Annotated in this window: 52 protein-coding genes, 1 pseudogene and 1 riboswitch (1 of these 54 cut by a window edge); of the genes and pseudogenes, 30 read left to right on the top strand and 23 right to left on the bottom strand. The window is 73.3% G+C overall.

The genetic code is table 11. The annotated features are described in order from the left end of the window. Positions 1 to 439: the 5' end (the start) of an endonuclease/exonuclease/phosphatase family protein gene (locus tag ACZ7GJ_RS34555; RefSeq protein WP_470757431.1), read on the bottom strand. It extends 1403 nt beyond the left edge of the window; the window shows 439 of its 1842 coding nt (coding positions 1–439); the start codon lies at positions 437 to 439; its stop codon lies beyond the left edge, outside the window. A gap of 291 nt (positions 440 to 730) precedes the next feature. Between ACZ7GJ_RS34555 and ACZ7GJ_RS34550 the strand changes: the two genes are divergently transcribed. After that, on the top strand, positions 731 to 2302 hold the full coding sequence (locus tag ACZ7GJ_RS34550; RefSeq protein ID WP_470757429.1) for a hypothetical protein: 1572 nt from the start codon (positions 731 to 733) through the stop codon (positions 2300 to 2302). A gap of 166 nt (positions 2303 to 2468) precedes the next feature. Further along, positions 2469 to 3908 carry an alkaline phosphatase PhoX gene (locus ACZ7GJ_RS34545; protein WP_470757427.1) on the top strand — a complete coding sequence of 480 codons (1440 nt, stop codon included), beginning with the start codon at positions 2469 to 2471 and terminating at the stop codon, positions 3906 to 3908. Between the two features lie 102 nt (positions 3909 to 4010). Here ACZ7GJ_RS34545 and ACZ7GJ_RS34540 read toward each other — a convergent pair whose 3' ends face one another. From ACZ7GJ_RS34540 to ACZ7GJ_RS34525, 4 genes are all read right to left on the bottom strand, one after another. Beyond that, on the bottom strand, positions 4011 to 4187 hold the full coding sequence (locus ACZ7GJ_RS34540; protein WP_365920836.1) for a hypothetical protein: 177 nt from the start codon (positions 4185 to 4187) through the stop codon (positions 4011 to 4013). 102 nt (positions 4188 to 4289) lie between these two features. Beyond that, positions 4290 to 5450 carry a TerD family protein gene (locus ACZ7GJ_RS34535; protein ID WP_470757425.1) on the bottom strand — a complete coding sequence of 387 codons (1161 nt, stop codon included), beginning with the start codon at positions 5448 to 5450 and terminating at the stop codon, positions 4290 to 4292. Positions 5451 to 5503: 53 nt separating this feature from the next. After that, a complete protein-coding gene (locus ACZ7GJ_RS34530) occupies positions 5504 to 5725 on the bottom strand; it encodes a hypothetical protein (RefSeq protein WP_470757423.1) in 222 nt (73 codons plus the stop codon). 80 nt (positions 5726 to 5805) lie between these two features. Further along, the gene (locus tag ACZ7GJ_RS34525) at positions 5806 to 7380 is read right to left on the bottom strand and encodes an aldehyde dehydrogenase (NADP(+)) (protein ID WP_470757421.1); all 1575 of its coding nucleotides are present in this window, start codon (positions 7378 to 7380) and stop codon (positions 5806 to 5808) included. Positions 7381 to 7527: 147 nt separating this feature from the next. On the opposite strand from ACZ7GJ_RS34525, the gene ACZ7GJ_RS34520 reads away from it, so the two are divergent. From ACZ7GJ_RS34520 to ACZ7GJ_RS34485, 8 genes are all read left to right on the top strand, one after another. Further along, positions 7528 to 8346, top strand: a complete 819-nt coding sequence (locus ACZ7GJ_RS34520) for an IclR family transcriptional regulator (protein ID WP_470757419.1) — start codon at positions 7528 to 7530, stop codon at positions 8344 to 8346. A 106-nt stretch (positions 8347 to 8452) separates the two neighbouring features. Then, positions 8453 to 9445, top strand: coding sequence for a hypothetical protein (locus ACZ7GJ_RS34515; protein ID WP_470757417.1), 993 nt, complete (start codon positions 8453 to 8455; stop codon positions 9443 to 9445). Beyond that, complete coding sequence (locus ACZ7GJ_RS34510) at positions 9445 to 10770, top strand: sensor histidine kinase (protein ID WP_470757415.1); 1326 nt, start codon at positions 9445 to 9447, stop codon at positions 10768 to 10770. Before ACZ7GJ_RS34515 ends, ACZ7GJ_RS34510 begins: the two co-directional genes overlap by 1 nt. After that, positions 10767 to 11426, top strand: a complete 660-nt coding sequence (locus ACZ7GJ_RS34505) for a response regulator (protein ID WP_470757413.1) — start codon at positions 10767 to 10769, stop codon at positions 11424 to 11426. Before ACZ7GJ_RS34510 ends, ACZ7GJ_RS34505 begins: the two co-directional genes overlap by 4 nt. A gap of 73 nt (positions 11427 to 11499) precedes the next feature. Further along, complete coding sequence (locus ACZ7GJ_RS34500) at positions 11500 to 12957, top strand: peptidoglycan D,D-transpeptidase FtsI family protein (RefSeq protein WP_470757411.1); 1458 nt, start codon at positions 11500 to 11502, stop codon at positions 12955 to 12957. 97 nt (positions 12958 to 13054) lie between these two features. Beyond that, positions 13055 to 13567, top strand: a complete 513-nt coding sequence (locus ACZ7GJ_RS34495) for a GNAT family N-acetyltransferase (protein ID WP_470757409.1) — start codon at positions 13055 to 13057, stop codon at positions 13565 to 13567. Positions 13568 to 13641: 74 nt separating this feature from the next. Continuing rightward, positions 13642 to 14361: a DsbA family oxidoreductase gene (locus ACZ7GJ_RS34490; RefSeq protein ID WP_470757408.1), complete on the top strand. Its 720-nt coding sequence runs from the start codon at positions 13642 to 13644 to the stop codon at positions 14359 to 14361. Positions 14362 to 14430: 69 nt separating this feature from the next. Next, positions 14431 to 15483, top strand: coding sequence for an aminotransferase class V-fold PLP-dependent enzyme (locus ACZ7GJ_RS34485; RefSeq protein ID WP_470757406.1), 1053 nt, complete (start codon positions 14431 to 14433; stop codon positions 15481 to 15483). 66 nt (positions 15484 to 15549) lie between these two features. Here the strand turns inward: ACZ7GJ_RS34485 and ACZ7GJ_RS34480 are convergent, their stop codons facing one another. Next, entirely contained in the window at positions 15550 to 16629 is a 1080-nt protein-coding gene (locus tag ACZ7GJ_RS34480) for a pyridoxal-phosphate-dependent aminotransferase family protein (RefSeq protein WP_470757404.1), read from the bottom strand. A 64-nt stretch (positions 16630 to 16693) separates the two neighbouring features. On the opposite strand from ACZ7GJ_RS34480, the gene ACZ7GJ_RS34475 reads away from it, so the two are divergent. Then, positions 16694 to 17806 carry an amidohydrolase family protein gene (locus ACZ7GJ_RS34475; RefSeq protein WP_470757402.1) on the top strand — a complete coding sequence of 371 codons (1113 nt, stop codon included), beginning with the start codon at positions 16694 to 16696 and terminating at the stop codon, positions 17804 to 17806. Between the two features lie 284 nt (positions 17807 to 18090). Further along, the gene (locus ACZ7GJ_RS34470) at positions 18091 to 19053 is read left to right on the top strand and encodes an SCO1860 family LAETG-anchored protein (protein ID WP_470757400.1); all 963 of its coding nucleotides are present in this window, start codon (positions 18091 to 18093) and stop codon (positions 19051 to 19053) included. A gap of 33 nt (positions 19054 to 19086) precedes the next feature. On the opposite strand, the gene ACZ7GJ_RS34465 is transcribed toward ACZ7GJ_RS34470, so the two are convergent. Both ACZ7GJ_RS34465 and cobC read right to left on the bottom strand, forming a co-directional pair. Further along, positions 19087 to 20367, bottom strand: a complete 1281-nt coding sequence (locus ACZ7GJ_RS34465) for a CapA family protein (RefSeq protein WP_470757399.1) — start codon at positions 20365 to 20367, stop codon at positions 19087 to 19089. Positions 20368 to 20485: 118 nt separating this feature from the next. After that, positions 20486 to 21907: an Rv2231c family pyridoxal phosphate-dependent protein CobC gene (gene cobC, locus ACZ7GJ_RS34460; protein ID WP_470757397.1), complete on the bottom strand. Its 1422-nt coding sequence runs from the start codon at positions 21905 to 21907 to the stop codon at positions 20486 to 20488. Between the two features lie 98 nt (positions 21908 to 22005). Here cobC and ACZ7GJ_RS34455 point away from each other — a divergent pair, with 98 nt between their 5' ends. After that, the gene (locus ACZ7GJ_RS34455; RefSeq protein ID WP_470757396.1) at positions 22006 to 22767 is read left to right on the top strand and encodes a ZIP family metal transporter; all 762 of its coding nucleotides are present in this window, start codon (positions 22006 to 22008) and stop codon (positions 22765 to 22767) included. Between the two features lie 38 nt (positions 22768 to 22805). Here ACZ7GJ_RS34455 and ACZ7GJ_RS34450 read toward each other — a convergent pair whose 3' ends face one another. The 7 genes and pseudogenes from ACZ7GJ_RS34450 to ACZ7GJ_RS34420 all read right to left on the bottom strand — a co-directional run bounded on the left by ACZ7GJ_RS34450 (position 22806) and on the right by ACZ7GJ_RS34420 (position 31480). Beyond that, the gene (locus ACZ7GJ_RS34450; RefSeq protein WP_470757395.1) at positions 22806 to 24242 is read right to left on the bottom strand and encodes a cobyrinate a,c-diamide synthase; all 1437 of its coding nucleotides are present in this window, start codon (positions 24240 to 24242) and stop codon (positions 22806 to 22808) included. Continuing rightward, positions 24236 to 24835: a cob(I)yrinic acid a,c-diamide adenosyltransferase gene (gene cobO, locus ACZ7GJ_RS34445; RefSeq protein ID WP_470757393.1), complete on the bottom strand. Its 600-nt coding sequence runs from the start codon at positions 24833 to 24835 to the stop codon at positions 24236 to 24238. Before cobO ends, ACZ7GJ_RS34450 begins: the two co-directional genes overlap by 7 nt. Then, on the bottom strand, positions 24835 to 26955 hold the full coding sequence (locus ACZ7GJ_RS34440; RefSeq protein WP_470757391.1) for a putative cobaltochelatase: 2121 nt from the start codon (positions 26953 to 26955) through the stop codon (positions 24835 to 24837). Before ACZ7GJ_RS34440 ends, cobO begins: the two co-directional genes overlap by 1 nt. Then, a pseudogene (locus ACZ7GJ_RS34435) lies at positions 26952 to 28681 on the bottom strand (cobyric acid synthase). The gene ACZ7GJ_RS34440 and the pseudogene ACZ7GJ_RS34435 overlap by 4 nt, the downstream one beginning before the upstream one ends. Further along, entirely contained in the window at positions 28678 to 29676 is a 999-nt protein-coding gene (locus ACZ7GJ_RS34430) for a cobalamin biosynthesis protein (RefSeq protein ID WP_470757389.1), read from the bottom strand. The pseudogene ACZ7GJ_RS34435 and the gene ACZ7GJ_RS34430 overlap by 4 nt, the downstream one beginning before the upstream one ends. Positions 29677 to 29713: 37 nt before the next feature. Then, positions 29714 to 29862, bottom strand: a riboswitch (cobalamin riboswitch). A 93-nt stretch (positions 29863 to 29955) separates the two neighbouring features. Further along, the gene (locus tag ACZ7GJ_RS34425; RefSeq protein ID WP_470757387.1) at positions 29956 to 30177 is read right to left on the bottom strand and encodes a hypothetical protein; all 222 of its coding nucleotides are present in this window, start codon (positions 30175 to 30177) and stop codon (positions 29956 to 29958) included. Positions 30178 to 30205: 28 nt separating this feature from the next. Then, the gene (locus ACZ7GJ_RS34420; protein WP_470757385.1) at positions 30206 to 31480 is read right to left on the bottom strand and encodes an inorganic phosphate transporter; all 1275 of its coding nucleotides are present in this window, start codon (positions 31478 to 31480) and stop codon (positions 30206 to 30208) included. Positions 31481 to 31775: 295 nt separating this feature from the next. On the opposite strand from ACZ7GJ_RS34420, the gene ACZ7GJ_RS34415 reads away from it, so the two are divergent. Both ACZ7GJ_RS34415 and ACZ7GJ_RS34410 read left to right on the top strand, forming a co-directional pair. Further along, positions 31776 to 32918: an alpha/beta hydrolase family protein gene (locus ACZ7GJ_RS34415; protein WP_470757383.1), complete on the top strand. Its 1143-nt coding sequence runs from the start codon at positions 31776 to 31778 to the stop codon at positions 32916 to 32918. Positions 32919 to 33033: 115 nt separating this feature from the next. Continuing rightward, a complete protein-coding gene (locus tag ACZ7GJ_RS34410; protein ID WP_470757381.1) occupies positions 33034 to 34488 on the top strand; it encodes a hypothetical protein in 1455 nt (484 codons plus the stop codon). Between the two features lie 76 nt (positions 34489 to 34564). Here ACZ7GJ_RS34410 and ACZ7GJ_RS34405 read toward each other — a convergent pair whose 3' ends face one another. Then, positions 34565 to 34960, bottom strand: a complete 396-nt coding sequence (locus tag ACZ7GJ_RS34405; RefSeq protein ID WP_470757379.1) for a VOC family protein — start codon at positions 34958 to 34960, stop codon at positions 34565 to 34567. An 84-nt stretch (positions 34961 to 35044) separates the two neighbouring features. Beyond that, on the bottom strand, positions 35045 to 35938 hold the full coding sequence (ypfJ, locus tag ACZ7GJ_RS34400; RefSeq protein WP_470757377.1) for a KPN_02809 family neutral zinc metallopeptidase: 894 nt from the start codon (positions 35936 to 35938) through the stop codon (positions 35045 to 35047). 289 nt (positions 35939 to 36227) lie between these two features. On the opposite strand from ypfJ, the gene ACZ7GJ_RS34395 reads away from it, so the two are divergent. From ACZ7GJ_RS34395 to amaP, 8 genes are all read left to right on the top strand, one after another. Next, positions 36228 to 37826 (top strand): ABC-F family ATP-binding cassette domain-containing protein, encoded by a 1599-nt coding sequence (locus tag ACZ7GJ_RS34395; RefSeq protein ID WP_470757375.1) that lies wholly within the window; start codon positions 36228 to 36230, stop codon positions 37824 to 37826. A gap of 341 nt (positions 37827 to 38167) precedes the next feature. Next, positions 38168 to 38389, top strand: coding sequence for a helix-turn-helix domain-containing protein (locus ACZ7GJ_RS34390; RefSeq protein WP_018518904.1), 222 nt, complete (start codon positions 38168 to 38170; stop codon positions 38387 to 38389). 153 nt (positions 38390 to 38542) lie between these two features. After that, positions 38543 to 39322: an enoyl-CoA hydratase/isomerase family protein gene (locus ACZ7GJ_RS34385; protein ID WP_470757372.1), complete on the top strand. Its 780-nt coding sequence runs from the start codon at positions 38543 to 38545 to the stop codon at positions 39320 to 39322. Between the two features lie 150 nt (positions 39323 to 39472). Then, on the top strand, positions 39473 to 39904 hold the full coding sequence (locus ACZ7GJ_RS34380; RefSeq protein WP_470757370.1) for an Asp23/Gls24 family envelope stress response protein: 432 nt from the start codon (positions 39473 to 39475) through the stop codon (positions 39902 to 39904). Positions 39905 to 39954: 50 nt separating this feature from the next. Further along, a complete protein-coding gene (locus ACZ7GJ_RS34375; RefSeq protein ID WP_470757368.1) occupies positions 39955 to 40152 on the top strand; it encodes a hypothetical protein in 198 nt (65 codons plus the stop codon). A 7-nt stretch (positions 40153 to 40159) separates the two neighbouring features. Further along, positions 40160 to 40564, top strand: coding sequence for an Asp23/Gls24 family envelope stress response protein (locus ACZ7GJ_RS34370; protein WP_470757366.1), 405 nt, complete (start codon positions 40160 to 40162; stop codon positions 40562 to 40564). Next, positions 40561 to 41106, top strand: a complete 546-nt coding sequence (locus tag ACZ7GJ_RS34365) for a DUF6286 domain-containing protein (protein WP_470757364.1) — start codon at positions 40561 to 40563, stop codon at positions 41104 to 41106. Before ACZ7GJ_RS34370 ends, ACZ7GJ_RS34365 begins: the two co-directional genes overlap by 4 nt. Next, the gene (gene amaP, locus ACZ7GJ_RS34360) at positions 41103 to 41669 is read left to right on the top strand and encodes an alkaline shock response membrane anchor protein AmaP (protein WP_470757362.1); all 567 of its coding nucleotides are present in this window, start codon (positions 41103 to 41105) and stop codon (positions 41667 to 41669) included. The genes ACZ7GJ_RS34365 and amaP overlap by 4 nt, the downstream gene beginning before the upstream one ends. Before the next feature lie 30 nt (positions 41670 to 41699). Here the strand turns inward: amaP and ACZ7GJ_RS34355 are convergent, their stop codons facing one another. The 5 genes from ACZ7GJ_RS34355 to ACZ7GJ_RS34335 all read right to left on the bottom strand — a co-directional run bounded on the left by ACZ7GJ_RS34355 (position 41700) and on the right by ACZ7GJ_RS34335 (position 45381). Beyond that, positions 41700 to 42455: an SDR family oxidoreductase gene (locus tag ACZ7GJ_RS34355; protein WP_470757360.1), complete on the bottom strand. Its 756-nt coding sequence runs from the start codon at positions 42453 to 42455 to the stop codon at positions 41700 to 41702. Between the two features lie 10 nt (positions 42456 to 42465). Then, positions 42466 to 43263 (bottom strand): SURF1 family cytochrome oxidase biogenesis protein, encoded by a 798-nt coding sequence (locus tag ACZ7GJ_RS34350; protein ID WP_470757358.1) that lies wholly within the window; start codon positions 43261 to 43263, stop codon positions 42466 to 42468. 128 nt (positions 43264 to 43391) lie between these two features. Then, positions 43392 to 43625, bottom strand: a complete 234-nt coding sequence (locus ACZ7GJ_RS34345) for a hypothetical protein (RefSeq protein ID WP_470757357.1) — start codon at positions 43623 to 43625, stop codon at positions 43392 to 43394. Between the two features lie 84 nt (positions 43626 to 43709). Beyond that, positions 43710 to 44687, bottom strand: coding sequence for a DEDDh family exonuclease (locus tag ACZ7GJ_RS34340; protein ID WP_470757355.1), 978 nt, complete (start codon positions 44685 to 44687; stop codon positions 43710 to 43712). A gap of 43 nt (positions 44688 to 44730) precedes the next feature. After that, entirely contained in the window at positions 44731 to 45381 is a 651-nt protein-coding gene (locus tag ACZ7GJ_RS34335; protein ID WP_470757353.1) for a TetR/AcrR family transcriptional regulator, read from the bottom strand. A gap of 125 nt (positions 45382 to 45506) precedes the next feature. Here ACZ7GJ_RS34335 and ACZ7GJ_RS34330 point away from each other — a divergent pair, with 125 nt between their 5' ends. Genes ACZ7GJ_RS34330 through ACZ7GJ_RS34315 form a run of 4 tightly spaced genes read left to right on the top strand, consistent with a single transcriptional unit; the run spans position 45507 to position 49708 of the window. Next, positions 45507 to 46304: an acetoacetate decarboxylase family protein gene (locus ACZ7GJ_RS34330; RefSeq protein ID WP_470757351.1), complete on the top strand. Its 798-nt coding sequence runs from the start codon at positions 45507 to 45509 to the stop codon at positions 46302 to 46304. A gap of 1 nt (position 46305) precedes the next feature. Then, a complete protein-coding gene (locus tag ACZ7GJ_RS34325) occupies positions 46306 to 47190 on the top strand; it encodes an SDR family NAD(P)-dependent oxidoreductase (RefSeq protein ID WP_470757349.1) in 885 nt (294 codons plus the stop codon). A gap of 11 nt (positions 47191 to 47201) precedes the next feature. Next, the gene (locus tag ACZ7GJ_RS34320) at positions 47202 to 48488 is read left to right on the top strand and encodes an amidohydrolase family protein (protein WP_470757347.1); all 1287 of its coding nucleotides are present in this window, start codon (positions 47202 to 47204) and stop codon (positions 48486 to 48488) included. Then, positions 48485 to 49708: an amidohydrolase family protein gene (locus tag ACZ7GJ_RS34315; RefSeq protein ID WP_470757345.1), complete on the top strand. Its 1224-nt coding sequence runs from the start codon at positions 48485 to 48487 to the stop codon at positions 49706 to 49708. The genes ACZ7GJ_RS34320 and ACZ7GJ_RS34315 overlap by 4 nt, the downstream gene beginning before the upstream one ends. A gap of 31 nt (positions 49709 to 49739) precedes the next feature. On the opposite strand, the gene ACZ7GJ_RS34310 is transcribed toward ACZ7GJ_RS34315, so the two are convergent. Then, on the bottom strand, positions 49740 to 52835 hold the full coding sequence (locus ACZ7GJ_RS34310; protein WP_470757343.1) for an NACHT domain-containing protein: 3096 nt from the start codon (positions 52833 to 52835) through the stop codon (positions 49740 to 49742). Positions 52836 to 52948: 113 nt separating this feature from the next. Here ACZ7GJ_RS34310 and ACZ7GJ_RS34305 point away from each other — a divergent pair, with 113 nt between their 5' ends. From ACZ7GJ_RS34305 to ACZ7GJ_RS34295, 3 genes are read left to right on the top strand one after another with little or no spacing between them, the layout of a single operon-like run. Further along, entirely contained in the window at positions 52949 to 53866 is a 918-nt protein-coding gene (locus ACZ7GJ_RS34305; RefSeq protein ID WP_470757341.1) for a sterol desaturase family protein, read from the top strand. Then, positions 53863 to 54558, top strand: a complete 696-nt coding sequence (locus tag ACZ7GJ_RS34300) for a lysoplasmalogenase (protein WP_470757339.1) — start codon at positions 53863 to 53865, stop codon at positions 54556 to 54558. The genes ACZ7GJ_RS34305 and ACZ7GJ_RS34300 overlap by 4 nt, the downstream gene beginning before the upstream one ends. A gap of 34 nt (positions 54559 to 54592) precedes the next feature. After that, positions 54593 to 55636, top strand: a complete 1044-nt coding sequence (locus ACZ7GJ_RS34295) for a zinc-dependent alcohol dehydrogenase family protein (protein WP_470757337.1) — start codon at positions 54593 to 54595, stop codon at positions 55634 to 55636. Positions 55637 to 55773 lie beyond the last annotated feature (137 nt).

The raw sequence follows: 55773 nt of genomic DNA, 5'->3' as shown, positions 1-55773 counted from the left end.
CGTTGCCCGAGGAGACGACGGTCACGACCGGCTTGGAGATCTGGGTGGCCGACTGGTTGCCGGAGGCGACGCCGCCGGGGACGTACTCGCCGACCAGGCCGGAGACCTTGACCGCGTCGCCCACGGCGACGGTCGGGACCGAGCTGGTGAAGACGAACACGCCCTCGCTGGTGGCGGCGTTGTCGTCCGCGTCGGGGTCCTGGATCCAGAAGCCGCGCGAGCCGTACGTGCGTACGCCCGTCACGATGCCCTCGACATCGGCGACCTGCTTGCCGTTGAGCGGGGATATCCGGGTGGTGCCCTGAATGTCGTGGATGCGTATCGGATCGGCCGACGCGGCACCCTCGGCGGCGTCGGCGGAACCGGCGAGCAGGCCGGTGGCCAGCGCGGTGGCGACGAGGGCCGCGACGGCGGCGGAACGGGGATGCGAGGAGCGCATGGGCAGGAACTCCGGTGTGGGATGGGGAACGCGTATATCTACGCGCGTCAATTTCGTTCCTGGCCTGCAAAGTTGTCAACCCCTACAGGGGATACGAAAGCGGTCTGTGGGATGAACCAAAGGGGATGGCCCGCCGGGGCCGCCCGAATTGCGTCTACGCTGGGGCGCCGCAAGAAGGTCACGACCGCCCGCCGCCCGGCCGCACGACCGTCGGGCCGCCCCGCCGCAGGGCTGTCCGAGGGCCGTCCGACCGCACGACCGCCCCACCGCGCCCGCGAGGAGAACCGCCCCATGTCCGCTGAGTCGCACCCCACGCTGCCGCCGGTCCGGCTGCTCTCCGACGCGGAGCTGGCCCGAGACGCCCTCGCCGCCCCGCTGTTCGCGCGCGCGGTACGCCTCGCCCGCTGGGCCGGACCCGACACCCGCGTGGACGTCGGCGGCGAACTCGTCGCGGCCCAGCTCCCCGAGGCCGTCGCGGTGCTCGGCCTCGACCCCGCCGACGAGGACTCCCCGGTGTACGCGAGCCAGGCCTGGCGGGTCGCCGTGGACACCGGCCTGGTCGACGTGACCGAGCCGGACGAGGACGAGGCCGAGTGCGAGCCCGGGGGCGCGGGCGCGGACGGGAACGCTGCGGCCGGGGCGGCCGGCGCGGGCGCGCACGACCCGCTGGACGCGGCCGACGAGGCACGGGGGTTCGGCACCGCAGCCGCGGGCGAGGACCTCGCGCTGGTGACCGGCGGCGCCCCCGGCGACGTGCTCGACCTGTGGCTCGCGGCCCTGGACACGGTCCTCGCGGACGCGGCGGTACCGGCCCTGGACGACCTCGTGGACGCGCTCGACGCGGGCGGCGAGATCGACTTCGACCAGCTCGACTGGAACCTCGGCCGCGAGGCGGACTTCCTCGACGGGGTCCTCGCCAACCTCTACCTGCTCACCGTCGCCGAGGGCGGATCGGCCGACGGCCCCGTGCCGCTGCCCGTGCTAGCCGCCTCGATGGTGGTGCCCGACGACATGGGCGACCCGACCGACGCCGTCCTGGAACAGGTCTCGGACGCGATGATGCGCCTCGACGACCAGTTCCGGCAGCTGGAGCCGATCGGGCTCGTCGAGTTCCGCCCCGTCGACGAGGAGCTGCTGGCGGAGGCCGGCGAGGAGGAGCCGGCCGCCGCGGCCCGACGCGCCGACGAGGACGACGAGGAGGACGTCTCCCGGTACGGCATGGTCCGCCTGACCCCCCTCGGCCTGTACGGGATCCGCGCCCGCATGCTGGAGGCCGGCGTCGAGGCCCCGGCCGTCGGCGAACTGGCCGACAAGGGCGCCGACGCACTGCTCGACGCGATCTCCCTCTACCCCGAGAGCGCGGCACAGGCCGAGATCGAGCAGTGGCTGGCCGGCCGCGAGCTGCCCACCGCGGTCGCCGAACTGCTCGCCGCCGCCAAGGGCGACGACGAGGGAGCCCCGCTGCGCCGGCTGCGCTGCCAGCAGGCCCTCGCCCCGGCCGGGGCGGAGGCCGAGCCGGCGGTCCGCGCGGTGCTGCACGACGCGGAGCTCGGCGGGCTCGCCCGGGTCTGGCTGGCGGAGCGCGGGGTGGCCGACGTACCGGCGCCGGACGGGGAGATGGTGTTCTGGCTGACCGTCGACACGATCGCGGCGCAGTTGGCCGCGGACGGGGAGACGGAGGAGCTGCCGGTCCTGATGGACACGCTCACCGCCCACCACACGGGGTTCTTCGACCAGGTGTGGCGCGTGGAGCACCCGGCGACGGCGTACGTCCTGGAGGCGATGGGACGGCTGCACCCGGACAAGAAGATGGCCAAGGAGGCCCGCAAGGCCGCGTTCAAGGCGCGTTCCCGGCACGCGTGAGACGGCTGTAATGAGACGTTCCTGAAGCGGAGTTGGCCATACCCGACCGGGCGAAGGGGTCGCTCTCCATTCCTGGGTAGTTCAGCGGGCATTCAGGTGCGGGCGGGAGCGTGTGCGCCGACGACTGCACCGCAGGCGCACCACCTCCCCACCCCCAGGAGACCCGATGCCGCTCAGCCGTAGAGATTTCACCGCCCGCACCGTCATCGCCGGTGCCGGCGTCGCGCTCACCGGGACGGTCGGCGCACTCGCCACGGCCCCGGGGGCGCTGGCGGCCGACGACAGCACGCAGCGCGACGAACACGGCCGCCCCAAGGGGCCCGGCTACGGCCCGCTCGTCCCCGACCCGGCGGGCATCCTCGCGCTCCCCGCCGGATTCGGCTACCGCGTCCTCACGCACAGCGGTGTCACCAAGCTCGACTCCGGCGAGTCCACTCCGTCCAACCACGACGGGACGGCCGCCTTCGAGGGCCGCCGCGGGGTCACCCTCCTCGTCAACAACCACGAGCTGAAGGGTCCGCGGACCAGCTGGACGCACCCCGTACCGCTCACCGAGGGCCTCGTCTACGACCCGGCCGCGGCCGGCGGCTGCACGATCGTCGAGGTCCGGTGCGGCGGCGAGGTCGCCGAATGGGTGGGCGTCGCCGGTACGTCGACCAACTGCGCGGGCGGTTCCACGCCCTGGGGGACCTGGCTGACCTGCGAGGAGACCGAGGACCTCGCCGGCAAGAACGGCATGACCAAGGACCACGGCTACGTCTTCGAGGTGGACCCGCACGACCGCCGCGCCAACCGCGACCCGAAGCCGGTCAAGGCCTTCGGCCGGTACGCGCACGAGGCGGTGGTCATCGACCCCAGGCACGGCCACGCCTACCTGACCGAGGACGCCTCCGGCCCCAACGGACTGCTCTACCGGTGGACCCCGCCGCGCGGTTTCCACCACGGGCGCGGCAAGCTGCGTACCCTCGCGGCCGACGCCGGCGTGCTCGCTGCGGCCAAGTGCTTCGACAGCTCGGGCGTGTTCGTCGACGACCTCTCGCGGGCCACGAAGATCGGCACCGTGTACGGGGTCGACTGGGTGCCGGTCGCGGACCGCGACGCGCGGACGGTCGCGGTGCGCAAGCAGTTCGGGACCGGCGCGGTGACTCGGGGGCGCAAGCTGGAGGGGATGTGGTGGGCCGATGGCGGCGCCTACTTCGTCTCCTCGTTCGCCCGTGAGGAGAGCCCGGGCGCCGCGCACGACGGCCAGGTGTGGTTCTACGACCCCAAGCGGCGGACGATCCGGCTGACGGTCCTGCTCGGGGTGAACGCCGACCCGGCGGCCGACGGCGGCTACGACGGTCCGGACAACATCACGGTGTCCCCGTACGGCGGCCTGGTCATCGCGGAGGACGGCTCGGGGCTGCAGCACCTCTTCGGCGCGACCGAGTCGGGGCGCACGTACCCGCTGGCGCGCAACGAGCTGAACGTGGGGACGGCCGAGGAGCCGGAGTACTCGGAGTTCGCCGGCGTCTGCTTCTCGCCGGACGGACGGACGCTCTTCGCCAGCATCCAGGACCCGGGCATCATGCTGGCCATCACGGGTCCGTGGCGGCGTACGCGCTGATGCGCCGGCGCCCGGTATGACTGAGCCGCCGGGTGGTGGTCCCGGCGGCTCGGAGCTCAGCGGCTCATCGAGTGGGGGTCGGCGTCCTGCCGACTCCCCGGCTCAACGGTTCGGACATGCCTCGGCGCGGCTGGCCGCGGCCCACTCCTCCAGCAGGAATTCATACGCGTCGGAGGGCCACTCGCCATCCACCCGAGTCTCGACGAGGTGCCGGATCGCCTCGTTCGCCTCGGCGGCGGACGGGCGCGCGGGACCCGCGGGCTGGAGTGTCTGGTGCATGGGATCCAGGCTACGGGCGGGCACTGACAGCCACCTCCCGATTAAGGGTGGAATCGATCACCCGGAGCGGTGATCGGTGGCTCCATGTGCCCGCCCACCTGCTCAGAGTGCCTGCGAGGCCGGCTTGACCATGCCGCGCACTGTGCGGGACTTCACAAACTCGCCCATGGCAGTCATCTCCCATTCGCCGGAGAACTGCTTGATCAGCTTCGCCATCATCACGCCGGTCTGGGGCTCGGCGCCCGTGAGGTCGAAGCGCACCAGCTCCTCGCCGCTCGCGGCGTCGATCAGGCGGCAGTAGGCCTTGGCCACCTCGGTGAACTTCTGGCCGGAGAAGGAATTGACCGTGAAGACCAGCCCCGTCGTCTCGGCGGGGAGCCGGCCGAGGTCCACCACGATGACCTCGTCGTCGCCCGCGCCCTCGCCGGTGAGGTTGTCGCCGGAGTGCTTGATGGAGCCGCCCAGGATGGACAGCTTGCCGAAGTAGCAGCTGTCGATGTGGTTGCGCTGGGGGCCGTACGCGATGACCGAGGCGTCGAGGTCGATGTCCCGCCCGCGGAACGCGGGCTCCCAGCCGAGGCCCATCTTGACCTGGGAGAGCAGCGGGCGGCCGCCCTTGACCAGGGACACGGTCTGGTTCTTCTGGAGGGTGACCCGGCCCTTGTCCAGGTTGACCTTGCCGGTGTCGACGGTGGCGGGGGGAGGTGTCGGGGGCATCTGCGGGGGGGTCGGGATCGTGGCCGGGGGCGGCGGGGGCGCCTCCTCGTCCACCGAGACCCCGAAGTCGGTCGCGATGCCGGCCAGGCCGTTCGCGTACCCCTGGCCGACCGCGCGCACCTTCCACGCGCCGCCGCGCTGGTAGACCTCGACGACCACGAGGGCCGTCTCCGCGCCGAGCTGCGGCGGGGTGAAGGTCGCGATCACCGAGCCGCTGGCCGTGTCCCGAACGGTCGCGGTCGGCTCGATGCCCTGGAAGGTCTGCCCGGCGGCATCGGGGCTGGCCGTGACCACGATCCGCTCGATGCCGGGCGGCAGCGCGCCGGTGTCCACGGTGATCGAGTCCGGCGCCGCACCGCCGCCGGACCGGTAGGTGATACCGGGGCCGGACGGCTGGTTGTAGAAGATGAAGTCGGCGTCGGAGCGCACCTTGCCGTCCGCCGTGAGGAGGAGACCGGACACGTCGAGCCGCACCGGAGCAGCCACGTCCACCGTCACGCGGACGGTATTGAGCGGCAGGTTGGAACCAGGGGTCATTGCGGTCATGCATCCAGAACGACCGACATGGCTTTGCCGTTCCCTTACACTCGCGCGAGATTTCAGCGCCGGTTGCGGGGGTGGTTCTTCGCGGTGCGCTCGTTGCCGAACTTGTACGCGCCGGTCCAGCGGGCCATGACCAGCTGGGCGTCGCCGGATTCCACCTCGGCCAGGAACTTCTCGGCCCGGCCGCCCCGCAGGGTGCCCGCGGTCCGGCCCTGGTGCGTGATGACGACGGTGTTGTCGCCCAGTCGTTCGTACGAGAATCCGTGCGGCTTCGGCATGGACCGCAGCCTGCCCCGCGCGGGGCGGGGCAGGCAACGGGATTAGCCCCGCCGGCCAGACGGGACTTTGACGACACGACCTAGGCCGGGGCCTGCTCCGGGCCCGCTTCCGTGACGCGGCGCGGCAGCCCCAGCGGGTTGGCCTCGCGCAGCTCCGGCGGGAGGAGCGCGTCGGGCACAGACTGGTAGGCCACCGGGCGCAGCCAGCGCTCGATCGCGGTCCCGCCGACCGAGGTGGAGTGCGAGGTCGCCGCCGGGTAGGGGCCGCCGTGGTGCTGGGCAGGGGCCACGGCCACGCCGGTGGGCCAGTTGTTCACCACGACCCGCCCGGCCAGCGCCGTGACCTGCGCGAGCAGCTCCGCGGCGGGACCCGCGCCGCCCCCGGCCTCGGCCGCCGAGAGCTGCAGCGTGGCGCTCAGGTTGCCGGAGAGCCGGTCCAGCACCGCGGCCGCCTCGCCCTGGTCGGCGTAGCGGACGACCACGGTGACCGGGCCGAAGCACTCCTCCAGCAGCACCTCGTACCCGCTGTCGCCCCTGTCGCCGCTGTTGCCGCTCTCGACGCCGACGAGGTTGCGCGCCGCGACGCTCAGGTAGCCCGCGCCGACGGTGTGCTCGCCGCCCGCGCCCGGCGTGACGGGCGCGGTGACCCCTGCCAGCGCGGTCCGCTCGCGGACGCCGGCGACGAAGTTCTCCCGCATCCGGTGGTCCAGCAGCACGCCCGGCTCGCTCTCCCCGAGGGCCTTGGTCAGCGCGCCGGTGACCCGGTCGCCGTCCGCACCCTCGGGCACCAGCACCAGGCCCGGCTTGACGCAGAACTGGCCGACGCCGAGCGTGACCGAGCCCGCCAGCCCGGCGCCGATCTCCTCGGCGCGCTCGGCGGCGGCCGCGGGGGTGATCACGACGGGGTTGAGGGAGCCGAGCTCCCCGTGGAAGGGGATGGGCACGGGCCGGGCGGCGGCCGCGTCGAAGAGGGCCCGTCCGCCCCGGATCGACCCGGTGAACCCGGCCGCGGAGACGAGCGGGTGGCGGATCAGCTCCAGGCCCGAGTCGAACCCGTGCACCACGGACACGACGTCGGCCGGGAGCCCGGCGGCGACGGCCGCCCGGCGCAGCAGCGAGGCGCAGAGCTCGGAGGTGGCCGGGTGGTCGGGGTGCGCCTTGACGACCACGGGGCAGCCGGCCGCCAGAGCGCTCGCGGTGTCCCCGCCGGGAACGGAGAAGGCGAGCGGGAAGTTGGACGCGGCGTAGACGGCGACCACGCCCAGCGGCACCTTGAAACGGCGCAGTTCGGGGCGCGGGGGCGTGCGGTCGGGGTCGGCGCGGTCGATGCGGATGTCGAGGTAGGCGCCCTCGTCCACGGCGTCCGCGAAGGCCCGCAGCTGGCCGGTCGTGCGGGCGAGCTCGCCGGTGAGGCGGCCCGGGCCGAGCGCGGTCTCGGCGTCCGCGGCCTCGACGACGTGGTCGGCCGACGCGTCGAGGAGGTCGGCGGCGCCGCGCAGGAAGGCGGCGCGGGTGGCGGCGTCGGCGAGCGCGCCGCGGGCCGCGTGGGCGGCGCGTACGGCTTCGTCCACTTCGCGGGATGTGGCCTCGACCGCAACCTGTTCGCGCTGCTTCCCGGTGCGGGGGTCCACACTCCAGACTGGTGTTGCTGCCATGGCGCACTGCCTCCTGGATCTACGCTGACCCGCGCGATGCCGTTCAGTATTCTGAACGCTGTTCCGATGGATGAATGATCACATCCATCGTGGACTCTATTTCCACGTCTTCCGGGTTGACAAGGGACAAGAGGGGCACGAAGGCGAATGGCCACAACTGAGTCGGTGGAGCCGGAGGCTTCGCAGGGCCCGGCCGGTGCGGGGGGCGCGGGCGCGTCGGCGGCGGTCAAGTCGGCCGTACGCACGGTCCTGCTGCTGGAGCACTTCGCGGCCCGGCCGGGACTGCACAGCCTGGCCGACATACAGCAGGACCTGTCCCTGCCCAAGTCCAGCCTCTACATGCTGCTGCGCACGCTGGTGAACCTGGGGTGGGTGGAGACGGACGCGACCGGGACGAGGTACGGCATCGGCGTACGGGCGCTGCTCGTCGGCAGCTCGTACATCGACGGGGACGAGGTGGTCGCGGCCGCCAGGCCCGCCCTCGACCGGCTGTCCGACGACACCACGGAGACCATCCACCTGGCCCGGCTGGACGGGACGAGCGTGGTCTACCTCGCCACCCGCCAGTCCCAGCACTACCTGAGGCCCTTCACCCGGGTCGGGCGGCGGCTGCCCGTGCACTCCACGGCGCTCGGCAAGGCGCTGCTGGCCACGCACACGGACGAGGAGGTACGGGCCCTGCTGCCGCGGCGGCTGGAAGCGGTCACCGAACACACCGTCACCGACCGGGAGCGGCTCATCGAGGAGCTGGCCCTGGTGCGCGAGCAGGGGTATGCCGTCGACCGCGAGGAGAACACCCTGGGGCTGCGCTGCTTCGGGGTCGCGCTGCCGTACCGCACGCCGGCGCGGGACGCGGTGAGCTGCTCGGTGCCGGTGGCGCGGCTGACGCCGGGGCACGAACGGGCCATCAAGGCCGCGCTGTTCGAGGCACGGGACCGGCTGTCGGCGGTGACCCGGCGGATGTGACCCGGCGGATGTGAGCGGGGGAGGCAGGGGTTCCTCCCCCGGGCGGGGGAGCGGGTTCCCCTTCACGGGGGAGGTGTCGGGGCCGCGGGCGCGGGACCGTTGGGTCATGACCACACGAGCCGTTGAACCGGCGTACGCGACGAGTCCGAAGCAGCCGTCCGCCCCCGGCCCGGGGGCCGGACGGCGGATCCTGCGGGCGGTGGCCCTGGCCGCCACCCTGCCGTACCTGGCCCTGAAGGCCGCCTGGCTGTCCGGGAGCCGGATCGGGATACCCGACGGCAGTGTGCTGCTGGAGCCCGGCCCGGGGCTCATCGTGGCCAATTCCGTCACGTTGGCCATGGACGCCAGCGTGATCGTGCTCGTGCTGATGTTCACCCGGCCGTGGGGGCTGCGGGTGCCGTCCTGGCTGCCGGCCGTACCGGCCTTCGTCGCCACCGGGCTGCTCACCCCGATCCTCACCGGGTTCCCCGGCCAACTGCTCGTACGGGCGCTGGGCCTGGGGACGGACGGGCCCGCGGAGGCGGCCCGGGAGCCCTTCCTCGACTCGTGGGTCTTCACCGTCGTCTACACCGGCTTCACGATCCAGGGACTCGCCCTCGCCGGGCTGTTCGTGCCCTATGCGCGGGAGCGCTGGGGTTGGCGGTGGCAGGGCGCGATAGGCCGGCGGCTCCCGTCGTCCACGGGGGTGGTGGCGGGAGCCGCGGCGCTGTCGGGCCTGGCGGTGGGGGCGGTGCTCCTCTACTGGGCCTTCGGCGGTGAGGCCGGGATGGGCGCCGACCGGGTGGCGGAGTTCTCCACCGGTGTGGCCGTGGTGTCCGCGGTGCACGGGCTGTGCGCGCTCGCGGCCGGGGCGGGGGCGGTGCTCCTGGCCCGGGGCGGGGAGTCGGGGGCGCGGTGGCCACTGGCCGTCGCGTGGACGGGGTCCTCGGCGGCGATGAGCTGGGGGCTGTGGACGCTGATCACCTCGCTGGGGCCGCAGCTGGACGGCGGTGAAGGGCCCACCGCCGCCACCCAGTTGGCCTACGCTGGCCAGATGATCACCGGACTGCTCGGGGCTGTCGTCCTCACCCGCTTCCTCACCTCCCGCCGAGAGGGGTGATGCGCGGGCGGCTGGGCCGGCTGCTGGGGGTGCGGGCCCGGCTGCGCTGGGTGCACCTGGTGCTCGGCGGGGCCCTGATGATGCCGTACTTCCTGCTCACGCAGGTGGTGGTCGGCATGGCCGCCGGCGGCTCCAACGCCCTCGACTCGCTCCCGCTGAGCCTCACCGCGTATGCGGCCGCGCTGCCGCTGGCCGCCGCGACGGCGGTGTCCCCTCTGGTCCGGCCGATGTCGGTGGCCGCGGTCCGGGCCATGTGCGGGGTGCCGGGGGAGCGGCTGGCCGAGGGGCCCGCCCGCTCCTGGGCCGCCCGGGGGCGGACCGCGGCCTGGTGGACCCTGCACCTGGGGGTCGGGGCGCCCGTCAGCGCGTTGAGCCTCGCGGTGCCGCCGATGGCGGTGGCGCTGATCGCGCTCCCGTTCGTGAGGTCGCTGCGGGGGATGGGGGTCGGGATCGGCTGGTTCAGCACCGACGCCCAGCCGTACCTCGCACCGCTGCTCGGGGCCGGGCTGCTGATCGGCCTGGCGCTGTGCATCGCCGGGTCCGGGGCCCTGCTGGCCCGGCTGGCACCCGTACTGCTCGGGCCGACGGCGGCGGACCGGCTGGCGGCGGCCGAGGAGCGGGCCGCCGACCTGGCGGTGCGCAACCGGCTGGCGCGGGAGCTGCACGACGCGGTCGGGCACGCGCTGAGCGCCGTCACCCTCCAGGCGAACGCCGCCCGGCGGGTGCTCGACAGCGACCAGGGCTTCGTACGGGAGGCGCTGACGGCGATCGAGGACACCGCCCGGCGCACGGTCGGCGAACTGGACGCGGTCCTCGGCCTGCTGCGGGACGGGGACCCGGAGCGGCCGGACGCCGCGCCCGCGCCGACCCTCGACGCCGACCTCGACGGGCTGCTGGCCCGTACCCGGGCGGCCGGCACCCTGGTCCGCACCGACCTGGACCCGGGACCCGCCGGGGGCTGGGGGCAGCTCCCGGTGATCGTCTCCCGCGAGGCGTACCGGATCGTCCAGGAGGGCCTGAGCAACGCCCTGCGCCACGGCGGGGGCCCGGTGGACGTGCGGATCGCCGTCCGCGCGGGCGCCGGGGGACATCTGGCACCCGGGGGCCGGGGCGAGAAGGAACGGAACGGACCCATCGAACTGGAGATCACCATGACCAACCCGCCGGCCGCCTCCGAGGGCGGGGAGCCCCGGACGACGGGAGGCCGCGGTCTGCGCGGCGCCGCCGAGCGGGCCTCGCTGCTCGGGGGCCGCATCGAGGCCGGGCCCCACGAGGACAGGTGGCGGCTGCGGGCCGTCCTCCCCCTGAGCGCGGGCCCCCGATGAGCCGGCCGCCGCTGCGGATCGTGCTCGCCGACGACGAGCGGATGGTCCGCACCGCCCTGCGGGTCATCCTGGAGGCCGAGCCCGACCTGGAGGTGGTCGGCGAGGCGGTCACCGGTGCGGAGGCCGTGTCCCTGGTCCGGGCGCTGGCCCCCGACGTGGTGCTGATGGACGTCCGGATGCCCGAGGTCGACGGCATCCGTGCCACCGAGCAGATCCTCGCGACCATGGCAGGGCCGCCCCGGATCCTCGTCGTCACCACCTTCGAGAACGACTCCTACGTGTACGGCGCGCTGCGCGCCGGCGCCGCCGGGTTCCTGCTCAAGCGCGCCGATCCCGACGAGCTGATCGGCGCGATCCGGCTCGTGTCCCGCGGCGACTCCGTGCTCTTCCCGGCCGCGGTCCGCTCCCTGGCCGCCGCCCACGCGCCCGGGGCCCCGGCCGCGCCCTGGGTGGCCCGGCTCACCGACCGGGAGGCCGACGTACTGCGCCTGATGGCCACCGGGCTGTCCAACCACGAGCTGAGCGAGCGCCTCGGTGTCGGGCCGCAGACGGTGAAGACCCATGTCGCCGCGGTCCTGGCCAAGACCGGTTCCCGGGACCGCACGCAGGCGGTCATCGCGGCGTACGAGGGAGGGTTCCTGCCGAGGGTCAGATGAAGAAAAGCTGAGAACCCCGCCACAATCGGGGCAGAGCGGAACGGCTGGGGGCCCTGGGACGTCCTTCTGGGGGATGAACAAAACGATCAGGCGTGCGTCGGTCTTCTGTCTTCTCCTGGTGCTGGCCCTTTTGGTGCGGGTCACCTGGGTGCAGGCGTACCAAGGCCAGGCCCTCGCAGACGACAAGAACAACCGACGGAACAAGATCGACCAGTTCGCGAACCCGCTCGGGAACATCATCGTGGGCGGAGAGGCGATCACGGGCTCGACGAAGACCACCGAGGACAAGGACTTCGGATACAAGCGGACCTACACGGACGGCCCGCTCTACGCGCCGATCACCGGCCGCAGCTCGCAGGTCTACGGCACGAGCATGCTGGAAGGCGTCTACGCGGGCATCCTCAACGGCTCCGACAGCCGACTGAAGTCGATCATGGACGTGATGACGAACAAGCGGGCCGCCCCCGGCAACGTCCTGACCACGATCGACAAGGACGTGCAGAAGGCGGCCTACGACGCGCTCAAGGACTACCAGGGCTCCGCCGTCGCCATCGATCCCGCCACCGGCTCCATCCTCGCCGTGGTGAACAACCCGTCCTACGACCCGGGCCGCATCGCGGGCGCCGGCGACGGGGCCGCCTGGAAGGAGTACCTGGGCGAGGACGGCAAGGGCAAGGCCATGGAGAACGACGCCCTGCGCAAGCCGCAGGCTCCGGGCTCCACCTTCAAGCTGGTCACCCTCGCCGCGGCGATCGAGAACGGGCTCGTCACCAACATCGACGCGCCGACCGGGATCGCGGCCCCGTACACGATCCCCGGCACCGTCACCAAGCTGCCCAGCGAGGCCGGCGACGCGGGCTGCAACAACGTCTCGGCGCGCGACGCGCTGAAGAAGTCCTGCAACAACGTCTTCGCGGAGTACGCGCACCGGCTGGGCCAGGACAAGATGCGCGCGATGGCCGAGAAGCTCGGTTTCAACAAGGAGATCGACACCCCGGTCCGCACCACCCCGTCCAGCAAGTACCCGTCGAAGAAGATGTCGGTCGACCAGGTCGCGCAGACGGGCATCGGCCAGTTCGACGTGCAGGCCACGCCGTTCCAGATGGCGATGGTCACGGCCGCGATCGAGAACGGCGGCAAGCTGGTGGCCCCGCACATGGTCTCCGACGTCACCGACTCCAACGGCAACGTGCTGGAGAGCTTCAAGGACCCGAAGTCCGAACAGGTCATGAGCGCCAAGACCGCCTCGATGCTCCAGGACGCCATGCGCACCGTGGCCACGGACGGCGGCGGCAAGACCGCGCAGGTGCCGGGGGCCGAGGTCGGCGGCAAGACCGGCACCGCCCAGCGCGGTGTCAACAACAGCCTGAATCCGCTCGCCTGGTTCACCTCGTACGGAAAGGCGAACGGCAAGCAGATCGCGGTGGCCATCGTGATCGAGAACTCGGACACGGACCGCTCCGAGATCGGCGGCGGCAAGCTGGCCGCGCCGATCGCGCAGAAGATGATGGCGGCCTGGCTGAAGAAGTAGCGGCGCCCCGCCGGGCGGGTGGCCGGATCGCGCGGACGCGAGGGCGCGCGGGGCGCGCGCCGGGAACCGACACGGTTCCCGGCGCGTTCTCCTTCCCATGATCAGAACCGCGCGCCCAGCCGACCTCGACGCCATCGCCGCCCTCCACACCCGGGCCCGCGCCACCTACTACCAGGGCCGCGTCCCCGAGGAGGAGTACGGCGGCGCCGCCGAGCTCGCGCGCACCCGCGAGGGCTGGTCCGTGGCCGTCGCGCGGGCCGCCGCCGACGGCGGGGTGCTCTGCGCCGAGCAGGACGGGGAGCTCACGGGGATAGCCGCCTTCCGTACCGCCGACGGCGAGACCACCCTCACCCAGCTCCATGTGGACCCCGTCCACTGGCGCCGCGGCACCGGGGCCGCCTTGCATGCGGCATGCGTCGAGGCCTGGCGCCGGGCCGGAGTCCGCCGGGTCCGCCTGGAGGTCTACGAGCACAACCTCCGCGCCCAGGCCTTCTACGCCGCCCACGGCTGGCTCCCGGCCCAGCCCGGCCCCCGCCCCGGCTCCCACCGCACCCTGTGGCTCACAGTGGCTCCGGCTCCGGCTCCGGCCGCGCCGACGTCCGGGGAATGAGACGCCGGACCAGTTGGTTGAACCCGGAACAGTTCATTCCCCGGAACGTCCCGGACGAGGAGAGAAGAAGGAACATGCGCGTCGAGATCTGGAGCGACATCGCTTGTCCGTGGTGCTACGTAGGCAAGGCCCGCTTCACCAAGGGGCTGGCCGACTTCGCGCACCGTGACGAAGTGGAAGTCGTCTTCCGCTCCTTCGAGCTCGACCCGAACAGCCCCAAGGGCCAGGTGGCACCGGTCCTGGAGCTGCTGGCCAAGAAGTACGGCCGCACCCTCGACGAGGCGCGCGGCATGGAGGAGAACGTCGCCGCCTCCGCCCGCGCCGAGGGGCTGACGTACCGCACCGAGGGCCGTGACCACGGCAACACCTTCGACATCCACCGCCTGCTGCACCTGGCCGCCGCGCGCGGCCGGCAGGAGGAGCTGCTCGACCTCGCGTACCGGGCCAACTTCGCCGAGGAGCGGTCCGTGTTCGACCCCGAGGTGCTGGTTGCGCTCGCCGTCGAGGCCGGACTGGACGAGGCAGAGGCCCGCGCGGTCCTCGCCGACGACTCCGCCTACGCCGCCGAGGTGCGGGCCGACGAGCGCGAGGCGGCCGAACTCGGCGCCAACGCCGTCCCGTTCTTCGTCCTCGACCGCCGCTACGGGATCTCCGGCGGGCAGCCCGCCGAGGTGTTCACCCGGGCACTGGAGCAGGCCTGGGCCGGGCGCGAGGTCATCGAGCCCGTGTCCGGAGCCGGGTCCGAGGCCGGGGCGTGCGAGCCCGACGGCGCGTGCGCCGTCCCGCAGGCATAAGTCTTCCTTTAGGTCGGCGCATAAAATTAGGTAATGGACTTTGGGTCGGACTCGGCGCAGAGTGGACGCATGGATCTTCTCGTCGAAGCTGCCCGTGCCGAGTTCGCCCATTCCACCACCTACCTGAACACCGCCACCTGCGGCGTCCTCCCGCGTTCCGCCGTCGCCGCCGTACGCGAACTCGCCGAGGCGGCGGGGGCCGGACTCCCCACCGGATTCGGCGACTTCGACCGCGTGGACCGGGTCCGCGCCGCCTTCGCACGGCTGGTCGGCGTGGGTGTCGACCGGGTCGCCCTCGGCTCGTCCGTCGCCACCCATGTCGGCCTGGTCTCGGCCTCCCTGCCCGCCGGCGCCGAAGTCCTCTGCCCGGAGGGCGACTTCGCCTCCGTGATCAACCCCTTCGTGGTGCGCGACGACCTCAAGGTCCGCTTCGCGCCGCTGGAATCCCTCGCCGAAGCCGTCGGCCCGGACACCGCGCTGGTCTCGCTGAGCGCCGTACAGTCCGCGGACGGGCGGACGGCCGACCTCGCCGCGGTGCGCGCGGCGACGACCGCGCACGGGGCCCGCATGCTGGTGGACGCGACCCAGGCGGCGGGCTGGCTGCCCTTCGACGCGTCACCGTACGAGTACACGGTCACGGCCGGCTACAAGTGGCTGCTCGGCGGCCGCGGAGCCTCGTACCTGACCGTCTCGCAGGAGGCCCAGGACACCCTGACCCCCCTGCACGCCGGCTGGGTCGCGGCCGAATCCATGTGGGACGCCACCTACGGACCCATGCCGCAACTGGCCCACGGAGCCCGCCGGTTCGACGAGTCACCCACCTTCCTCGCCTACCACGCGGCCGAGGCCTCCCTGGCGCTGCTGGAGCGGATCGGCATCGAGGCCGTCCACGCCCACGACACCGCCCTCGCGGCCCGCTACCGTGCCGGTCTCGCCCGCCTCGGCCACGAGCCGGTCCCCGGCGATTCGGCCATCGTCTCGCTGCCGGGCCTCGCCGACCGGCAGCCCGCACTCCTGGCCGCCGGCATCGCCACCTCCGCCCGCGCGGGCGCCCTGCGCGCCTCGTTCCACCTCTACACCACCGAGGCGGACGTGGACCGACTGCTGGACGCCCTCTCCTAGGGGTGTCTGACGGGTGTCCGCGGCGTCGCGACGCCCGGCACGTGCTCTCGCCAGACACCCCCTAGGTCAGAGGGCCGCCGCCCAGGCCGCCGCGGCCGCGTCGAGCGCCGGCGCCGGGTCGGCCGCCAGGGCGGTCGCGAGGGCCGTCAGCGAGGCCTGGACCACGGGCAGCGACGCCGCCGGGCCGTAGTGGTTGACCCGGACCATCTCCTGGGCCAGCGCGCCGCCGCCCGCCGCGAGCGGCGCCGCCGGGTCCGCGGCCAGGGCCTTGGCCACCACCAGCGCCGCCTCCGGGACGCGCAGGGTGGTGGCCACCGGCGCCGCCGCCGACGCGAGGCCGACGTACGGGGCGACGCCCAGCGCCGCCGCCCCCGCGCGGGTCGCCGCCGCCGCGGCCGCGTGGCGGGCCGTCAGCGCGGGCAGCCCCTCGGCCGCGATCCGGTCCAGGCAGGCCTCCAGCGCCAGCATCTCCAACTGCGCCGGCGCGTGCAGCAGCGTCCCGCGCCCGCCGTCGATCCAGCGCTCCTTCCAGTCCAGCAGGGAGAGGTACGAGCGGCGGGGCGCGGCCGGGTTCTCGGCGAAGCGGGCCCAGGCGCGCTCGGAGACCGACACCGCCGAGACGCCCGCCGGGCCGCCCATCGCCTTCTGTGCGCCGATCACGCACAGGTCCACGCCCCACGCGTCGGGCAGCAGCGGCTCGGCGCCCACCGACGCCACCGCGTCGAGCATGAACAGCGCCCCGTGGGCCCGTACCACCTCGCCGATCTCCGCGACCGGGTTGGTGTTGCCGGTGGCGGCCTCCGCGTGGACCAGCGACACGAAGTCGATCTCCGGGTGCGCGGCCAGCGCCCCGGCGACCTGCCGCGCCGTCACCGCCGTGTCGAAGGGGACCGCCAGGTCCACCACCGTCGCCCCGCAGTCGCGCAGCCAGTTGCCGAAGGTGGTCCCGTACGGGCCGGTGACGATGTTCAGCGCCGTCGAACCGGGCCGCGCGCCCGACCGGATGCACCCCTCCAGCGGCAGCAGCGCCTCGCCCTGCGTGATCACCACGTCCTGCCGGGTGGAGAGGAGGTCCGCGACGCCCCGCTCGATCGACGCGAAGCGCTCCGCGGTGAGCGGCGGAAGGTCCAGGAGGGGGTGGGTCACGGCACTGCTCTCTTCGTCCGGGGTTACCGCGAAAGCCTAACGACCGCGCACGTAGGGTGCCGACATGAGCGATGTGAGCGGGTTCGGCGAACCGGGTCGGGTGCTGCACGTGAAGGGGCGGGTGCTCATCGGACCCGATGAGGTCTGCGACGAGGTCTGGGTGGTGGGCGGCCGGATCTCGTACGAGCGGCCGCGCGCCGCCCGCGAGATCACCGAGGTCGCCGGCTGGGTCCTGCCGGGCCTGGTCGACGCGCACTGCCACGTGGGACTCGACGCCCACGGGCCGGTCGACGCGCAGACCGCCGAACGCCAGGCGCTGGAGGACCGCGCCGCCGGCACCCTCCTCATCCGCGACGCCGGATCGCCGTCCGACACCCGCTGGATCGACGACCGCGAGGACCTGCCGAAGATCATCCGGGCGGGCCGGCACATCGCCCGCACCCGGCGCTACATCCGCAACTACGCCCACGAGATCGAGCCGGCCGACCTCGTCGAGTACGTCGGCCGGGAGGCCCGCCGCGGCGACGGCTGGGTCAAGCTGGTCGGCGACTGGATCGACCGCGAAGCCGGGGACCTGACCGCCTGCTGGCCGCGCGCCGAGGTGGAGGCGGCCATCGCCGAGGCGCACCGGCTGGGCGCCCGTGTCACCGCGCACTGCTTCGCCGAGACCGCGCTGCGCGACCTGGTCGAGGCGGGCATCGACTGCATCGAGCACGCGACCGGGCTCACGGAGGACACCATCCCGCTGTTCGCGGAGCGCGGGGTCGCCATCGTGCCGACCCTGGTGAACATCGCGACCTTCCCGAAGCTGGCAGCCGGCGGCGAGGCGAAGTTCCCCGGTTGGTCGGCGCACATGCGCCGGCTCCATGAGCGCCGCTACGACACCGTCCGCGCGGCCTACGACGCGGGCATCGGGGTCTACGTCGGCACCGACGCGGGCGGCTCCCTGCCCCACGGCCTGGTCGCCGCCGAGGTCGCGGAGCTCGTGAAGGCCGGCATCCCGCCGCTGGAGGCCCTCTCGGCGACCGCGTGGGGCGCCCGCAGCTGGCTCGGCAGGCCCGGCCTGACCGAGGGCGCGCCGGCCGACCTCGTCGTGTACGCGAGCGACCCGCGGGCCGACGTACGGGTGCTGGCGCAGCCGCTGCGCGTCGTCGTGAACGGCCGGGTCGTGGCCTGATCCCGATTGGTTGACAGGGCGTTACCCCGGCGGCCCGGCGGTCGTTGTGAACGCCATCGCCGGGGTCGGAGCCCGTCACGGGCGGGGGACGGGGGAACTCCCGTTTCTCATGAGGCGCAAGAAATCGAATACATGCGTGGAAACCACCCTTTGGGGTGAACTCACGCCGGGTTGCTGCCCGTTCACTCTCAGTGCGTAAAGATTCCGGGGTCGAGGCCGTCGGCGCGCGCAATGTCCCCCATTGGCGGCGCGACGGCTCCCATCTCCCTGGGGGTTCCACCAACTTGAACAGCAACACCTTCCGCATGCCCGCGGCCGCTCTGCTCGCCACGGGAGCGGTGGCCCTGCTCGCCGCTCCGCCCGCCTTCGCCACGGGAGGCGGCCACGCCGGGGGCGAGGGCAGGGCCAGTGCCGTCGTCCTGCGCACCGGACTGGACGTGGGCCTGCTCAACAAGACCCTGCACATCCCGCTGACCGCCACCCTCAACGAGGTCAGCGCCCCGGCATCCGCCGAGAAGAAGGCACTGGCCGTGACCCTGGACGGGGTCGAAGGGGGCAAGCCGGTGAGCGTGCTGCGGGCCGACGTCGCCACGTCCCGCGCGACCGCCGACAAGAACCGCGCGGAGGCGGAGGCCAACCTCGCCAAGGCCCGTGTGCACGTGCCGGGGCTGCCCGCGCTCTCCCTCGTCGAGGTGGAGAAGGTCACCTCCAAGGCCGTCTGCGAGGCGGGCCGCAAGCCCGTGGCGAGCTCGAACGTCCTCGGCACCGTGACCGCGCTCGGCAAGAAGGTCACCCTCTCCGCGGGCGGCCCGACCAAGGTCGAGGTGCCGGGCGTGGGCCTGGTCAGCCTGGAGCTGTCCGGTACCGAGACCACCTCCACCACGGCCGCCGCGGCGGCCCTGCGGCTGAAGGTCTCGGTGAACCCGCTGAGCCTGAACGTGGCACAGGTGGAGGGCGAGGTCGTGCTCGCCGAGGCGCGCTGCGAGTCCCCCGCGGGGCAGGCGCCGAGCACGTCCGCCACCCCCGGCGCGTCGTCCGGTGCGCCGTCCGGCACGACCTCCGCCGCCGCGGCCGACGTCAAGCCCCAGACGGCCGCCTCCGGGACCGGGTCGGCCCTCGCCACCGAGGCCAACCTCGCCGAGACCGGCGGCGGTTCCCTCACCCCGTACGTCGCGGGCGGCGCGCTGATCCTGCTCGGCGTCGGCGCGGGCGCGCTGGTGGTGACCCGCCGCGGCAGGGCCTCGTAGCGCTCCTCGTATCGGCCCTCGCCCCTCCCCGCCTCAGCGGGTCGCGTGCTCCAGGCCGTGCTCCCCGGCGCCGCGCGACATCACGGCCTCGGTGACCTGCCGGTCGACGGCGGCGTACGCGGCCCGCTCGGCGGCGGGGACCCCGGGGTCGGATGCGGCGCAGGACGCGCAGACGACGCGGAACGGCGGCCCCATGTCCGACTGCTGGGTGAGGTATTCGGCCTTCACCACCTCCCAGCGGCCCGGGTGCGCGGCCGCCGGGGCGAAGGTGAAGCGGGGGATCGAGGACATGTTGCCGCGCAGCTTGGCCGGCTCGTAGAAGCTGGCGACCTGGTCGCCCATGCCGTAGACCACCCACGTGCCGTTGACCTTCTCGTACGGCTGCGGCACGTGGTTGTGGGTGCCGATGATCACGTCGATGTCGGGGAGCCCGTCCGCCCCGCGGGACGCGGTCAGCGCCTGCGCCAGTTCGCGTTGCTGCCGGTCCGGCGCCGTCTGCCACTCGGTGCCCCAGTGGACGCTGAGGACGACGACGTTCGCGCCGGCCGTCCGGGCGGCGCGGGCATCGGAGACGATCCGGTCCCGGTCGATCAGGTTCACGGCCCAGGGCTTGCCGGCCGGGAGCGGGATCCCGTTCGTGCCGTACGTGTAGTCCAGTTGGGCGACCTGGGCCCCGCCGGCCCGGAGCAGGGCCGGGGCCGCGCCCTCTTCGGCGCTGCGGGCGGAGCCGACGTGCTTGACGCCGACGCGGTCGAGGTGGTCGAGGGTGCGGGACAGGCCCTCGTAGCCGTCGTCCAGGGTGTGGTTCGAGGCGGTGGAGCAACTGTCGTACCCGGTGTCCCGCAGGGCGTCGGCCAGCTCGTGCGGGGCTTTGAAGAGCGGGTAGCCGGCATAGGGTCCGCCGGGCCGCCCGTACGGTATCTCGTGGTGGCATATCGCCAGGTCGGCCGCGGATACGAGGGGTTTGACCCCGGCGAGTATCCGCCGGAAGTCGTACCCGCCGGCCTTCCCCGCGTCGTCCGCGGCCCGCCGGATGATGGAGGGGTACGGGATGACGTCGCCGGTCGCGACCAGAGTGAACGTTTCGCCGGCCGGGGCGGCGGCACTGGGGCTGGCGCTGGGGCCGCCGGGGTTGTCGCCCGGGGTCTCGCCCGGGCTCGGCCTTCCCTGGCCGGGCTGCGCCGCCCCGAGCCGCTGCTCCGCGGCCGGCCCGCCGCCGCTCGTGTCCCGCAGCGAGGCCGTCACCGCGAACACCGCGCCGCCCACCACCGTCAGCGCGGCCACGGCCGCGCCCGTCTGTGTGGATGCCTTCATTCCCGGACCCCCGTCGCCCAAGCCCTGTCGGGGGGATCCTCGCGCACCCGGGCACCACCCGCCACCGGAGGCGTCCGGCCGGTCCGGTCCGGGTCCGGCCCGTCGGGTCCGCTCCGGTTCAGCGCCCGGCCAGGGCGAGGGCGTGGTCCAGGGCCTGCAACAGCCGCCCCGTCGTCGCCCGGTCCCGGACCGCGAGCCGGAGCCAGGAGCGGTCCAGCCCCGGGAAGGTGTCCCCGCGCCGGACGGCGAAGCCGAGCGCACGCAGCCGGGTGCGCACCTCCGCCGCACCCGGGACCCGGATGAGGACGAACGGGCCCTCGGCCACCCCCGCCATCGTGACCTCGTCGAACTCCGCGAGCCCGGCCAGCAGGTGCGCCCGGTCCACCGCGATCTGCCGGGCCGCCGCCTCCGCCTCCGCCAGTGCCCGGGCGCTCATGCATGCCTCGGCCGCCACCAGCGCCGGCGTGGAGACCGGCCACAGCGGCTGCGCCGCCGCCAGCTTCGCGATCACCTCCGGTTCCGCCAGCACGTAGCCGATCCGCAGTCCGGCCAGCCCCCAGGTCTTGGTCAGGCTCCGCAGCACCACCAGACCCGGTACGTCCATCCGCCCGGCCAGCGCCTCCCGTTCGCCCGGGACCGCGTCCATGAACGCCTCGTCCACCACCAGGATCCGCCCGGGCCGGGCCAGCGCGGTCAGCGCGGCCGCCGGGTGCAGCACCGAGGTGGGGTTGGTCGGGTTCCCGACGATCACGAGGTCGGCCTCCTCGGGCACCGCCGCCGGGTCCAGCCGGAACCCGTCCGCCGCCCGCAGTACGACCCGCTCCACCCGGTGCCCGGCATCCCGCAGGGCGGCCTCCGGCTCGGTGAACTGCGGGTGCACCACCACGGGCCGGACCGCGCCCAGGGCCCGCGCGATCAGTACGAACGCCTCCGCGGCCCCGGCCGTCAACAGCACCCGCTCGACCGGCAGCGAGTGCCGCTCCGCCACCGCCGCGCGGGCCGTCCGGCCGTCGGGGTACGCGGCGAGATCGCCGAGGGAATCCGCGATCCGCTGCTTCAGCCAGTCCGGGGGAGTCTGCGCCCGTACGTTCACCGCGAGGTCGACCAGCGACCCGCCGGCGTCCACCACCTCCGCGTCCCCGTGATGGCGCAGGTCGTGACCCTGGGCCGTCGCGACGGCGCAGGTCGCCGCCACGGACCGCCGCTTGGGTACGAGGAGCTCCCCGCCCCCCGCGAGCGCCGCGGCCTCCGCCACCGAGGGCGTACCCGCGGCCTCGCGTGCGGAGTCCGAGGGATGCGGGACCGCTATGGCGGCCAGCCGCTCGGCGGGATAGGTGAGCAGGGGCACGCCGAAACGTTCCGCTGCGCCCGCGATGCCCGCCTCGGCGGCCTTCGTCTCCACCGTGGCCAACGCCGTCACCGACCCGGAAGCGAGCCCGGCGCCCCGCAAGGTCTCCTCCACCAGGGCACAGACCTCCGCCACGGAAACCCCCGCGCGGCCGCCGACACCGACCACCAGCTGCGCCGCGTACTCGCCCACCGGGATCACTCCTCTTCCGTCTTCGTCGTCAACAGTCCGTGGCCCGCGGCCCGCGCGGGGAAGTGCGCGCACGGCGAGGAATAGGTATTCAGGGGCACATGGCCGTGATCGTGGCGTTGGGTGCGTTCCTGATGACCCTGGCAGGCGGATGGACGGCGCAGCGCGTCACCGACCGCCGCCACCTCGTGCTGGGTCTGGCCGGCGGGCTGATGCTCGGCGTGGTCGGCCTCGACCTGCTCCCCGAGGCCCTGCGGGCGGCGGGCGAGGAGGTCTTCGGCGTCCCGCTCGCCCTGCTGCTGTTCGTCGGCGGCTTCCTGGTCGCGCACGTCGGGGAACGCGTGCTGGCCGTCCGCCAGGCCGCCCACGGCGGCGCGAACGGAAGCGGTGAGGGCCACGGAGGCGGCGACGGGCACGCGGAGCGGGTACCCGAGGTCGGCCTGACCGCGGCCGCCGCGATGGTCGCCCACAGCCTCGCCGACGGGGTGGCCCTGGGCGCCGCCTTCCAGGTCGGCGGCGGGATGGGCGTGGCCGTGGCACTGGCCGTCATCACCCACGACTTCGCCGACGGGTTCAACACGTACACGCTGACCCGGCTCTACGGCAACGCCCGCCGCAAGGCCCTGATGATGCTCTTCGCGGACGCGCTGGCACCGGTCGTGGGTGCGGCGTCCACTCTGCTGTTCACCCTTCCGGAGGAACCGCTCGGCGCGTACCTCGGCTTCTTCGGCGGGGTGCTGCTGTACCTGGCGGCCGCCGAGATCCTGCCGGAGGCGCACCACAAGCACCCCGCCCTGTCCACGCTGATGTGCACGGTGGGCGGGGTGGCCGGGATCTGGCTGGTCGTGGGCCTCGCGGAATGACCCGGAGGGGCCAGCAGATCCAGCTGATCCGGACGACCTCACGGGGTGCTTGCCGCGGCTCGGGCGAACCGGTGCGCCACGGACGGCTCCGCCGCCCAGTGCGTGTGCAGGTAACTCGCGTGCACGCCCTGTTGTACGAAGCCCTCCACACGCCGCTCCGGATGCGTGAACCCCCACGCGGGCGCGGCTCCGGCGCCGGGCTCCACCACCGTGCGGTGGAACTCGTGGCCGCGCAGCCGGGTGCCGTTGGCCGCGAGCGGGCTGTCGGACACCGCCACCGCCTCGCGGTAGCCGAGCGTGAGCCGCTCCGACATGCGCGCGTCGGCGTCGAGCACCCCGCACATGGGCTTCCCGTCGAGCGACCGGGCCAGGTACAGCAGCCCGGCGCACTCGGCCGCCACCGGCCGGCCGGCGGCGGCGAAGTCGGCCACGGCCCTGCGCAGCGGCTCGTTGGCGGCCAGCTCGGGCGCGTACACCTCGGGGAAGCCGCCGCCGATCACCAGTCCGGCGGTGTTGTCGGGCAGCGCCTCGTCCCGCAGGGGGTCGAAGGCGACGACCTCCGCGCCCGCGGCGGTGAGCAACTCCGCGTGCTCGGCGTAGGAGAACGTGAACGCGGGGCCGCCCGCGACGGCGATGACGGGCAGCCGCCCGCCGGGGCTCCGCCCCAGACCCCGCGCCCCAATCGCCGGCGGGGCTGGATTTGGCTGAGGCCCGCCGTGCAGTGGCACCTCCAGGGCCGTCTCCGGCGACCACGGCTCGCAGAGCAACGCCGGGGCCGTGCGGGCCAGGGCCATCAGCGCGTCCAGGTCGCAGCCGGCCCGGACCTGGTCGGCCAGCGCCGCCACCGCGGCCAGCGCGTCCGCGCGCCGCTCGGCCACCGGAACCAGGCCCAGGTGCCGCGACGGCGCGGCCACCTGCGGAGCCCGGCGCAAGGCGCCCAGCACCGGCATCCCGGCCTCCTCCAGGGCCTCCCGCAGCATCACCTCGTGCCGGTCGGAGCCGACCTTGTTCAGGATCACCCCGCCGAGGCGCACCTGCGGGTCGAAAGAGGCGAAGCCATGCACCAGCGCCGCCACCGACCGCGACTGCGAGGACGCGTCGACGACGAGCACCACCGGCGCCCGCAGCAGCTTCGCGACCTGCGCCGTCGACGCCAGCTCACCCCGCCCCGCGGCCCCGTCGTAGAGCCCCATGACGCCCTCGACGACGGCGAGGTCGCACCCCGCGGCCCCGTGGGCGAACAGCGGGGCCACCAGCTCCGGTCCGCACATGAACGCGTCGAGGTTGCGCCCCGGCCGGCCGGTGGCCAGCGCGTGGTAGCCGGGGTCGATGTAGTCGGGCCCGGCCTTGTGCGGGGACACGGCGAGGCCGCGCTCCGAGAAGGCCGCCATCAGGCCCGTCGCGACGGTGGTCTTGCCGCTGCCGGAGGACGGCGCGGCGATGACCAGTCTCGGTACGTTGAGCGAGGTCACCACTCGATGCCCTTCTGGCCCTTCTGGCCGGCGTCCATCGGGTGCTTGACCTTGGTCATCTCGGTGACGAGGTCCGCGAACTCCAGCAGCTTCTCCGGCGCGTTGCGGCCGGTGATCACCACGTGCTGGGTGCCGGGGCGCTCGCGCAGCACCTCGATGACCTCGTCCACGTCGATCCAGCCCCAGTGCATCGGGTACGCGAACTCGTCCAGCACGTACAGCTTGTGCGTCTCGGCGGCCAGGTCGCGCTTGACCTGCTCCCAGCCCTCCTTGGCCGCCTGCTCGTTGTCGAGCTGCGCGTCGCGCTGGACCCAGGACCAGCCCTCGCCCATCTTGTGCCAGGCCACCGGGCCGCCCTCGCCGGAGGCGCCGAGCACCTTGAGGGCGTTCTCCTCGCCGACCTTCCACTTCGCCGACTTGACGAACTGGAACACTCCGATCGACCACCCCTGGTTCCAGGCGCGCAGCGCCAGCCCGAAGGCGGCGGTCGACTTGCCCTTGCCCGGTCCGGTGTGGACGAAGACGAGCGGGCGGTTGCGGCGCTGACGCGTCGTGAGTCCGTCTTCGGGAACGACGGACGGCTGTCCCTGAGGCATTATGCGGCCCTCCTGTTGCTGCTGTGCGGAGCATGGGATGCGACGGATGTACGTACGTTCTTCACGAGCCCGGCCAGCGAGTCGGCCCGCAGCCCGTCGAGGCTGACGGCGGGCCCGCCCAGGTCGGCGGCGAGCACCCCGGCCAACCCCAGCCGGACCGGGCCGGCTTCGCAGTCCACGACCACCGACGCGATCCCCTCGGCTGCGAGCAGCCGGGCGCTGCGGCCCGCGAGGGCCCGGGGATCGCCGCCGAGGGCGCCGGCCGAGGTGGCCCGCCCGTCGGTGACGACCACGAGCAGCGGCCTGCGCGACGGGTCGCGCAGCCGCTCGATGCGCAGCACCTCGTGGGCCTTGAGCAGCCCGGCGGCCAGCGGTGTGCGGCCGCCGGTCGGCAGCCGCTCCAGCCGGGCCGCGGCGGTGTCGACGGACGAGGTGGGCGGCAGGGCCAGTTCGGCGCCGCCGCCGCGGAAGGTGACCAGGCCGACCTTGTCGCGGCGCTGGTAGGCGTCCAGCAGGAGCGAGAGGACGGCGCCCTTGACGGCGCTCATGCGCTGCCGGGCGGCCATCGAGCCGGAGGCGTCGACCGCGAACAGCACGAGGTTGCCCTCGCGCCCTTCGCGCGTGGCCTGGCGCAGGTCGTCCCCCCGCACCACCAGCCCGCGCCCGGTGCGCCCGCGCGCCTTCTGGTGCGGGGCGGCCGCCTGGATGGTCGCGGCGAGGTGGAGCTTCGTCAGGTGGCCCCGGGGGCGGACGGCGCCGGTGGTGCGGCCGTGGGCGGTGCGGGCGCGCGAACGGCGTCCGGCCGCGCCCTCGCCGAGCCCGGGCACGCTGAGCATCTTGGTGCGGAACGGCTCGGCGGCCGCCACCGCGGGCTGCGTGGGTGCCTCCGCTCCGGACCGGCCCTGGGGGTCGGCCGCCTCGGGGGCCTCGGCCCGCGCGGGGGCCGGTTCCTCGGCTGGCGCCTCCGCGGGGCCGTCCGGGGCGGTGGACTGCGGTGCCCCGGGGCCGCCGTCGGGGCCTTCGCCCTGCGGGGGCTCGCCGCCGCCGTCGGGGCCGCCCCCGTCGTCCGGGCCCTCGGGCTCGGGGTCGGGCTCGTTGTCCGGTTCCTCGTCGGGGAAGCGGTCCAGGATCTCGTCGAGCTTGTCCTCGTCGAGGCCGGGCGCGTCGAAGGGATTGCGCCGCCGCCGGTGGGGGAGCGCCAGCAGCGCGGCCTGGCGTACGTCCTCCTTGCGTACGGCGGTCCGCCCGGCCCACGCGGCCAGCGCGGTGGCGGTACGGGCCATCACGATGTCGGCGCGCATGCCGTCGACCTCGAAGCCGGCGCAGGTCGCGGCGATCTGCAGCAGCGAGGCGTCCCCGAGGACCACCTGCGGGAGCAGCGCCCGCGCGGCCACCACCCGGGCCCGGACCTCGTGCTCGTCCCCGGCCCAACGGCTCGCGAAGCCCGCGGGGTCGTCCTCGTACGCGAGCCGGCGGCGCACCACCTCCACGCGCTGGGCCGGCTCGCGCGACGCGGCGACCTCGACGGTCAGCCCGAACCGGTCCAGGAGCTGCGGCCGGAGCTCGCCCTCCTCGGGGTTCATCGTGCCGACGAGGAGGAAGCGGGCGGCGTGGCGGACGGAGACGCCCTCGCGCTCGACGTAGGACGCGCCCATGGCGGCGGCGTCGAGGAGCAGGTCGATCAGGTGGTCGTGGAGGAGGTTGACCTCGTCGACGTACAGGATCCCGCGGTGCGCGTCGGCCAGCAGGCCGGGCTCGAAGGCCTTCACGCCCTCGGCCAGGGCCCGTTCGATGTCGAGGGCGCCGACCAGGCGGTCCTCGGAGGCGCCGACGGGCAGCTCCACCATGCGGGCGGGGCGGCCCTGGCCCGGCCCGGGCTCGTGCGGGCCGTCGGGGCAGGCGGGATCCGGCGCGCCGGGCGCGCACGAGAACCGGCAGCCGGGCACGACGTCCACCTGCGGCAGCAGCGCGGACAGGGCGCGGACGGCGGTGGACTTGGCGGTCCCCTTCTCGCCGCGCACGAGCACGCCGCCGACCGCGGGGCTCACCGCGTTGAGCAGGAGCGCGAGCCGCAGGTCGTTTTGGCCGACCAGTGCGGTGAACGGGTAGGGCGTGCTCATACGGTGGCCCCTTCTCGGTGTGTACGGATGTGCGTGCGCGGGCTCGCGGCGGCGGGGCGGGCGTGGACTTCCGGCCCCGCCGGCGTTTGAGGCGCGGGCGCGGAGCGCCGTGTGGTGACCCGCACCAGCGGGACGGGGTCCGGGGCGGAGCCCCGGATTCGGGAAGGGGCGGGGTGGGGGGAAGCCGCCCGCAGGGCCCCGCCCGTCACGGCGCGCCCGGGGGGAGGAACGGGAGGCCGGCCGGGGCGCCGGCTTCGATCAGCCCCAGCAGCGCCGCGGTGTCGGCGTGTTCCTCGATCAGGTCGCCCAGCAGGTCCAGCTGTTCCTCCCGCAGCGCGGCGAAGGACGTGTCCGGCGCCGGGACGAAACGCCGCCCGGCGGCCGAGGCCACCTCGCGCAGGAACGCCCGGCGGAAGCCGTCCGACTCCAGCGAGCCGTGCCAGTGGGTGCCCCAGACCGCGCCGACCCGGCACCCGTCCAGGAAGGGGGTTCCGCCGAGGACCTCCGCGACGCCGTGGTGGATCTCGTACCCCTCGACCGGCTCGCCGAGCGCCGAACCCACCGGCCGCGCGAGGGTCTTCTCCCGCTCGAAGCGGATGCGTACGGGCAGCAGGCCGAGGCCGTCCACGTCCCCCGCCCGGGATTCGACCTCGTCGGAGATCCGCTCGCCCAGCACCTGGAACCCGCCGCAGATCCCGAGCACCGGCCGGCCCTCCGCGGCCCGCCGGACCAGCGCGTCGGCCAGGCCGCGCTCGCGCAGCCAGGCCAGGGCCTTGACCGTGCCCCGGGTGCCGGGCACGACGACCAGGTCCGCGTCGGCCAGCTCCTCCGCCCGGTCCACGAACCGCACCACGACCCCCGGCTCCGCCGCGAGCGCGTCGACGTCCGTGAAGTTCGACATCAGCGGCACCGCGCACACCGCGACCCGCAGCACGTCCTCGCCGACCGGCGGGGCGACCACGGACTCCCGTACCGCGCCGCGCAGCGAGACCCGCAGCCCGTCCTCCTCGTCGATGCCCAGTCCGTGCTGGAAGGGCAGCACCCCGTACGTCGCCCGCCCGGTGAGCCCGCGCAGCATCTCCATGCCGGGCTCCAACAGGGAGACGTCCCCGCGGAACTTGTTCACCAGGTACCCGGCGATCAGCGACTGGTCCTCGGGCGAGAGCAGCGCCGTCGTGCCGAAGAAGGACGCGAAGACCCCGCCGCGGTCGATGTCCCCGACCACGACCACCGGGAACCGCGCGGCCCGCGCGATGCCCATGTTCACGATGTCGGTCCGGCGCAGGTTGATCTCGGCCGGACTCCCCGCCCCCTCGCAGATCACGGCGTCATACGTGCCCCGCAGCTGCTCCAGGCAGTCCGTGACGATGCCGAGCAACTGCTCCTGCCGCCCGCCGTGGTAGCCGCGGGCGCTCATCTCGCCCACCGGCTTGCCCAGCAGCACCACCTGGCTGCTGCGGTCGCTGCCGGGCTTGAGCAGCACCGGGTTCATCAGCGCGGTCGGCTCCACGCGCGCGGCCTGCGCCTGCATCGCCTGCGCACGCCCGATCTCGGCGCCCTCGCGCGTCACGAAGGAGTTCAGCGACATGTTCTGCGCCTTGAACGGGGCCACCTTCACGCCCTGCCGGGCCAGCCAGCGGCAGATGCCCGCCGTGACCACGCTCTTGCCCGCGTCCGATGTCGTACCGGCGACGAGCAGTCCGCCGCCGCGCTTCGCGCCGCTCATGCGCGCCGCCCCTTCCTCGTCATGCGGGAGACCCGGGAGACCTGGGAGGCCTTGGAGACCTGGGAGACCAGCAGCCGGGCCGACACACAGGCTCCCAGAGCCAGCCACGTCACCTGCCGCGACAGCCGTACCGCCCGCTCGATGTCCGCGACCTGCACCGGCCGCCCCTGCGCGCCGTTCAGCACGGCCCGGTGCTCGACCCGGCCGCCGTACGCGAGGGTGCCGCCGAGGCGTACGCCGAGAGCCCCGGCGAACGCGGCCTCCACGGGCCCGGCGTTCGGGCTCGGGTGGGCGGCGGCGTCCGCGCGCCAGGCCCGTACGGCCCCCCTCCGGTCGGGTCCGGCCAGTACGGCGGCGAGCGCGGTCAGCCGGGCGCCCGGCCAGCCCGCGACGTCGTCCAGCCGGGCCGAGGCCCAGCCGTAGCGCAGGTAGCGGGGCGACTTGTGGCCGACCATCGCGTCCAGGGTGTTCACGGCGCGGAAGGCCAGCAGCCCGGGGACGCCGGCGAGGGCTCCCCAGACCAGGGCCCCGACCACCGCGTCGGAGGTGTTCTCGGCGACCGACTCCACGACGGCGCGGGCCATCTGCTGCTCGTCCAGGGAGTGCGGGTCGCGCCCGCACAGGTGCGGCAGCCGCTCCCGGGCCACCTCGGCGTCCCCGGCGGCGAGCGCGCCGCCGATGGCGCGGGCCTCCCGGCCCAGCGAGGTGCCGCCCACGACGGCCCAGGTGGCGGCGGCGGTCAGGGCGATCCGGGCGGCCGCGGGCCGGGAGCGCACGGCCCGTGCGCCCAGCGCGCCGACAACGGCCGCGCCCCCGGCGCACACCAGGGTGTGCAGGGCGCCCCGGGCGCGGTCGTCGCGCCACAGGGCACGCTCGACGGCGGCGGCGGTCCGTCCGAAGGCGGCCACGGGGTGCCCACGGCGAGGATCACCGAGGATCCGGTCGCCGATCAGGCCGGCCGTGGCGCCGTACGCGAAAACGCGATCGGCACGCATGGTGGCAGGTATGTCCTCACTCAGGGTCCGCGCCCTGGTTCGACGTGACCGGCGGCGAGAGTTCCTGGCTCCCGGATCCACTCGGCAGAGCGTCCGGTGACAGTGGCGGGACCGCGCCGGATTCGCACCGGACTTCCTCTCCATGCCGCCGTATTGGCTCGGGCAGTCCACCACGCACCGCGAACGCCCGTCAACTCGCCGTTGACCTGCGGCGGGGTACGCGAAAGCTCCCCCCGGGAGAAACCCGGAGGGAGCCCTGACGCGTGGTGTGCGAGTGCCTCAGCTGACGATCAGGTAGATCGCGTAGGTCACGGCCGCCGCGCACAGTGCGAAGCAGGCGTACGCGCCGCTGCGGGCCAGGGTGGCGGTGCCGCCCTGTTCGGTGGCGGCCTCGTGCTTGGAGAGGCCCACGAGGCCCAGGGTGAAGAGGGCCACGAGCGCGACGGTGGCGGAGAGGCTGACCCCGAAGACGGAGCCGAGTGCTGCCCAGTCGATCTTCATACTGCCGTTTCCTCTGTCGTTCTCGGGGTCAGACCGCGGCGGCCGGAGCCGCAGGGGTCGCCGGGGTGGCCGTCGTGGCCGGGATGGTGGCCTTGAGGGCGTCGTCCGTCACCGCGGCGGTCGTGCCCGCGATCGGCGGGACGGCGACGGCGGCCATGGCGGTGGTGACCACACCGGGCTGCTCGGCTTCGGCGCCGGCCGGCTCCACGTCGTTGACGTTGTTGTGGTCGACGACCTGGCGGCGGGAGATGACCCAGATGGCGACGCACGAGGCGACCAGGAAGACCGCCACGCCGGTGACGCCGACGTCACCGGTGCGCATGACCAGCTCGGCGCCGGAGGCGACGAGGGCGGCGGCCGGCAGGGTCAGGCCCCACGCGATGAACATGCGGGTGGCGGTGGACCAGCGGACCACACCGCCCTTGCGGCCCAGGCCCGCACCCATGACGGCGCCGGAGCACGCGTGCGTGGTGGAGAGGGAGAAGCCGAGGCTGGAGGAGGCCAGGATGACGCTGGCGGCCGAGGTCTGGGCGGCGAAGCCCTGCTGCGGCTGCAGGTCGGTCAGGCCGCTGCCCATGGTGCGGATGATGCGCCAGCCGCCGAGGTAGGTGCCCATCGCGATGGCCAGGCCGGCGGAGACGATGACCCAGACCGGCGGGTTGGAGCCGGGGGCGAGCGCACCGCCGGCGACGAGCGCCAGGGTGATGATGCCCATCGTCTTCTGGGCGTCGTTGGTGCCGTGCGCGAGGGAGACGAGGCCGGCCGAGGCGATCTGACCGGCGCGGTAGCCCTTGGTGGAGGTCTTCTCGTCGACCTTGTTGCCGAGCTTGTAGGTGAGCTTGGCGGCCAGCATCGCGGCGATGCCGGCGACCAGGGGCGCGGCGATCGCGGGGATGAGCACCTTGGTGACGACCACGCTGCCGTTGACGGCGTCCAGGCCGGCGGAGGCGACCGCCGCGCCGATCAGGCCGCCCATCAGGGCGTGGGAGGAGCTGGAGGGGAGCCCGACGAGCCAGGTGACGAGGTTCCAGAGGATCGCGCCGACCAGGGCGGCGAAGATCACTTCTGGCTGAATGCCCTCTTCGTTGACCAGGCCCTTGGAGATCGTCTTGGCGACCTCCACGGACATGAACGCGCCGACGAGGTTCAGGACGGCGGACATGGCCACCGCAGTCTTGGGCTTGAGGGCGCCGGTCGAGATGGTGGTGGCCATCGCGTTGGCCGTGTCGTGAAAACCGTTCGTGAAGTCGAACACGAGAGCGGTGATGATCACGATCCCGAGGAGAAGCGTTATGTGCTCCATTTACCCAGGCTTCTGTTTGACGTCAGTGGCACGTGGACCGTAAGCAACCTGGATGAACGGAAGGTGAACTGAGACGGGCGAAGCGGTGTCTCACCCCGGCGTGCCATCGGGACGTTTGTCCCGCTACAGGGGTAGATGTATCGATTAACGCACGTCAGAGCGGGGTGAACGGAACCCGCCGCGGGGCACCTCCGGCACCCCGGACCCCTCGTCCGGCCCCCCGCGAAGAGATCCAGATCACCCTCCTCCGGCCCGCCCGGTGGCCCGCCGGGGCCCCCGCACCGACACTGGAGCGGTGCGCACCGCTACGGCGACGGCAGCGGCCGTCACGACGACCATCCTGGGTGCCGGCGCGGCCGCGATGGTGACCGCCGTCGCCGCCGGCCGGTACGCCGCCGACGCGGCCCTGCGCCCCGAACCCGGGCGCCCCCTGCCCGGCGGGCCCCGGCTCAGCGTCCACGCCACCGCCGCCGGCCGGGTCGAGCTGACCCGCTCCCTGGCCTCCCTGCGCGACGGTACGTACGGACTGACCGCGCCCGGGGTGCACGCGGTGGTCGGCCCGGTGATCGCCGACGCCCCGCACGGCCCGGACACCGTCGTACGCCGGCTGCTCGCCGTCACCCACGGCAGCCTCGACCCCGGCACCCGCGTCACCCTGACCCCGCAGGTCCACCTGGGCAACCCGCGCACCGCCCTCGGGCTCGACCACGCCGACGTGGACATCCCCGGCGAGCTCGGGGCGCTGCCCGCCTGGTTCGTACCCGCCGCCCGGGACACCTGGGTGATCACCGTCCACGGGCTCGGCGCCACCCGCGAGCACCCGATGGTGGTGCTGCCCTTCCTGAACCGCCACCGGCTGCCCGTCCTGGACGTGGCCTACCGCGGCGACCTCGGGGCCCCCGCCTCCCCGGACGGCCTGGGCCACCTCGGCGAGTCGGAGTGGCGCGACCTCGACGCCGCCATCCGCTACGCCCTGCGCTACGGGGCCCGCCGCGTGGTCCTGCACGGCTGGTCCACCGGCGCGGCCATGGCCCTGCGCGCGGTCGAGCGCTCGGCGCTGTCCGACCGGATCTCCGGGCTGGTGCTGGACTCGCCCGTCCTCGACTGGCACGCCACCCTGCGCGCGCTCGTCGCCGCGCGCCGCACCCCCGCCGCGCTGCTGCCGTTCGCGGTGCGGGCCGCCGAGGGGCGGGCCGGCCTGCGGGCCGACCACCGGGCGCCGGGGGCCGACCCCGGCGCGCTGAAGGTCCCCGTCCTGATCTTCCACGGCCCGGACGACGCGCTCGCCCCGTGGGAGCCCGCCCGCCGGCTCGCCGCCGCGCGGCCCGACCTGGTCACCCTGCACCCGGTGCGCGGGGCCGCGCACGGGGCGATGTGGAACGCCGATCCGGCCGGGTACGAGGAGGCCCTGCGCCGCTTCCTCACCCCTCTTATGTGAAGGCCGTGTGCCGCAGGGGACGGAGCGGGCGTTATGTCCCTTGTTCCTCGCGGCGGCAGGTGGAAAGGGTCGGTTCCGTTTGGGCTTTCGGCCGGTGACGGGCGAGACTGCTTCCGTGACGTCCCGAAAGCCTGATGAGCAGTTGGCTCGCGACTCCAGACTCCGACTCGTCTCCCCGCGGTCCGTTGCCACGGCCCGCAAGGCGGTGACCGACCGGCGAACCCGGACCACCCCAAGGCCTCCGGCGGGCACCCCCGCCACGGCCGAACTCGCGAGCAGAGCCCGCGCCTCGCTCGCCGACGCCGTACGCCTCGCCCGCTGGGCCGAGCGCAACCTCGGCGCCGGGGACGGCGGCCGGCCCGCTCCCGCGGCCGCCCTGCCGACCGTCGACGTCGAACGGGCCGCCGCCGAGCTGTGCCTGACGCACGGCCAGATCCGGGTCGGCTGGGACCGCTCCCGGCTCGCCGGCCTGGTCGAGGTGCACGGCGGCCAGGCCCGCCCCGGCTGGCGGCTGCGCGCCTGGGACCGCGACGACACCGCGGTGCTGCGCGGCTGGGTCGCCCTCTTCGACGCCTGGTCGCTGGTCCACCCGGCCCCCGCCGACATCTCCGCCGCGGCCGTCGCCGAGGTCGTCGAGGCCATGCCCCAGCTGCTCTCGCTGCTCCAGCTGTCCGCCGGACCCGTCACCGTCCCGGACCTGCTGGACCTGCTCGGCCAGCGCGTCGACGAACTGCGCGACGAGCGCTGCGAGATCCCCTACGACGCCGCCGCGCCGGACAGCGCCGCGGACGGCTCCGCGGAGACCGCTGCGGGCACCGCTTCGGACGCAGCGCCCGCCGTGGCACCCGTGCCGCTGGCCCGGCTGCTGCGCTGGGCGCTCGGCGGACTCGCCGCGGTCGACGCCGTCACCCTCGGGCCGGCGCAGGCCACGCTCACCCCGCTCGGCAGCTGGGCCGTGTGGGTCAAGCTGGAGCAGATCTGCGTCGCCGCGCAGAGCCCGGCCGGGAACATCGAGCAGTCCGCCGCCGCCATGCTGCACGGCTGCGCACGGCTCACCCCCGGCCCGGCCCGGGCCGAGTACCAGGCCTGGCTCGCCGCCCGGCCGGTCGGCCACGCCGTCTCCGAGCTGCTGCAGGCGGCCCGCGGCGAGGACGCGCTGCTGCGCGGCCTGGCCTTCGAGGCCCTGCGCGTGGTCGGCGCCCCCGCCGAACCCGATGTGCGCGCGGCCTCCCGCGAGGCCACGCTGCGCCCCTACGCGCTGCTCTGGCTCGCCGAGCACGACGGGGTCGACCCGGACGAGGCCCAGGACGTCCTGACCGCCGAGGAGTCGACCTGGCTCTGGGTGGACACCGCGGCCGCCATCGCCGACCACGGCGAGGCCGAGCTGCTGGCCCGCCACCTGGACTCGGCCGTGCGCACCACCGTCCCGCGGCTGCTGGACGAGGTCCGCGCGGTCGGCCACCCCCGCACCGTGCAGGTGCTGGTCGCACTCGCCGCCGCGCACCCCGACCCGGCGCTCGCCAAGGCGCTGCGCCGGGCGGCCTTCCAGGTGCACACCGGCGGCGCGTAGCGCCCGTACGGCCGAGGACGCGGAAGCGCAAGCGGAATCGGAAGCGGAAGCGGAACCCGGAGGCGCCGCGGGTCGCTCAGACCTGCGGTGCGTACGTCCCGAAGCTCCAGATGTTGCCCTCCGCGTCCTTGGCCATGTAGTCCCGCGACCCGTAATCCTGGTCGGTCGGCTCCATCAGGATCTCCACCCCGTGCTCGACGGCACGGCGGTGGTGCGCGTCCACGTCGTCGACCACGACATAGACCCCGGCCGGGCCCGCGCCCTCCATGGCCTTGTCATAGGCGCCGCCGCGGCCCTTGCTGCCGAGCATCACCGCGCCGTTCCCGTACGACAGCTCCGCATGCATCACGGTGCCGTCGTCCCCCTCGTACACCGCCACCTGGGTGAAGCCGAATGCCTCGGTCAGCTGCTGGATCGCTACCTTGGCGTTGCCGTAGAGCAGCGTCGGGTAAATGGACGGAACACCTGCCATGACGATCACTCCCTCTCGTGCAGTGCGGGTCGGTCAATGGGTGGGCTGTGACCCGCACCACAGCATGGCAGGCGCCGCCGACAGTCAGCGGAAGGTGTTGCACTGGGCCATGTCGCCCGTCCGGTACCCCTGGTAGAACCACTGCTGGCGCTGCTCGGCGCTGCCGTGGGTCCAGGACTCCGGGGTCACCCGGCCCTGGAACTTCTCCTGGATCCGGTCGTCGCCGACCGCGGCCGCCGCGTCGAGGCCGTCCCTGATGTCCTGCTCGGTCAGGCTGGTGATCAGCGGCCGGCCCGTGGCCGGGTCGGGGGTCGTCGTCGCGTGGTGCGCCCACACGCCCGCGTAGCAGTCGGCCTGGAGCTCGACCTTGACCGCGTTGCTGTTCGCGCCCTGCTGCCCGTCCTGGGCCCGCTGCAGGGTGCCGGTCAGGTTCTGGATGTGGTGCCCGTACTCGTGGGCGACCACGTACGCCTGGGCGAAGGGTCCGCCGGACGCCCCGAACTTGGTCCGCAGCTCGTCGAAGAAGCCGAGGTCCAGATAGACCTGCCGGTCGCCGGGGCAGTAGAAGGGGCCGACCGCCGAGGTGGCGGCCCCGCAGGCCGTGTTCACCCGGCCGGTGAAGAACACCGTCTGCGCCGGGCTGTACTGGCCCTTGCGCCGCTGGAATTCCTGCTTCCAGAAGTCCTGGACGCTGTTGACCACCGCGACCAGCCGGCAGTCCTCCCGCTCGTTCGCGTCCTTCCCGGTCTTGCAGGTCTGCTGCACCTGCGCGACGGAGGACGAGGTCGCCACGGGCTCCGGGCTCCCGTCGGACAGGCCCAGCTGCTCCGGGCCGACACCGAACAGGAGCCCCATGATCAGTGCGATGAAACCAACGATGCCGCCACCGATCGTGGCCCTGCCGCCCGGGATGCGGCCGCTGCCGCGCACGTCCTTGACCTCGGAAGTGTCCAGATTGGCGTCGTCGTCGAACTGCATCCCGCACCGCCCTCCCATCGTGAAGATCGTGAAGAAGGCGCGGCCCCGTGGCCGCCCCTGCGGCGAGTATCAACCCGTTCATCCTGATACGCCCCCCGGCTGCCCGGCGTGGCCCATGAGCCGAACGGGGGACACGGGGGAGGGGGCGGCGGCCGTCCGGCGGCCCGGAAAGTAGTTGCGCACCCCCGGTAGAATGACTGTCATGGCAAATCTCCTCGCGGATTAGCGGCGTCGAAGCTTCGCGTCCTGCCCCCCTTCCGCCGTCCCCACCCCGCCCTGGAGTATTTCCGTGATCACCGCCACCGGCGTCGAGCTGCGCGCCGGCGCCCGCGTCCTCATCGAGTCCGCCTCCTTCCGCATCGCCAAGGGCGATCGCATCGGCCTGGTCGGCCGCAACGGAGCGGGCAAGACCACCCTCACCAAGTGCCTCGCAGGCGAGGGCCAGCCCGCCGCCGGCTCCATCACCCGCTCGGGCGAGGTCGGCTACCTCCCGCAGGACCCCCGCACCGGCGACCTCGACGTCCTGGCCAGCGACCGGATCCTGTCCGCGCGCGGCCTCGACGTCCTGCTCAAGAAGATGCGCATGAACGAGGAGCGCATCTCCAACGGCTCCGGCGCCACCCGCGAGAAGGCGATGCGCCAGTACGAGCGCCAGGAGACCGAGTTCCTGACCAAGGGCGGCTACGCGGCCGAGTCCGAGGCCGCGACCATCTCGGCCGCCCTCGGCCTGCCCGACCGGGTGCTCGGCCAGCCGCTGCACACCCTCTCCGGCGGTCAGCGCCGCCGCGTGGAGCTCGCCCGGATCCTCTTCTCCGATGCCGACACCCTGCTCCTCGACGAGCCGACCAACCACCTCGACGCCGACTCGATCGTGTGGCTGCGCGACTACCTGAAGACCTACCGCGGCGGCTTCGTCGTGATCTCCCACGACGTCGACCTGGTCGAGACCGTCGTGAACAAGGTCTTCTACCTGGACGCCAACCGGTCCCAGATCGACGTCTACAACATGGGCTGGAAGCTCTACCAGCAGCAGCGCGAGGCCGACGAGAAGCGCCGCAAGCGCGAGCGCCAGAACGCCGAGAAGAAGGCCGCGGCCCTGAACTCGCAGGCCGACAAGATGCGCGCCAAGGCGACCAAGACCGTCGCCGCCCAGAACATGGCCAAGCGTGCCGACCGGCTGCTCGCTGGCCTGGAGGCCGTCCGCGTCTCCGACAAGGTCGCCAAGCTGCGCTTCCCCGACCCGGCGCCCTGCGGCAAGACCCCGCTGACCGCCGAGGGCCTGTCGAAGTCGTACGGCTCGCTGGAGATCTTCACCGACGTCGACCTGGCCATCGACAAGGGCTCCCGCGTCGTCATCCTGGGCCTCAACGGCGCCGGCAAGACCACCCTGCTGCGCCTGCTGTCGGGCACCGAGAAGCCCGACACCGGCACGGTCGTCCCGGGCCACGGCCTCAAGCTCGGCTACTACGCCCAGGAGCACGAGACCCTGGACCCCGAGCGCACGGTGCTGGAGAACATGCGCTCCTCCGCACCGGACCTGGACCTGGTCGCCGTCCGCAAGACCCTCGGCTCCTTCCTGTTCTCCGGCGACGACGTGGACAAGCCCGCGGGCGTGCTCTCCGGCGGTGAGAAGACCCGTCTGGCGCTGGCCACCCTGGTCGTCTCCTCCGCCAACGTGCTGCTGCTCGACGAGCCCACCAACAACCTCGACCCGGCCAGCCGCGAGGAGATCCTGGGCGCGCTGCGCACGTACAAGGGCGCGGTCATCCTCGTCACGCACGACGAGGGCGCCGTCGAGGCGCTGGAGCCGGAGCGGATCATCCTGCTTCCGGACGGCGTGGAGGACCTGTGGGGCCCGGACTACCGGGACCTCGTGGCGCTCGCCTGAGGTGTGATCCAGTTCCTTATGGATCATTCGGCTCAGGCGTGATCCATCATCTGAGTGAGACGGTCTCGTACCGTTGCACGCTGTTCGACGGCCCCGGCCGCATCCGCACGGGTGTGTGACCGGGGCCCCTCGTTTTCCGCGTTCGGCCCCTGACCTGGTGATTCCCGCCGAGCGCGGAGGGGTGTGACGGAAGTCATGCGGCGGAAGAGGAGATTCCGTTCTGCTCGTGCGTCCACTCCCCGGGAAATGCTGTCGTACTGACCTTGCTGAATGGGTGGCCAGGAAGCGTGGGAGGGGTGATCATGAGAAGTCCAGAGCGCACTTCCCATGAGGAGGCACGGGTGGCCGAGACTCTGAAGAAGGGCAGCCGGGTAACCGGCGCCGCGCGCGACAAGCTCGCGGCAGACCTGAAGAAGAAGTACGACTCCGGTGCGAGTATCCGGGCGCTGGCCGAAGAGACCGGCCGGTCCTACGGATTCGTCCACCGGATGCTCAGCGAGTCCGGAGTCACGCTGCGCGGTCGCGGTGGCGCGACGCGCGGCAAGAAGGCGGCTACGGCCTGACCCACCGGTTCCACACTTGGTTCCAATGGATCCAGCGGTTTCAGTTCCGACGGTTCCTTCGGTGACCCCCGGTCGACCCCATGGTCGGCTGGGTGGTTACTGTGCAGTCACTTAGGCCGAGAATGCGGCCGCCTGCACACCGGAGGCATACAGATGGCTCTGCTCGACAAGGACGGCGTACGGCTCACCGTCGACGACACGGTCGCCACGGTGACACTGACCAATCCGGCCAAGCGAAACGCTCAATCCCCCGCGCTCTGGCGGGCGTTGGCGGAGGCTGGACGGTCGTTGCCGGGCACCGTCCGGGTCGTCGTGCTGCGCGGCGAGGGCCAGTCCTTCTCCGCAGGGCTCGACCGGCAAGCCTTCACCCCCGAGGGTTTCGAGGGCGAGCCTTCCTTCCTTGACCTGGCGCGCGGTTCCGACGAACTGCTCGACTCCACCATCGCCGAATACCAGGAAGCATTCACCTGGTGGCGGCGCAACGACATCATCTCCATCGCAGCGGTGCAGGGGCACGCGATCGGTGCCGGCTTCCAGCTCGCGCTCGCGTGCGATCTGCGCGTCGTCGCCGACGACGTGCAGTTCGCCATGCGCGAGACCAGCCTGGGCCTGGTCCCCGACCTCGCGGGCACCCAGCCGCTGACCTCCCTCGTCGGCTACGCCCGCGCGCTCGAAATCTGCGCCACGGGCCGCTTCGTGCACGCCGAGGAGGCCGAGCGCGTCGGCCTCGCCAACCTGGTCGTCCCCGCCGATGAACTCGACGCCGCCGTCCAGGACCTCACCACGGCCCTGCTGGCCCCGCCGCGGGACGCCGTGATCGAGACCAAGGCGCTGCTGCGCGCCGCCGGGTCCCGCCCGTACGACGAACAGCGCACCGCCGAGCGCGCGGCGCAGGCCCGCCGTCTGCGCGACCTGGCCGGCGTCTCCGACTGACCCGCGGCGCCGTGTCCCGGGCCGGACCGCCCGCCGGGTGGTCCGGTCGCCGGGTGGTCCGGCCCGGCCGGTGACACCCCCTGGTCCCGCGCGCCGCCGGGCCCGCCGCCTTACGGTGGTCGGGAGCCCGCACGCGCGAAGGGACACCCGATGACCGAATCCGCTCCAGGGAGCGCCGCCAAGGACCCTGCCGACCGGGGCCGCACCACCATCGCCGACGGAGTGGTCGAGAAGATCGCCGGTCTGGCAGCCCGCGAGGTGGTCGGCGTCCACGCGATGGGCAGCGGCAGCGGCCTCTCCCGCACCTTCGGCGCCGTCCGCGACCGGGTGCCCGGCGGGTCCAAGGCGGCCGTGAGCCGGGGCGTCAAGGCCGAGGTCGGCGAGGTCCAGACCGCCCTCGACCTGGAGATCGTCGTCGATTACGGCGTGTCGATCCGGGACGTGGCCCGGGCGGTCCGTGAGAACGTCGTCTCTGCGGTCGAGCGGATGACCGGTCTGGAAGTCGTCGAGGTCAACATCGCGGTCAGCGACGTCAAACTGCCGGACGAGGAAGACGAGGAGCCGGAGTCCCGGCTCCAGTAGCCGTCCCCCAGCCGTTCCTCCAGCCGTTCCTTTTGACGAAGGGAGCCCGCATGAGCATGGCGGTCGCCGGCCTGTTGGCCGGCATGGCACTGGGGTTCGCCGGGTACTTCGGCGGCTTCGGGGCCTTTCTGCTGGTGGCCGCGCTCGGCGCCATCGGCTTCGTCGCCGGCCGGTTCCTCGACGGCGACCTCGAACCGGGCGATTTCTTCCGCCCCCGCGACCGCGACCGCGACGACCGGCGCGGGTGAGCGCCCGATGAGCACACCGCGCACACCCGGCGCCGCGCCGCCGCCCCGGTCCACCCCGCCCCGGGTGGCCGCCGCCGACCGGGGGGCCACCCGTATCGCCGACCGGGTCGTGGCCAAGATCGCCGCGCAGGCCGCCCGGGAGGCGCTCGCCGCGCAGCGCGGCGGCCGGCCGGCCCCCGCCCCGCCGCACGCCGCCGTCACCGTGCACCACGACATCGCACGCGTACGGGTCAGCCTGGAGCTCGACTACCCCTCCGACCTCGCCGCCCAGTGCGCGGCCGTGCGCAAGCAGGTAGCCGACCGTATCGAGGCGTACGCGGCGATGGCCGTGCCCGAGGTGGACATCGACATCGAGCACCTCCACGCCCCGCAGGCGGGGCCCGCCACCGGCCGGGTCCGGCGGCTGCGGTGACGGCCCGGTTCCGCTCCGCCCGGCGGGTCCCGGCCGCCCTGACCGCACTCGCGGTGCTGGGAGCGGCGGGCCTGTTCCTCTACGACCTGGCCGCCGTACGGGCCCACCGGCCCGGGATGCACTGGCGCAGCGAGCTCGCCCGACGGCTGGAGCTGCACACCCCGGCGGACCTCGGAGTGCTGGTCGCGGGCGGGGTCCTCGCCGTGGCCGGGGCCGTGCTCCTGGTGCTCGCCGTCACCCCGGGCCTGCGCGGGGTGCTGCCGATGCGCACCGCGAACGCCGGGGTCCGCGCCGGGCTGGAGCGCAAGGCCGCCGCGCAGGTGCTGCGGGACCGGGCCATGGAGGTGTCCGGGGTCCGCTCGGTACGGGTCCGCGTGGGCCGGGCCCACATCGCGGTCCGGGCCGCATCGCACTTCCGCGAGCTGGAGGACGTACGGGCCGACCTGGACGCGGTGCTCGCCGTCGGCATCGAGGAGCTCGGGCTGGCGCACCCCGTGGAGCCCCGGGTACGGGTGGACCGCGCCGCCGGGGGCACGGGGTGAGCGCGCTGCTCGGAGCCGTGAACAGGGCGTTGCTGGCGTTGTGCGGGCTCGTCCTGCTGGCGGCCGGGGTGTGGTTGCTGACGGCTTCGCCGCCGCTCGGCGGTCGCCACGCACCGCTGCTGAGCGCCGGGACGCGGCGGCGGTACTGGCACACCGAGGGCTGGTGGGCGTGGGCGGTGCTGGCCGGGCTCGGGCTGTGCGTGCTGCTGGCGCTCTGGTGGCTGCTGTCCCAGCTGCGCCGCTCCAGGCTGGCCGCGGTGGTGGTGGACACCGGGGACGGGGCCTTCGCGGTGCTGCGGGGCCGGGCGCTGGAGGAAGCGGTGGCGGCGGAGGCCGGCGCCCTGGACGGGGTCGCGCGGTGCCGGGTCGCGCTGCTGGGCCGCCGGGGCGCGCCGTACCTGCGGGTGGCGCTGGAGCTGGAGCCCCACGCGGTACCGGCCGACGCGCTGGCCGGGCTGGCGGGGCCGGTGCTCGAACATGCCCGCACCTCGGCGGGCCTGGCCGAGCTGCCGGCGGAGGCCCGCCTGGAGGTCACCGCCCACCGGGCGCAGCGGGTCACGTAGAGCGCCGCGCCCGGCGGTGAGGAGGCGGCGTCAGAAGCCGTGCCGGGCGCCGCCGTCGACCGGGAGCATCAGGCCCGTCAGGTAGGAGGCCGCGGGGGAGAGCACGAAGGCGGCGGTGCGGCCGAACTCCTCCGGGGTGCCGTAGCGGCGCAGCGGGATGCGGGACTCGTTCCCCGCGCGGGCCGCCTGCGCGTCGCCGGACAGGGCGTCGAGCTCCCGGACCCGGTCGGTGTCGATCCGGGCCGGCAGCAGGCCGACCACCCGGATCCCGCGCGGGCCGAGCTCCGCCGCGAGGGACTTCGCGAAGCCGGCGAGGCCGGGGCGCAGTCCGTTGGAGATGGTGAGGCCCGGGATCGGCTCGTGGACCGAACCCGACAGGACGAAGCCGATGACCCCGCCCTCGCCCAGCTCGGCCGCCGCCGCGCGGGCGAGGCGGACCGCCCCGAGGAAGACGGACTCGAAGGCGGCCGCCCACTGCTCGTCGGTGTTGTCCGCGGCGGAGCCCGGGGCCGGGCCGCCGACGCTGATGAGGATCCCGTCGAAGCGGCCGAAGCGTTCGCGGGCCGTGGCGATCAGCCGGGCGGCCGCCGCCGGGTCGGCGTTGTCCGCCGCCACGCCGAGCGCGTCGGGGCCCAGGGTGGCGGCCGCGCGCTCGGCGCGTTCCCCGTCCCGGCCGGTCACGATCACCTTCGCGCCGTCCGCCGCCAGTTCGCGGGCGGAGGCGTAGCCGAGTCCCCGGGTGGCGCCGGTGACGACGTAGACGCGGTCCTTCAGTCCAAGATCCATGCGGCCAACGCTACGCGGTCGTCGGCTCCAGGTCCGCGGAAGCCGCCGCCTCCTTCGCCGCCGCCTCCTCGCGGTCGCGCTTCTCGCGGCGGACCAGGACCACCCAGCCCGCGGGGACGCCCAGGGTGAACAGCCACCACTGGACGGCGTAGGCCATGTGCGGGCCGATCGAGTCGTGGTCGGGTTCGGCGACCGCCTCGGGGCCGCCGTCCTGCGGGACCGGGGCGGTGAGCTCCAGGTAACCGCCCAGGACCGGCTTGCCCAGGGACGCCTGCTGCTGCTCGCTGTTGATGAGCATCACCTGGCGGTCGGGCAGGCCCTTGCGGTCCTTGATGCCGCTGCCGCCGCTGGTCTCGTCGGCCTTCAGCCGTCCGGTCACCGTCACCTCGCCCGAGGGCGCGGCCGGGACCGGCGGGTAGGCGCGCGGGTCGTCGCCGCCGGGCACCCAGCCGCGGTTGACCAGCACGGCCCGGCCGTCGGCGAGCACGAGCGGGGTGATGACCTGGAAGCCGACCTTGTCGTCGTTGGAGGTGCGCATCCGTACGACGACCTCGCGCGCGGGGTCGTACGTGCCGGTGGCGGTGACGGCGCGCCAGAAGTCGGCGCGCGGGACCCGGTGGCCGGGGGAGGTGACCTCGGTCATGGGGACCGGCTTCGCGGAGAGGTTCGCGGCGATCAGCTCGTTCTGCGCGACCCGGTGCTCATGGCGGTGGAACTGCCAGAACCCCAGCTTGATCATCGCGGGGATGAGGACGAGGCCGATCAGGGTGAGGCACACCCACTGCCGGGTCAGCACAAAGCGGTACACGCCCACGACGGTACCCCCAGCGGCGAGGACCCCGGCGGCCGGGTGGCCGTCCGGGGTCGCGTGGGCTGGAGGGGGAGAGGAAAGGGAGGGGAAGGGGGCGGACGGGGAGCGCCGGGCGGCGGCGGGGGTCAGACGCGGTCGGTGATGCCCACCTTCCCCTCCGCGCGGGCGCAGTGCCCGCCGCAGAACCACTTGCCCTGGACCTCGACGCCCTGTCCGATGATCTGGACCCGGCAGTGCTCGCAGATGGGCGCCATGCGGTGAATGGCGCAGGAGAAGCAGTCGAAGACGTGCACGGCGCCCTGCGCGTGCACCTCGAAGGACATGCCGTAGTCGTTCCCGCAGACTTCGCAACGTGCCATGCGCCGCATGCTGCGCAGGGCGGCCGACCGGAACAAGATCCACCGGGGTGAGTCGCCCCGCCTGCACCCGGCCGGCCCAATGCTTCAGTCCTGAGCCGGGGCCACGTCCCGCAGCAGCTGGGTGAAGGCGGCCTCGTCCACGACCGGCGTGCCGAAGGACTTCGCCTTGACCGTCTTGGAGGTGGCCGAGTCCGGGTCGTTGGTCACCAGCAGGCTCGTGAGCCGCGACACGCTCGTCGCGATGTGCAGGCCCGCCTCCACCGCGCGGTCCTCCAGCAGCTCCCGGTCCACCGAGGTGTCGCCGGAGAAGGCGATCCGCATGCCCTGCTTGAGCGGCTTGCCGTCCTCGTAGCGTCCAGGGTTCGGGTGCGGGCACGGCGGCCGCTTGCGCGAGGGCCGCCAGCTGCCGCTCCCGTACGACGCCTGGTACCCGATGCGCGGGGCGGCGGGGGAGTCCGACCACTCCGTCAGCGGCCGGCACTCCAGCAGCGGCAGCCGTACGCCGTCCCGCGCGGCCGCGTGCAGCGAGGGCCGGAACGCCTCCGCCAGGACCCGGGCGTCGTCGAGCGCGTGGTGCGCGCGCTGCTGGACCACGCCGAAGTGTGCGGCGAGCGACTCCAGCTTGTGGTTGGGCAGCGGGAGGTTCAGCTCCTTCGACAGGGCGATGGTGCACAGCCGCTGACGGACCGGCGCGGTCTCGGCGGCCCTCGCGTACTCCCTGGAGATCATCTGCCAGTCGAAGATCGCGTTGTGCGCGACGAGCACGCGGTCCGCGAGCCGGCCGGCGAACTCCTCGGCGATGTCCTTGAAGAGCGGCGCGCCCTGGAGCATGTCGCTGGTCAGCCCGTGGATCCACACCGGTCCTGGATCCCGCTGCGGGTTGACCAGGGTGTACCAGTGGTCCTCCACGTTGCCCTGGGCGTCGAGCCGGTAGACGGCGGCAGAGACTATCCGGTCGTCACGAGCGAGCCCGGTGGTCTCCACGTCGACGACCGCGTACCCCTGTGGGTAGGCGGTCGGCCACGTCGTCTCTGCGGTCGTACGGTCGGCGAGCATGGTCACAGAGGATATCGGCCCGGACCGACAGCCGGGGCCCGATGCCCCGTCACGGGCGTCCGGCCGGGGGCGGGCGGTCGGCTCCGGACCGCAGCAGGGACGCGACCAGGGCCCGTACCGAGAGCTGGAAGAGGTGCTCGGGATCCGCCGGGCTGGCCAGGGCGCGGGCGAGCGGCGGGTCGTGGGGGGCGTCGGCCGGGTCCCACAGTTCGCTCTCGGCGGGGGACTGTGCGGGGGAGCGTTCGCGATTGCGCTCCACCAGCACGAAGCCGATGATCTGGAACTGGATCGCGCGCACCGCATCGGCGGCCCGGGCGCCGCGCAGTCCGGCCCCGTGCACCTCGTGGACCAGCGCCTGCTGCGCGGGCAGGAACATCCGGTCGGTGAGCCCCCGTTCGTGGACCATCGCGATCAGGTGGGGGCGCTCGCGCAGCTCGCGGCGCAGGATCCCGGCCACCGAGTGGATCCGCTCGGCGGGGGTGCGGCCGGCCGGGCGGATGGCGCCCATGTCCTGCACGGTCCGCTCCACGAGGGCGTCGAGCAGGGACTCGCGGTTGCCGACGTGCCAGTAGATCGAGGTCACCGCCGTGCCCAGCTCGGCGGCCAGCTTGCGCATGGTGAGGGCGGCCGGACCGTGCTGCTTGACGAGGAGGGCGGCGGCGTCCAGCACCTCGCCGCGGGTGAGGGTGGTTCTGGCCATGGCATCCGCCCTACGTTTCTGTCGGTCCGTCAGTTCTCGTCGGTGCAGGGGTATTTACCCTTCATCGGTGTCGGTGTAACTGTGTTACAGACCTGACCCCGCTCAAGACGAGGGTGGTGCGATTCATGGCACGCATACGGTACGGAGCGCGCACCGAGGCCGAGATCGCGGCGTCGCGCGAGAAGAGTTCCAAGCTCCCCGACATCTGGTCCACCGGTGTGGTGGCCGTGTGGGAGAGCGACCCGGACGTGGTGGCGGCGGTGCTGCCGCCGCCGCTCAAGCCGGCCGAACGGCCCCTCGTACGGGCCAACATCAGCAAGGTGGACCTGCCCGGCTACCCGCTCGGCGCCGGCTCGGTGGCCGTCGCCGCCCAGCACGACGGGGTCGAGGGCTGGTACCCGCTGGTCATGCCGATGACACACGAGCGCGCCCTCGTCGGCGGCCGCGAGGTCTTCGGCGAGCCGAAGAAGCTGGGCGAGGTCACCGTCGAGCGCGACGGGCTCGTCGTACGGGCCGCCCTGGCCCGGCACGGGATCGCCTTCGTGGAGGTGCGCGGGGCGGTGGACCGCGCACTGCCGCTGCCCGAGCCGACGGTGAAGACCGACTTCTACTTCAAGTTCCTTCCCGCGGTGGACGGTTCGGGATTCGACTCCGATCCGGTGCTCGTGCACTGCACGCGCAACGAGAAGGTCCGCAAGCTGGAGCACATCACCGGTGACGTGGTGCTCCGGGAGTCGATGTTCGACCCCATCGCCGACCTCCCCGTACGCAGGATCGTGGAGATCACCATCGGCGAGAAGACCACCGACCAGAAGGGCAGGGTCGTCGAGCGGGTCAGCGCCCAGGCCCTGCTCCCCTACATCCACCAGCGCTACGACGACCCCATGCAGATCATGGACGGGCCGCCCGAGGGGAGTGTGTGAGATGCGCCTCGAATCCGGACAGGTGGCCGTGGTCACCGGAGCCGCGAGCGGCATCGGCCTCGCCATGGCCCGCCGCTTCGCCGCCGAGGGCCTCAAGGTCGTCCTCGCCGACGTGGAGGAGGGCGCCCTGCGCAAGGCGGCCGAGGAGCTCACCGCCGACGGGGCGCAGGTGCTGGCCCGGCTCGTCGACGTGAGCGACCGCGATTCCGTGCTCTCCCTCGCGGACGCCGCGTACGAGACCTTCGGCGCCGTGCACGTCCTGTGCAACAACGCGGGCGTCGGCTCCGGAGCCGAGGGCCGGATGTGGGAGCACGAGCCCAACGACTGGAAGTGGGCCTTCTCCGTCAACGTCTGGGGCGTCTTCCACGGCATCCAGGCCTTCGTGCCCCGCATGATCGCGGCCGGCGGCCCCGGCCACGTCGTCAACACCTCCTCCGGCGACGGCGGGATCGCCCCGCTGCCCACCGCCTCCGTGTACGCCGTCACCAAGGCGGCCGTGGTCACCATGACCGAATCCCTCTACGCCCACCTCAAGGCGGAGGGCGCGGACATCGGCGCCTCCGTCCTCTTCCCCGGACCGCACATGCTGCGCACCGGGCTGTGGGAGTCGCACCGCAACCGGCCCGAGCGCTATGCCAAGGAGCGGCCGCGCAAGACCCCGTACCGCAGCCTCGACCAGTACGAGGCCGCGATGAAGCAGGCCGGACACGAGGTGAACTTCACCCCGGTCGAGGAGGTCGCGGACCACGTCGTGGACGGCATCCGCGCCGACCGCTTCTGGATGCTCCCGGCCAGCGAGCACAGCGACCGGCAGATCCGCGCCAGGTCGCAGTCGATGCTCGACCGCGCCAACCCCGCCTACCTGGAAAGCTTCATCCTCGACTGAGGAGCCTCGCAGTGAACGCGTACGAAGACCCGTACCTGATCATCTCCTCCGACTGCCACGCGGGCCTGCCGACCGAGCAGTACCGCCCCTACCTCGACTCCCGCTTCCACCCCCAGTTCGACGAGTTCCTCGGCCAGCGCGACGCCCGCCGCGAGGAGGCCACCCGGCTGGGCGTGCGCAACGAGGCCTTCGCCGAGAAGTGGTTCCACGACCACGAGGAGGGCCTCAAGGGCGGCTGGGACTCCACCCAGCGGCTCAAGGAACTCGACGGCGACGGCGTGGCCGCCGAGGTCGTCTTCCCGGACGCGGACGCCGTCGACAGCCAGACCGCCGCCCCCTTCGGAGTGGGCCTCGGGCTCTCCGGCGACCAGGACCCCGAGCTCGGCATGGCGGGCGCCCAGGCGCACAACCGCTGGCTCTCGGAGTTCGTCTCCGCCAACCCCGAGCGCCACTGCGGGGTGGCCCTGCTGCCCATCACCGGCGAGCCGTCGAAGGTCGTCGCCGAGATCCACCGGGCCAAGGAGTCCGGGCTGGGCGCGCTGATGATCCCCTCGATGTGGGTGGACAAGGCGCCGTACCACGACCGCCGCTACGACCCGGTGTGGGCGGCGGCGGCCGAGACCGCGATGCCGATCGTCACCCACTCGGGGGCCGCTCCCCGCCACGAGTACGGGGACCACCTCGGCATCTACGTCTCCGAGGTCACCTGGTGGCCGGCCCGGCCGCTGTGGTTCCTGCTCTGGTCCGGAGTCTTCGAGCGGCACCCCGGCCTGAAGTTCGGCGTCGCCGAGTCGGGCTGCTGGTGGCTGCCGAACCAGCTGTGGTTCATGGACCGGCTCTACCTCGGCGCGCACGGCGGCAAGAAGCTCTCGCCGTTCGCGGAGCTGAAGCGGCCGCCGAGCGAGTACCTGGACCGCCAGGTCTTCATCTGCGCGACGAACACCAAGCGCCGGGAACTCGCCCAGCGCTACGAGATCGGCGTGGACAACATCCTGTGGGGCTCGGACTTCCCGCACCCGGAGGGCACCTGGCCCAACACCCGCACCTGGCTGAAGAAGACCTTCCACGACATCCCGGTCGCGGAATCCCGCCGGATGCTGGGCCTGGCGGCGGCCGAGGTCTTCGGCTTCGACACCGCCGAGCTGGCCCCGATCGCCCAACGGATCGGCCCCACCCCGGCCGAGCTGGGCCAGTCGCCCGACCAGGCGGCGGTGGAGGCCTCCTGGGCCCGCTCGCGGGACGTGGGACGCCACTGGCTGACGGACAACGACTTCCCGGTGCTGGGGGTGAACCAGTGACGTCCGACGACCGCTACACGGTCATCTCGGCGGACTGCCACGCGGGCGCCGACCTGCTGGACTACAAGCCGTACCTGGAGAAGCGGTACCACGACGAGTTCGACGCCTGGGCCGCCACCTACGTGAACCCGTACGAGGACCTCCTCGCGGACACGGCGGACCGCAACTGGAACTCGGCGCGACGGCTGGCGGAGTTGGAGGCGGACGGCATCGTCGCGGAAGTCCTCTTCCCGAACACCATCCCGCCGTTCTTCCCCAAGGCCTCCCTGATGGCCCAGCCCCCGACGGCCGGGGAGTACGCGATGCGCTGGGCGGGGCTCCAGGCCCACAACCGCTGGCTGGCGGACTTCTGCGCGGATGCGCCGGGGCGGCGCGCGGGCGTGGTGCAGATCCTGCTGAACGACGTGGACGCGGCGGTGAAGGAGATCCGCCGTACGAAGGAGGCGGGCCTCACGGGCGGCATCCTGCTGCCGGGCGTACCGCCCGGCTCCACCGTCCCGGAGCTCTACTCGGCGGTGTACGACCCGATCTGGGCGGTGTGCGACGAGCTCGACGTCCCGGTCAACCACCACGGCGGCTCGGCCTCGCCCCCGCTCGGGGACGAACCCGCGGCCCGGGCGGTCTTCATGGTCGAGACGACCTGGTTCTCGCACCGCGCCCTGTGGCACCTCGTCTTCGGCGGCGCCTTCCACCGCCACCCGGGCCTCAAGCTGGTCCTGACGGAGCAGGGCTCCGGCTGGATCCCGGGCGTGATGGAGATGCTGGACTACTACCACGGCCGCCTGGTCGCGGCTTCGGGCACGGCCGAGTCCAAGTTCGGGGCGGGCCTGGCGGACGCGATGGGCAGGGGCCCGAGCGAGGTCTGGCGGGACAACTGCTTCGTCGGCGCGAGCTTCATGCGTCCGCACGAGGTCCCGCTGCGGGAGCGGATCGGCCTCGACAAGATCATGTGGGGCAGCGACTACCCCCATGACGAGGGCACGACCCCCTACTCCCGGGAGGGTCTGCGCATCGCCTACGCGGGCCTCCCGCGCGAGGAGGTGGCCGCCATGGTCGGCGGCAACGCGTCCCGGGTCTACGGCTTCGACCTGACGCTGCTGGACGCGGTCGCGGCCAAGTACGGGCCGCTGGTCTCGGAGATCGCCGAGCCCCTCACCGAGGTCCCGCCCGAGGCCACCAGCCCGGCCTTCGCCCGAGGGGGCTCGGTCCGGGTCTGGTGACACCGACGGTTCCCGCCGGGGCGGAGAGGGGCTACATGAACCTGATCCGCTCCGGCGGGATGTCCTCGGTTCCGATGACCGGACTGTTGCCGTAGATCTCGATGACGAGATTGTCGGCATGCACCAGGGGAGACAGGTCCGCGGGCGTTTCACAGAACCCGATCTGCAGTACTTCCAGGTCGTACAGGTCGCGCAGGGGATCCAGGGACGACCCGAACGAACACTGTGTGAACTGGAGCTCCTTCAACCGGTCGTGGCGGAGCAGGGATTCCGGCTCCACCAACGCCTTCATCAGCTGGAGGCTGGTGAGCGGTGGCACGGACGGGAGGTTGTGCAGTTGCCGGGCCCGCCGCTCTCCCGGCACTGCCAGGCGCCTCAGGTTCGGCCAGCGGTCGAGGCCGTCCAGGGAGATGTGGCAGGCCTCGCTCCACAAGGTGAGCGTGTGCAGGTCTCCGGAAACCGGCAGGTTTCCGATCCGCTGCAGCGGGGCCACGTAGTTGATCGCCAGCTCTGTCAGACCCGAAAGTGCGCTGATCGAGCCGAGCGGGAGGGAATCCGGGATGCGCGAGAGGGTGAGGGATCGCAGCGGCAGCTCCGCCAGGGGCGACAGGTCCTGCAGGTTGAGGCATTTGGACAAGGTCAAATCGCTGAGGTGGGTCAACCGGGTGAGCGGGCCCAGGTCGGTGAGCGACGGATTCTGATCGAGGATGAGGCCCGTGAGGATCAGGCGGTTCACGATCTCCTGCGGAAGGCCGTGGTCGCCCGACAGGTTCACCCTTGCGGCATGCGGCAGTTGCGTGAGGCGGGCGATCTGGTCGACCGTCGTGACCGTTACGAACTGATCGGCCAGAACCGCATGCGAAAGGATGTCGCGGGCGTATTCGGCCGGGTCGAATCGGTCCCAGCCCGCGATCAGACTGCGAACCACCTCCGGTCGCGCGTCGTGGCGGAACCGGGCGATGACATCGAGCGCCCTGGGGCCGCCGACCTCCCAGGCCGCAGCGATGGTCGAAGCCGCTTCATAGCCGTCCAGCCCGTCCGGGCCGGGCAGGAGCTCAAGAACCATCTCCCCCACGGTCGCCAATTCCGAAGCCGCGGCGAAATCCTTCGGCGGGAGCAGCAGAGCCGTGAACGCCGCCACCTCCTCCTGGACGCCCGGATAGAGCTCGGGGGCGTGCTCCAGGCAGGCGGCCACGAGCACGGTCAGCTGATTGCGCTCCCGCCCGGTGACCCCCTGGGCCTTGTCCATGAGGTCGCAGAGGAGCTCACCCCGTTCCGCGACCCGGGCGTGTCCCACCGCCATGCGGATCACGTCGTGCCACGTGTCGTCATGCGCGTTGCGGATGAGGACTCCGAAGTCGCGTTCCTCCACGGCGGCCTTCGCACCCAGGTAGTCCTGGAAGGTCCGATGTACGAAGTCCACCGCACCCGGTGCGGGCTCACGCAGTAGTCCGCTGCGATTCATCAAATGCCGGAAGACCTGCTCCGGTTCTCCCGTCACGTGGCGCATGGATTGCATCCATTGGGCCAGCATCTCCACGACGGCGTCCCGGGAGGCTTCCACCCTGCCGTTTCGGATCAGCCAGTACGCGAGCCGCTGGAGGAAGACCGTCTGTTCCTCCCGCCCGAGGTGCACGCCTTCGACCTGCTCGATGTCCCGTTCGCTGTCGCGCCGGACGAGCAGCATGTCGAGGGCGGCGTCGTACAGCTCTTTGCGCGCCCTGGGGAGTTGCATCCTCCGGTCACGGTGCAGGGCGCAGATCAGTGCGCACATGAGCGGGTTGGTCGCCAGACGGCCCAGGTCGTTGCGGGTGCCGACCGCTCGGGCGAGTGCTGCCTCGTACGTCGTGAGAAGCTCGCGGTCCGCGGTGGAGGCGCATTCGGAACGGGCGGCCTCGTGCCAGTGGGAGATGAACGCGCGGACGTCGCGCCCCTCCATGGGGAGCAGCGTCCGTGAGGAGAACCGCTGACGGGCCAACCAGTCCTCGGGCACGGCGGAAGGGCGCGTGGTGACGACGTAGCGGACGTGCGGATAGGCGGCCGTCAGCGAGCGCAGCCACTGCTCCGTGTGGTCCCGCCACAATTGTGGGACTTCATCAACCCCGTCGATCAGGACGAGCGCACGCCCGCTGGTCAAGGTGTCCTCCACCCACGTCGCCGGGGGTGTGAACGGGACGCCCGACATGCGCAGCCACTCGTGCGGAGCGGGGAGGCTGGCCCCGGTCGTGAGCGACCTCAGACGCAGCACGAAGGGAACGCACAGGTTCAGGTCCTGCAATTCGGCCTTGAACGATCGGCGGGCGGCGTTCAACGCCAACCAGTCGACGAGCGTTGTCTTCCCCGATCCGGCAGGCCCCCTCAGCAGGATGCGTCCGGCTCCGGGCAGGGCTTCCTCCACCCTTGCCGATCTGCGGTTCGGCCCCCGCGTTCCCGGCAGGCTGTCTTCCTCATCGGTCACGGCGAGGCTGACGTACGCCAGGTCCAAGGGCCACTCCTGCCGTGACTTGCTGAAGGTCACTCCGAAGAGTCGCAGCCGCCCGTGTGCTTGGGCGATGTACTCGCAGTAGCGCTGCTCGAAGGCGTACGCGGCCCCGTCGGGGCGGTCCGCCGCCAGCCGGTCCACCGCCCGGGCCAACTCGCCGGTGCGGCGTACCAGTTCCACGTCCGCCCGGGCCCCGAAGCCCGGCAGGGTCGTCACGTACTCGACCGCGTGGGTGCAGCACAGCGCGACCAGCCGCCCGTACAGGGCCTCGGCCGCCCCGCTCAGCCCCGGAGGGGGAGGCGGCAGGGCCGCTGCCAGGGCCGCCGGGTCGAGGTCCGCCGCGAAGAGGGCCGCGGCGTCCAGCGGGCCCAGCCCGGCGAAGGCGTCGCCGGCCGCGTCCACCGCCGCGAGGCGTTCGTGTTCGGGGAGGTGCGCGGTGGCCTCCTCCATGCGGGCCGCCAGGACCTCCGCCAGCCGCCGCACCTCCACCTCGCCCAGCTCCGCCGGCGGCCTGCGCCAGCGCGGCGCCGGAACGACCGGATCCGCCGCCAGCCCCGCTCCTGGCGCCCGTGCCAGGAGCGATTTCACCGCAGCGCCCGCCGCCGTGCCCGCCACCCGTAAGAGAACCGTCTCGAAGCCCGTCATTCCCCGCCCTCCCCTTGGCCGGGACATCATCTCGCGAACCCGCGGTAACCCCGATGGATACCGATCGGTAACAACCCCTAGCGGCGGCCCCCGAGCGCCTCTATGGTGCGGACATGCCGAACCTGCCCGATGTCGTGCTGTGGTCCATACCAGCCTTCGTACTGCTCACCGTCATCGAGTTGGTGAGCTACCGGATCCATCCCGACGAGGACGCCGCCGGGTACGAGACCAAGGACGCCGTCACCAGCGTCGGCATGGGACTCGGCAGCATCGGTTTCGACCTGCTCTGGAAGATCCCGGTCGTCGCGATCTACACCGCCGTGTACGAGCTGACGCCGCTGCGCGTGCCGTTCCTGTGGTGGACCTTCCCGCTGATGCTGCTCGCGCAGGACTTCTGCTACTACTGGCAGCACCGCGGGCACCACGTCATCCGGATCCTCTGGGCCTGCCACGTGGTGCACCACAGCAGCCGGAAGTTCAACCTCACCACCGCCCTGCGCCAGCCCTGGACGAGCGCCACCTCCTGGCCGTTCTACCTGCCGATGATCGCCCTCGGCGTGCACCCGGCCGCCATCGCGTTCTGCTACTCGGTCAACCTCGTCTACCAGTTCTGGATCCACACCGAGCGGATCGACAAGCTGCCGCGGCCCTTCGAGTACGTCCTCAACACCCCCTCCCACCACCGCGTCCACCACGCCTCCCAGGGCGGCTACCTGGACCGCAACTTCGGCGGGATCCTGATCGTCTGGGACCGGATGTTCGGCTCCTGGGTGGGGGAGACCGACAAGCCCGTCTTCGGCCTGACCAAGAACATCAACACCTACAACCCGCTGCGGGTCGCCACCCACGAGTACGCCTCCATCGCGCGGGACGTACGCGCCGCCGACAGCTGGCGCGAGCGCGCCGGGCGCGTCTTCGGCGGCCCCGGCTGGCAGCCCGCGCAGCCCTCTGCCTCGACCGCCGCCGCTCAGACCCCCGCCCCGGCCCCCGCCGCCCAGACCCCCGCCCCGGATCAGGAGCGCGTCGCGTGAGCGCCACCGAATCGCGTACGCCGTCCTGGGCGGCCCGCCCCGCAGCCGCAGGGGCCGGCTTCGCCGGACGGGTGCTGCTCGGCGCCTTCGGAGCCGCCGCCGCGGCCGACCTCGGCTCGCTGCTGGCCGGCTGGCACCTCGGGCACGTCCTCGCCAAGCCGCTGCTGATGCCGCTGCTGGTGGCGTACGTGATCACCCGCGGCGCGCCCCGACTGCTGGTCGCGGCCCTGCTGTTCGGGTGGGGCGGGGACCTGGCCCTGCTCTTCGACGCCGATGCCGCCTTCCTCGTCGGCATGGGCTCCTTCGCCGCCGGGCACGTCTGCTACCTCGTGCTCTTCGGCCGGGGCAGGACGAGCCCCGCGCTCGGGGGCGCGTACGCCGTCGCGCTCGTCGGGACCGTCGCGCTGCTCTGGGGCGATCTGCCGGCCGACCTGCGCGTGCCCGTCGCGGGGTACAGCCTGCTGCTCACGGCCATGGCCTACCGCTCCAGTGCCCTCGGCCGGGCGGCGGGACTCGGCGGGGCGCTGTTCCTGATCTCCGACACGCTGATCGCCACCGGGGTCGCCGAGTGGCCGCAGCTGCCCCGCCCCGACTTCTGGATCATGGCCACGTACCTCGCGGCCCAGTACCTGCTGGCCTCCGGCGCGCTCCCCGCCGCGCAGGCGTACGGTAGGGAAGTCATACAAGACTGAACGACTTATCCCCGAGCCGGAGGACTGCACCACCATGCGCGCCACCGTCATCCACGCCCCGCACGACATCCGCGTGGAGGAGGTGCCCGACGCTGCGATCCAGCGCCCCGAGGACGCCGTCGTCCGCGTCCTGCGTGCCTGCATCTGCGGCAGCGACCTCTGGGCCTACCGCGGCGAGGCGCGGCGCCAGCCCGGCCAGCGCATCGGCCACGAGTTCCTCGGCGTCGTCGAGGAGACCGGCTCCGCCGTCTCGGGCCTGCGCGCCGGCGACCTCGTCGTGGCCCCCTTCATGTGGTCCGACGGCACCTGCGACTACTGCTCGGAGGGCCTGTACACCTCGTGCGAGCACGGCGGCTTCTGGGGTTCGGTCGGCCACGACGGCGGCCAGGGCGAGGCCGTCCGCGTCCCGCACGCCGACGGCACCCTGGTCAAGCTGCCCGCCGAGGCCGCGTCCGACGACCACCTGCTGACCGGGCTGCTCGCGCTCTCCGACGTCATGGGCACCGGGCACCACGCCGCGCTGGGCGCGGGTGTCCGCAAGGGCGGCACGGTCGCCGTCGTCGGTGACGGCGCGGTCGGCCTGTGCGGCGTCCTCGCGGCCAAGCGCCTCGGCGCCGAGCGGATCATCGCACTGGGCCGCCACACCGCGCGTACGGACATCGCGAGGCTCTTCGGGGCCACCGACGTCGTCGCCGAGCGCGGCGAGGCCGCGCAGGCCGCCGTACGCGAGCTCACCGGGGGGCAGGGCGCGCACTCCGTCATCGAGGCGGTCGGCACCGAGGAGTCCATGCGCACCGCCGTGAACATCACCCGCGACGGCGGGGCCATCGGCTACGTCGGCGTCCCGCACGGCAGCGGCACCGGCCTCGACCTGGGCGTCATGTTCGACCGTAACATCACCCTGCGCGGCGGTGTGGCCCCCGTCCGCGCGTACATCCCGGAACTGCTGGCGGACGTGCTCAGCGGCGCGATCGACCCGGCGCCCGTCTTCGACCGGGCGGTCTCCCTGGACGAGGTCCCCGACGGCTACCGCGCGATGGACGACCGCAGCGCGCTCAAGGTGATGATCAAGCCCTGACCCCGTAGGGGCCAAGGCGAGAGGGCCGGGGGGGGGGGGAACCCCCCCCCGCCCCCCCCCTCGCCCCCCCCCCCCCCCCCCCTCCAGCCCTCCCCGCGTCTCCAACAAACCGGAAGAAAAGCCTGGGGGGGAAAAAC

It is taken from the genome of Streptomyces sp. NPDC037242, assembly GCF_055604165.1.
Note: the sequence above shows the minus strand (reverse complement) of the source record. Positions and strands in the feature narration are given on the sequence as shown.

Excerpts from the sequence above, each read along its gene's own strand:
- ACZ7GJ_RS34295 (WP_470757337.1), top strand. The coding sequence starts at position 54,593 with ATGCGCGCCACCGTCATCCACGCCCCGCACGACATCCGCGTGGAGGAG.
- ACZ7GJ_RS34465 (WP_470757399.1), bottom strand. The coding sequence starts at position 20,367 with ATGAAGGCATCCACACAGACGGGCGCGGCCGTGGCCGCGCTGACGGTG.
- ACZ7GJ_RS34455 (WP_470757396.1), top strand. The coding sequence starts at position 22,006 with ATGGCCGTGATCGTGGCGTTGGGTGCGTTCCTGATGACCCTGGCAGGC.
- ACZ7GJ_RS34535 (WP_470757425.1), bottom strand. The coding sequence starts at position 5,450 with ATGACCGCAATGACCCCTGGTTCCAACCTGCCGCTCAATACCGTCCGC.
- ACZ7GJ_RS34325 (WP_470757349.1), top strand. The coding sequence starts at position 46,306 with ATGCGCCTCGAATCCGGACAGGTGGCCGTGGTCACCGGAGCCGCGAGC.
- ACZ7GJ_RS34540 (WP_365920836.1), bottom strand. The coding sequence starts at position 4,187 with ATGCACCAGACACTCCAGCCCGCGGGTCCCGCGCGCCCGTCCGCCGCC.
- ACZ7GJ_RS34490 (WP_470757408.1), top strand. The coding sequence starts at position 13,642 with ATGCGCGTCGAGATCTGGAGCGACATCGCTTGTCCGTGGTGCTACGTA.
- cobO (WP_470757393.1), bottom strand. The coding sequence starts at position 24,835 with ATGCCTCAGGGACAGCCGTCCGTCGTTCCCGAAGACGGACTCACGACG.
- ACZ7GJ_RS34545 (WP_470757427.1), top strand. The coding sequence starts at position 2,469 with ATGCCGCTCAGCCGTAGAGATTTCACCGCCCGCACCGTCATCGCCGGT.
- ACZ7GJ_RS34330 (WP_470757351.1), top strand. The coding sequence starts at position 45,507 with ATGGCACGCATACGGTACGGAGCGCGCACCGAGGCCGAGATCGCGGCG.
- ACZ7GJ_RS34380 (WP_470757370.1), top strand. The coding sequence starts at position 39,473 with ATGACCGAATCCGCTCCAGGGAGCGCCGCCAAGGACCCTGCCGACCGG.
- ACZ7GJ_RS34525 (WP_470757421.1), bottom strand. The coding sequence starts at position 7,380 with ATGGCAGCAACACCAGTCTGGAGTGTGGACCCCCGCACCGGGAAGCAG.
- ACZ7GJ_RS34310 (WP_470757343.1), bottom strand. The coding sequence starts at position 52,835 with ATGACGGGCTTCGAGACGGTTCTCTTACGGGTGGCGGGCACGGCGGCG.
- ACZ7GJ_RS34485 (WP_470757406.1), top strand. The coding sequence starts at position 14,431 with ATGGATCTTCTCGTCGAAGCTGCCCGTGCCGAGTTCGCCCATTCCACC.
- ACZ7GJ_RS34530 (WP_470757423.1), bottom strand. The coding sequence starts at position 5,725 with ATGCCGAAGCCGCACGGATTCTCGTACGAACGACTGGGCGACAACACC.
- ACZ7GJ_RS34335 (WP_470757353.1), bottom strand. The coding sequence starts at position 45,381 with ATGGCCAGAACCACCCTCACCCGCGGCGAGGTGCTGGACGCCGCCGCC.
- ACZ7GJ_RS34515 (WP_470757417.1), top strand. The coding sequence starts at position 8,453 with ATGACCACACGAGCCGTTGAACCGGCGTACGCGACGAGTCCGAAGCAG.
- ACZ7GJ_RS34495 (WP_470757409.1), top strand. The coding sequence starts at position 13,055 with ATGATCAGAACCGCGCGCCCAGCCGACCTCGACGCCATCGCCGCCCTC.
- ACZ7GJ_RS34520 (WP_470757419.1), top strand. The coding sequence starts at position 7,528 with ATGGCCACAACTGAGTCGGTGGAGCCGGAGGCTTCGCAGGGCCCGGCC.
- ACZ7GJ_RS34420 (WP_470757385.1), bottom strand. The coding sequence starts at position 31,480 with ATGGAGCACATAACGCTTCTCCTCGGGATCGTGATCATCACCGCTCTC.
- ACZ7GJ_RS34355 (WP_470757360.1), bottom strand. The coding sequence starts at position 42,455 with ATGGATCTTGGACTGAAGGACCGCGTCTACGTCGTCACCGGCGCCACC.
- ACZ7GJ_RS34475 (WP_470757402.1), top strand. The coding sequence starts at position 16,694 with ATGAGCGATGTGAGCGGGTTCGGCGAACCGGGTCGGGTGCTGCACGTG.
- ACZ7GJ_RS34345 (WP_470757357.1), bottom strand. The coding sequence starts at position 43,625 with ATGGCACGTTGCGAAGTCTGCGGGAACGACTACGGCATGTCCTTCGAG.
- ACZ7GJ_RS34385 (WP_470757372.1), top strand. The coding sequence starts at position 38,543 with ATGGCTCTGCTCGACAAGGACGGCGTACGGCTCACCGTCGACGACACG.
- ACZ7GJ_RS34405 (WP_470757379.1), bottom strand. The coding sequence starts at position 34,960 with ATGGCAGGTGTTCCGTCCATTTACCCGACGCTGCTCTACGGCAACGCC.
- ACZ7GJ_RS34305 (WP_470757341.1), top strand. The coding sequence starts at position 52,949 with ATGCCGAACCTGCCCGATGTCGTGCTGTGGTCCATACCAGCCTTCGTA.
- ACZ7GJ_RS34430 (WP_470757389.1), bottom strand. The coding sequence starts at position 29,676 with ATGCGTGCCGATCGCGTTTTCGCGTACGGCGCCACGGCCGGCCTGATC.
- ACZ7GJ_RS34425 (WP_470757387.1), bottom strand. The coding sequence starts at position 30,177 with ATGAAGATCGACTGGGCAGCACTCGGCTCCGTCTTCGGGGTCAGCCTC.
- ACZ7GJ_RS34440 (WP_470757391.1), bottom strand. The coding sequence starts at position 26,955 with ATGAGCACGCCCTACCCGTTCACCGCACTGGTCGGCCAAAACGACCTG.
- ACZ7GJ_RS34550 (WP_470757429.1), top strand. The coding sequence starts at position 731 with ATGTCCGCTGAGTCGCACCCCACGCTGCCGCCGGTCCGGCTGCTCTCC.
- ACZ7GJ_RS34500 (WP_470757411.1), top strand. The coding sequence starts at position 11,500 with ATGAACAAAACGATCAGGCGTGCGTCGGTCTTCTGTCTTCTCCTGGTG.
- ACZ7GJ_RS34505 (WP_470757413.1), top strand. The coding sequence starts at position 10,767 with ATGAGCCGGCCGCCGCTGCGGATCGTGCTCGCCGACGACGAGCGGATG.
- ACZ7GJ_RS34370 (WP_470757366.1), top strand. The coding sequence starts at position 40,160 with ATGAGCACACCGCGCACACCCGGCGCCGCGCCGCCGCCCCGGTCCACC.
- ACZ7GJ_RS34375 (WP_470757368.1), top strand. The coding sequence starts at position 39,955 with ATGAGCATGGCGGTCGCCGGCCTGTTGGCCGGCATGGCACTGGGGTTC.
- ACZ7GJ_RS34510 (WP_470757415.1), top strand. The coding sequence starts at position 9,445 with ATGCGCGGGCGGCTGGGCCGGCTGCTGGGGGTGCGGGCCCGGCTGCGC.
- ypfJ (WP_470757377.1), bottom strand. The coding sequence starts at position 35,938 with ATGCAGTTCGACGACGACGCCAATCTGGACACTTCCGAGGTCAAGGAC.